The sequence below is a fragment of the Xanthomonas translucens pv. cerealis genome, assembly GCF_006838285.1.
Lineage (GTDB): Bacteria > Pseudomonadota > Gammaproteobacteria > Xanthomonadales > Xanthomonadaceae > Xanthomonas_A > Xanthomonas_A cerealis.
In genome coordinates this window covers 685,211-742,881 of sequence record NZ_CP038228.1, presented here as the reverse complement: position 1 = coordinate 742,881, position 57,671 = coordinate 685,211, and the positions used below count along the sequence as shown (strand labels likewise).

The 57,671-nt window shown below is 68.6% G+C and carries 45 protein-coding genes and 1 riboswitch (2 of these 46 running past the window's edge); of the genes, 23 read left to right on the top strand and 22 right to left on the bottom strand.

The annotated features are described in order from the left end of the window. Positions 1–91 carry the start of an aminoglycoside 6'-N-acetyltransferase gene (gene aac(6') / locus E4A48_RS03185; RefSeq protein ID WP_039005515.1) on the bottom strand. It extends 362 nt beyond the left edge of the window, so 91 of the gene's 453 nt are visible here — the first part of the coding sequence; it begins with the start codon at positions 89–91; its stop codon lies off the left edge, out of view. Then, positions 88–687: a pyridoxamine 5'-phosphate oxidase gene (pdxH, locus tag E4A48_RS03180; protein ID WP_039005516.1), complete on the bottom strand. Its 600-nt coding sequence runs from the start codon at positions 685–687 to the stop codon at positions 88–90. Before pdxH ends, aac(6') begins: the two co-directional genes overlap by 4 nt. Positions 688–855: 168 nt before the next feature. Between pdxH and E4A48_RS03175 the strand changes: the two genes are divergently transcribed. Then, the gene (locus E4A48_RS03175) at positions 856–1,398 is read left to right on the top strand and encodes a shikimate kinase (RefSeq protein WP_039005517.1); all 543 of its coding nucleotides are present in this window, start codon (positions 856–858) and stop codon (positions 1,396–1,398) included. Then, entirely contained in the window at positions 1,395–2,504 is a 1,110-nt protein-coding gene (gene aroB / locus E4A48_RS03170; RefSeq protein WP_039005518.1) for a 3-dehydroquinate synthase, read from the top strand. The genes E4A48_RS03175 and aroB overlap by 4 nt, the downstream gene beginning before the upstream one ends. 1 nt (position 2,505) lies before the next feature. On the opposite strand, the gene E4A48_RS03165 is transcribed toward aroB, so the two are convergent. From E4A48_RS03165 to E4A48_RS03155, 3 genes are read right to left on the bottom strand one after another with little or no spacing between them, the layout of a single operon-like run. Beyond that, entirely contained in the window at positions 2,506–3,954 is a 1,449-nt protein-coding gene (locus E4A48_RS03165) for an efflux transporter outer membrane subunit (protein ID WP_080763506.1), read from the bottom strand. Next, positions 3,954–7,154: an efflux RND transporter permease subunit gene (locus E4A48_RS03160; protein ID WP_142741887.1), complete on the bottom strand. Its 3,201-nt coding sequence runs from the start codon at positions 7,152–7,154 to the stop codon at positions 3,954–3,956. The genes E4A48_RS03165 and E4A48_RS03160 overlap by 1 nt, the downstream gene beginning before the upstream one ends. Then, positions 7,151–8,620, bottom strand: coding sequence for an efflux RND transporter periplasmic adaptor subunit (locus E4A48_RS03155; protein ID WP_260608056.1), 1,470 nt, complete (start codon positions 8,618–8,620; stop codon positions 7,151–7,153). Before E4A48_RS03155 ends, E4A48_RS03160 begins: the two co-directional genes overlap by 4 nt. Before the next feature lie 403 nt (positions 8,621–9,023). Between E4A48_RS03155 and E4A48_RS03150 the strand changes: the two genes are divergently transcribed. The 3 genes from E4A48_RS03150 to mdtD all read left to right on the top strand — a co-directional run bounded on the left by E4A48_RS03150 (position 9,024) and on the right by mdtD (position 12,121). After that, entirely contained in the window at positions 9,024–9,278 is a 255-nt protein-coding gene (locus E4A48_RS03150; protein WP_003471688.1) for a WGR domain-containing protein, read from the top strand. Between the two features lie 9 nt (positions 9,279–9,287). Further along, on the top strand, positions 9,288–10,358 hold the full coding sequence (hemE, locus tag E4A48_RS03145) for a uroporphyrinogen decarboxylase (RefSeq protein ID WP_142741886.1): 1,071 nt from the start codon (positions 9,288–9,290) through the stop codon (positions 10,356–10,358). A gap of 329 nt (positions 10,359–10,687) precedes the next feature. Beyond that, entirely contained in the window at positions 10,688–12,121 is a 1,434-nt protein-coding gene (gene mdtD, locus E4A48_RS03140; RefSeq protein WP_142741885.1) for a multidrug transporter subunit MdtD, read from the top strand. A gap of 77 nt (positions 12,122–12,198) precedes the next feature. Here the strand turns inward: mdtD and E4A48_RS03135 are convergent, their stop codons facing one another. Further along, positions 12,199–15,759, bottom strand: coding sequence for a hybrid sensor histidine kinase/response regulator (locus tag E4A48_RS03135; protein ID WP_260608055.1), 3,561 nt, complete (start codon positions 15,757–15,759; stop codon positions 12,199–12,201). 156 nt (positions 15,760–15,915) lie between these two features. Continuing rightward, a complete protein-coding gene (locus E4A48_RS03130; RefSeq protein ID WP_230812418.1) occupies positions 15,916–19,521 on the bottom strand; it encodes an ATP-binding protein in 3,606 nt (1,201 codons plus the stop codon). A 231-nt stretch (positions 19,522–19,752) separates the two neighbouring features. Here E4A48_RS03130 and E4A48_RS03125 point away from each other — a divergent pair, with 231 nt between their 5' ends. From E4A48_RS03125 to E4A48_RS03115, 3 genes are read left to right on the top strand one after another with little or no spacing between them, the layout of a single operon-like run. Further along, positions 19,753–20,421 (top strand): YceI family protein, encoded by a 669-nt coding sequence (locus E4A48_RS03125; protein WP_142741884.1) that lies wholly within the window; start codon positions 19,753–19,755, stop codon positions 20,419–20,421. After that, complete coding sequence (locus E4A48_RS03120; RefSeq protein ID WP_039005523.1) at positions 20,418–20,984, top strand: cytochrome b; 567 nt, start codon at positions 20,418–20,420, stop codon at positions 20,982–20,984. The genes E4A48_RS03125 and E4A48_RS03120 overlap by 4 nt, the downstream gene beginning before the upstream one ends. Before the next feature lie 11 nt (positions 20,985–20,995). Continuing rightward, positions 20,996–21,571 carry a YceI family protein gene (locus E4A48_RS03115; RefSeq protein WP_142741883.1) on the top strand — a complete coding sequence of 192 codons (576 nt, stop codon included), beginning with the start codon at positions 20,996–20,998 and terminating at the stop codon, positions 21,569–21,571. Between the two features lie 95 nt (positions 21,572–21,666). Here E4A48_RS03115 and E4A48_RS03110 read toward each other — a convergent pair whose 3' ends face one another. Further along, positions 21,667–21,897, bottom strand: coding sequence for a glutaredoxin family protein (locus E4A48_RS03110; RefSeq protein ID WP_039008838.1), 231 nt, complete (start codon positions 21,895–21,897; stop codon positions 21,667–21,669). A gap of 90 nt (positions 21,898–21,987) precedes the next feature. Between E4A48_RS03110 and E4A48_RS03105 the strand changes: the two genes are divergently transcribed. The 3 genes from E4A48_RS03105 (at position 21,988) to E4A48_RS03095 (ending at position 27,816) form a co-directional block, all read left to right on the top strand. Then, positions 21,988–23,370, top strand: a complete 1,383-nt coding sequence (locus tag E4A48_RS03105; protein WP_039005525.1) for an L-serine ammonia-lyase — start codon at positions 21,988–21,990, stop codon at positions 23,368–23,370. A gap of 333 nt (positions 23,371–23,703) precedes the next feature. After that, positions 23,704–26,721 (top strand): ligand-binding sensor domain-containing diguanylate cyclase, encoded by a 3,018-nt coding sequence (locus E4A48_RS03100; protein WP_260608054.1) that lies wholly within the window; start codon positions 23,704–23,706, stop codon positions 26,719–26,721. Between the two features lie 69 nt (positions 26,722–26,790). Continuing rightward, the gene (locus tag E4A48_RS03095) at positions 26,791–27,816 is read left to right on the top strand and encodes an alpha/beta fold hydrolase (RefSeq protein WP_142741881.1); all 1,026 of its coding nucleotides are present in this window, start codon (positions 26,791–26,793) and stop codon (positions 27,814–27,816) included. A gap of 13 nt (positions 27,817–27,829) precedes the next feature. Here the strand turns inward: E4A48_RS03095 and E4A48_RS03090 are convergent, their stop codons facing one another. The 3 genes from E4A48_RS03090 to metX are packed head-to-tail and all read right to left on the bottom strand — an operon-like array spanning position 27,830 to position 31,178. After that, positions 27,830–28,894: a homoserine dehydrogenase family protein gene (locus E4A48_RS03090; RefSeq protein ID WP_142743088.1), complete on the bottom strand. Its 1,065-nt coding sequence runs from the start codon at positions 28,892–28,894 to the stop codon at positions 27,830–27,832. A 20-nt stretch (positions 28,895–28,914) separates the two neighbouring features. Beyond that, positions 28,915–30,132, bottom strand: a complete 1,218-nt coding sequence (locus tag E4A48_RS03085) for an O-succinylhomoserine (thiol)-lyase (protein ID WP_039005528.1) — start codon at positions 30,130–30,132, stop codon at positions 28,915–28,917. After that, complete coding sequence (gene metX, locus E4A48_RS03080) at positions 30,129–31,178, bottom strand: homoserine O-succinyltransferase MetX (protein ID WP_039005529.1); 1,050 nt, start codon at positions 31,176–31,178, stop codon at positions 30,129–30,131. The genes E4A48_RS03085 and metX overlap by 4 nt, the downstream gene beginning before the upstream one ends. 69 nt (positions 31,179–31,247) lie before the next feature. After that, positions 31,248–31,366: riboswitch (SAM riboswitch) on the bottom strand. Between the two features lie 272 nt (positions 31,367–31,638). Between metX and E4A48_RS20875 the strand changes: the two genes are divergently transcribed. From E4A48_RS20875 to E4A48_RS03060, 5 genes are all read left to right on the top strand, one after another. Next, positions 31,639–31,833: a hypothetical protein gene (locus E4A48_RS20875; protein ID WP_058196017.1), complete on the top strand. Its 195-nt coding sequence runs from the start codon at positions 31,639–31,641 to the stop codon at positions 31,831–31,833. A gap of 30 nt (positions 31,834–31,863) precedes the next feature. Beyond that, the gene (locus E4A48_RS20870) at positions 31,864–32,091 is read left to right on the top strand and encodes a hypothetical protein (protein WP_052234973.1); all 228 of its coding nucleotides are present in this window, start codon (positions 31,864–31,866) and stop codon (positions 32,089–32,091) included. Between the two features lie 46 nt (positions 32,092–32,137). Next, positions 32,138–33,742: a peptide chain release factor 3 gene (locus tag E4A48_RS03070; protein ID WP_039005530.1), complete on the top strand. Its 1,605-nt coding sequence runs from the start codon at positions 32,138–32,140 to the stop codon at positions 33,740–33,742. Positions 33,743–33,870: 128 nt separating this feature from the next. Next, positions 33,871–34,515: a PAQR family membrane homeostasis protein TrhA gene (gene trhA / locus E4A48_RS03065; RefSeq protein ID WP_142741880.1), complete on the top strand. Its 645-nt coding sequence runs from the start codon at positions 33,871–33,873 to the stop codon at positions 34,513–34,515. 61 nt (positions 34,516–34,576) lie between these two features. Further along, positions 34,577–36,556, top strand: coding sequence for an AsmA family protein (locus E4A48_RS03060; protein ID WP_039005532.1), 1,980 nt, complete (start codon positions 34,577–34,579; stop codon positions 36,554–36,556). An 82-nt stretch (positions 36,557–36,638) separates the two neighbouring features. Here the strand turns inward: E4A48_RS03060 and E4A48_RS03055 are convergent, their stop codons facing one another. From E4A48_RS03055 to mtgA, 3 genes are all read right to left on the bottom strand, one after another. After that, a complete protein-coding gene (locus E4A48_RS03055) occupies positions 36,639–37,067 on the bottom strand; it encodes a CBS domain-containing protein (protein WP_039005533.1) in 429 nt (142 codons plus the stop codon). Continuing rightward, complete coding sequence (locus E4A48_RS03050; RefSeq protein WP_185910709.1) at positions 37,027–38,049, bottom strand: glycosyltransferase family 2 protein; 1,023 nt, start codon at positions 38,047–38,049, stop codon at positions 37,027–37,029. Before E4A48_RS03050 ends, E4A48_RS03055 begins: the two co-directional genes overlap by 41 nt. Before the next feature lie 318 nt (positions 38,050–38,367). After that, entirely contained in the window at positions 38,368–39,102 is a 735-nt protein-coding gene (gene mtgA / locus E4A48_RS03045) for a monofunctional biosynthetic peptidoglycan transglycosylase (RefSeq protein ID WP_142741878.1), read from the bottom strand. Between the two features lie 63 nt (positions 39,103–39,165). On the opposite strand from mtgA, the gene hslO reads away from it, so the two are divergent. The 5 genes from hslO (at position 39,166) to E4A48_RS03020 (ending at position 45,751) form a co-directional block, all read left to right on the top strand. Beyond that, on the top strand, positions 39,166–40,080 hold the full coding sequence (hslO, locus tag E4A48_RS03040; protein ID WP_058196020.1) for an Hsp33 family molecular chaperone HslO: 915 nt from the start codon (positions 39,166–39,168) through the stop codon (positions 40,078–40,080). A gap of 116 nt (positions 40,081–40,196) precedes the next feature. Continuing rightward, complete coding sequence (locus E4A48_RS03035) at positions 40,197–41,057, top strand: XOO1806 family protein (RefSeq protein ID WP_039005536.1); 861 nt, start codon at positions 40,197–40,199, stop codon at positions 41,055–41,057. Between the two features lie 242 nt (positions 41,058–41,299). Further along, positions 41,300–44,257 carry a TonB-dependent receptor plug domain-containing protein gene (locus E4A48_RS03030; protein ID WP_058196021.1) on the top strand — a complete coding sequence of 986 codons (2,958 nt, stop codon included), beginning with the start codon at positions 41,300–41,302 and terminating at the stop codon, positions 44,255–44,257. A 339-nt stretch (positions 44,258–44,596) separates the two neighbouring features. Continuing rightward, on the top strand, positions 44,597–45,490 hold the full coding sequence (locus tag E4A48_RS03025; RefSeq protein WP_141696256.1) for a hypothetical protein: 894 nt from the start codon (positions 44,597–44,599) through the stop codon (positions 45,488–45,490). Between the two features lie 54 nt (positions 45,491–45,544). Next, a complete protein-coding gene (locus tag E4A48_RS03020; RefSeq protein ID WP_141696255.1) occupies positions 45,545–45,751 on the top strand; it encodes a hypothetical protein in 207 nt (68 codons plus the stop codon). A 254-nt stretch (positions 45,752–46,005) separates the two neighbouring features. Here the strand turns inward: E4A48_RS03020 and E4A48_RS03015 are convergent, their stop codons facing one another. Next, on the bottom strand, positions 46,006–46,617 hold the full coding sequence (locus E4A48_RS03015) for a TetR/AcrR family transcriptional regulator (RefSeq protein ID WP_039005540.1): 612 nt from the start codon (positions 46,615–46,617) through the stop codon (positions 46,006–46,008). Positions 46,618–46,756: 139 nt separating this feature from the next. Between E4A48_RS03015 and E4A48_RS03010 the strand changes: the two genes are divergently transcribed. After that, positions 46,757–47,677 (top strand): alpha/beta fold hydrolase, encoded by a 921-nt coding sequence (locus E4A48_RS03010; protein ID WP_058196022.1) that lies wholly within the window; start codon positions 46,757–46,759, stop codon positions 47,675–47,677. After that, the gene (locus E4A48_RS03005; protein ID WP_039005542.1) at positions 47,674–50,151 is read left to right on the top strand and encodes an acyl-CoA dehydrogenase; all 2,478 of its coding nucleotides are present in this window, start codon (positions 47,674–47,676) and stop codon (positions 50,149–50,151) included. Before E4A48_RS03010 ends, E4A48_RS03005 begins: the two co-directional genes overlap by 4 nt. A 145-nt stretch (positions 50,152–50,296) precedes the next feature. On the opposite strand, the gene fni is transcribed toward E4A48_RS03005, so the two are convergent. The 7 genes from fni to E4A48_RS02970 form a co-directional block, all read right to left on the bottom strand. Beyond that, a complete protein-coding gene (gene fni, locus E4A48_RS03000) occupies positions 50,297–51,466 on the bottom strand; it encodes a type 2 isopentenyl-diphosphate Delta-isomerase (protein WP_221887391.1) in 1,170 nt (389 codons plus the stop codon). Then, a complete protein-coding gene (locus E4A48_RS02995; protein ID WP_142741877.1) occupies positions 51,453–52,355 on the bottom strand; it encodes a terpene synthase family protein in 903 nt (300 codons plus the stop codon). The genes fni and E4A48_RS02995 overlap by 14 nt, the downstream gene beginning before the upstream one ends. Beyond that, positions 52,352–53,899, bottom strand: coding sequence for a hypothetical protein (locus E4A48_RS02990; RefSeq protein ID WP_039008847.1), 1,548 nt, complete (start codon positions 53,897–53,899; stop codon positions 52,352–52,354). The genes E4A48_RS02995 and E4A48_RS02990 overlap by 4 nt, the downstream gene beginning before the upstream one ends. Positions 53,900–54,130: 231 nt before the next feature. Continuing rightward, complete coding sequence (locus tag E4A48_RS02985) at positions 54,131–55,111, bottom strand: polyprenyl synthetase family protein (RefSeq protein WP_200886357.1); 981 nt, start codon at positions 55,109–55,111, stop codon at positions 54,131–54,133. Positions 55,112–55,293: 182 nt separating this feature from the next. Continuing rightward, the gene (locus E4A48_RS02980; protein ID WP_260608053.1) at positions 55,294–56,631 is read right to left on the bottom strand and encodes a cytochrome P450; all 1,338 of its coding nucleotides are present in this window, start codon (positions 56,629–56,631) and stop codon (positions 55,294–55,296) included. 5 nt (positions 56,632–56,636) lie between these two features. Further along, entirely contained in the window at positions 56,637–57,479 is an 843-nt protein-coding gene (locus tag E4A48_RS02975; RefSeq protein WP_142741875.1) for a glucose 1-dehydrogenase, read from the bottom strand. After that, a protein-coding gene (locus tag E4A48_RS02970) for a ferredoxin (RefSeq protein ID WP_142741874.1) crosses the window boundary here: on the bottom strand, positions 57,466–57,671 show its 3' portion. It continues 70 nt past the right edge of the window; the window shows 206 of its 276 coding nt (coding positions 71–276); the start codon falls outside the window, past its right edge; its stop codon occupies positions 57,466–57,468. The genes E4A48_RS02975 and E4A48_RS02970 overlap by 14 nt, the downstream gene beginning before the upstream one ends.

Genomic DNA, 57,671 nt, shown 5'->3' with positions numbered 1-57,671 from the left:
CGCGCTCGTCCGGCCACAGCGCCATCCGCAGCGCCGCCCAGGCGCGCAGGTCGGCAGCGGCGGCGGCGCGGATCGAGAACCCCTCGGTCACGGGAACAGCATCCGCTTGGACCAGTGCCCGGCGGCGTCGGCAACGTACTGCCAGCGCTCGTGCAGGCGGTACTTGCCGCCGTACCAGAACTCGAAGCTGCGCGGCACCACGCGGAACCCGCCCCAGCCGTCCGGACGCGGCACCTCGCGGCCCTCGAAGCTGGCCTCGGCCTTGGCCACGCGCTGCTCGAATTCCTCGCGCGACTGCAGCGGGCGCGACTGCGCCGACGCCCATGCGCCGATCTGGCTCATGCGCGGGCGCGAGGCGAAATACGCATCGGCCTCGGCCGCGGCGACCAGCTGCACCTCGCCGTCGATGCGGACCTGTACCCCGTCCTCGCGCATACGCCGCCACAGGAACAGCAGCGAGGCCTGCGGATTGGCCTGCAGCTCGCGGCCCTTCTGGCTGTCCAGGTGGGTATAGAACACGAAGCCGCGGGCGTCGTAGGACTTCAGCAGCACCACCCGCGAGGACGGGCGCGCTTCCAGCGTGGCCGAGGCGACCACCATGGCGTTGTATTCGGCCTCGTCGCTGGTCCGCGCCTGCGCGAACAGGTCGGTGAACGTGGACAGGGCTTCGGCGTAGAGATCGGGCATGGCGGCAAGGCACTCGGCGGACGATGGCCCATTGTCGCGCCATGCACGGCGCGACGCACGCGCGTCGCGGCGCAGGGCCGGGTCAGGCATGGTCTGAGCGGCGCACGACATGCGCCGCCCGGCCCGCAACCGGGCCTGCATGCAGGGCGCGTCTGCTAGCATCGGCGGATGAATCCCGCCCCCAATCTCGTGCTGGTCGGCCCGATGGGAGCCGGCAAGAGCGTCATCGGCCGCCGCCTGGCCGAGCGCTTCAGCCTCGTCTTCGTCGACAGCGACCAGGCCATCGTCGAACGCACCGGCGCCAGCATCCCCTCGCTGTTCGAGCACGCAGGCGAAGCCGGCTTCCGCGAGCACGAACGCAGCGTGCTGGAAAGCGTGCTCAGCACCCCCGGCCACCTCATTTCCACCGGCGGCGGCGCGGTACTCGACGCCGATAGCCGCCGCGAGATGCGCGAGCATGGCTTCGTGGTGTACCTGCGGGTCAGCGTGGCCTCGCAGTTGCAGCGCCTGCAGCGCGACCGCAGCCGCCCGCTGCTGCAGCGCGGCGACCGCGAGCGGGTGCTGCACGCGCTGCACGCGGTGCGCGAGCCGCTGTACCGCGACGTCGCCGACCTGATCCTGGACACCGACCACCTCAATCCCGCCGAAGCCACCGCGCAGCTGGTCATGCGCCTGGCCGCGTCGTGGAAACTTCCGGACCCCATTGCATGACTGTTTCCCAGCGCACCGTCGCGGTCGAAGGCGACCCGTCCTACACCATCCGCATCGGCCCCGGCCTGCTCGACGACGGCCCGCGCCTGGCCGAGCACGTGCGCGGCCGCCACGTGCTGCTGCTCAGCGATAGCAACGTCGCCCCGCTGTACGCGGCGCAGGTGCGCCAGGCCTTGCTGGCCGCGCGCCCGGAGCTGCAGATCGGCGTGTTCACGCTCCCCGCCGGCGAGGCCTCCAAGACCCTGGACAACTTCGCCGCGGCGATCGCCGCGCTGGCCGGACTCGGCGCAACCCGCGACGCCTGCGTGCTGGCGCTGGGCGGCGGCGTGGTCGGCGACCTGGCCGGCTTCGCCGCCGCGTGCTGGATGCGCGGGGTGGACTGCGTGCAGCTGCCGACCACGCTGCTGGCGATGGTCGATTCCTCGGTCGGCGGCAAGACCGCGGTGGACATCGCCCAGGGCAAGAACCTGGTCGGCGCGTTCCATCCGCCGCGCGCGGTGCTGGCCGACACCGCCACGCTGCGCAGCCTGCCGCCGCGCGAACTGCGCGCCGGCCTGGCCGAGGTGATCAAGTACGGCGCGATCGGCGACCCTGTGTTCTTCGAATGGCTGCACGCCGAACGCCGCGCGCTGCTGGACGCCGAACCGGCGGCGATCGCGCAGGCGATCGCGCGCAGCTGCGAACACAAGGCCGAGATCGTGGCCCGCGACCCGCTGGAGAAGGGCGAGCGCGCCCTGCTCAACCTCGGCCACACCTTCGGCCACGCGATCGAGACCGAACAGGGCTACGGCGCGCCCGGCAACGCCAACCTCAACCACGGCGAAGCGGTGGCGGTGGGCATGGTGCTGGCGGCCAGGCTCTCGGCGCAGTTGGGCATGGCCACGGTGCAGGACACCGAACGGCTGCGCGCGCTGCTGGCCGACTACGGTCTGCCCACCGCGCTGCCGGCCGGCCTGGCACCGCGGGCGCTGCTGACGCGGATGCGGCTGGACAAGAAGAACCTCGCCGGACGCCTGCGGCTGGTGCTGTGGCGCGGCATCGGCCGCGCCGAGGTGGTGCCGGACGTGGACGAGGCGGCGGTGCTGGCGCTGCTGGACGCCGGCTGACTCAGTGCTGGACGGTCTCCAGCGTGGCATCGCCGCCAAGCGTGCGATATAGCGTCACCCGGTTGACCGCCGCAACCAGCTCGACCGCGACCAGGCTACGTTGCGCCGCGTAGTAGCTGCGCTGCGCATCGAGATTGGACAGGGACGTCTCGACCCCGCCGCGATAGCGCTGCTCGCTGAACTGGTAGGTGCTGGCGGAATCTGCGACAAGGCTTTGTTGCGCGCGCAACTGCGCATCGATGGTGCCGCGCCGCGCCAGCGCATCGGCCACTTCGCTGAAGGCGGTCTGCACGGTCTTTTCGTAACTGGCCAAGGCAGCATCGCGCTGCGCTTCGGTGTACCTCACATTGGCGCGCGCCGCACCGGCATCGAAGATGGCAGCGCTGGCGCCGGCGCCCAGCGACCGGTTGAAGGCGACGTGCGCGAACAGCTCGGACAGCGCGGTACTGGTCAGCCCCAGCAGGCCGGTGAGGCTGATGCTCGGGAACAACGCCGCCCGCGCAGCGCCGATCTGGGCGTTGACCGCGCGCAGTTCGTATTCGGCCTGCACCACGTCGGGGCGGCGCAGCAAGATGCGTGAGTCCAGTCCGGCGGGAAGCTCGCCGATGCGCGCCGCCGCGTCCTGGATCGACTCCGGCAACAGCGCGGAATCGACCGGGCCACCCACCAACAGCTGCAGCGCGTTGATGTCCTGGGCCATCGCCGTGGTCTGCTCGGCCAGATCCGATTGCGCAGTGTGCAGCACCTGGTTGGCCTGATCCAGATCGGAGTGCGGGGTGATGCCGCCGTCGACACGCTGCCGGATCAGCGCAACGCTGGCCTCCGCGCTGTGCGCGGTGTCCTGGGCGATCTTCAGCAGGCTCCTGTCGCTGGCGTAGGTCAGCCACGCCGTGGCGATATCGCCGACCAGGGTCAGCCGGGTGGCGCGCGCGGCCGACGCCTGTTCCAGATAACGCTGTTGCGCGGCAGCGCTCAGCGCGCGAATCCGCCCGAACAGATCGAGCTCGAATGCGCTGACGCCGATGCCCACCGTGTAGTTGCTCGCATCGCCCTGCGAGCGCGCGTCCGCGCTTGCGCCCTGGGCGCTGGCGGCGAGCGGCGCCGCCCCCGCCCCCTTGCCCCGATAGGAACGCGTGTAGTTCGCGCTCGCGTCGAGTTCGGGCAGCAAGGCAGCGCGTTGGATCCGGTATTGCGCCCGCGCCTGGGCGATATCGGCCACGGCGATCCGCAGGTCGCGGTTGTTGTCCAGGGCCTGCGCGATGACCGCCTGCAACCGCGGGTCGCCGAACAGCTGCCGATACGTGAGCGACGGCAGCGCGGCTTCGCGCTGCGCGAGGTAGGCATCGCCTGCCGGCCACGACGGCGGGATCGGCGCCGCGGGGCGCACATAGGCCGGCGCCAGGCTGCACGCAGACAGCATGCCGGCGGCGATGAGCGCGACCGCGCGCATCAGGCCGGCTCCGGCAGCGATGGCGCAGGTGGCGGCGTGGTGCCGCCGCGACGCGCGCGGCGGCGCGCGCTCCATTCGGCCATCGCGATATGGAACGCCGGGGTCAGATACAGCGTCAGCGCCTGCGAGAACAGCAGGCCACCCACCACTGCGATGCCGAGCGGGCGCCTGGCTTCGGCGCCGGCACCGAAGCCCAGCGCGATCGGCAACGAGCCCAGCACCGCCGCCAGGGTGGTCATCATGATCGGGCGGAAGCGCACCGTCGCCGCTTCGAGCATGGCCGCACGCGGGCTTTTCCAGCGCGCGTCGCCGGAGCGTTCCAGGTCCAGCGCGTAATCCACCATCATGATGCCGTTCTTCTTGACCAGCCCGACCAGCAAGATGAGTCCGACGAAGCTGAACAAATTGAGCTCCTGGCGGAACAGCACCAGCATCAGGATGGCGCCGAACCCGGCGAGCGGCAGCGAGGTCAGGATGGTGATCGGGTGCAGCGCATTCTCGTACAGGATCGCAAGCACGCCGTAAATCAGCAGCACCGTGATCAGCAACAGCATCGGCAGCGTCTTCAGCGAGTTTTCGAACGCCTGCGCCGAGCCGGCGAACTGGCCGCTGATGGCCCGGGCATCGCCCTTGCCCAGCGTCTGCGCCATCAGCGTGCCGATCCCGCTGGCGGCATCGCCCAGCGAGACGCCGGGCGCCAGATTCATCGACAGCGTCACCGCCGGCAGGCCGGCGTAGTGGTTGATCGCCACCGGCCCCACCCCCATGCGCACGTCGGCCACCGCGCGCAGCGGCACCATCGGGCCACCGGCCGCGGTCAGTACCGCGCTGGTGCCCGAACTGCTGTTGGAGGTCTGCGTGCCGATCGCGGTGATGCCCGGGTTCTGGTTGCCGTTGAACGACAGCGCATCCAGGCCGTTGAGATCGGCCTGTGCCGATGGCGCGACCTGCAGCAGCACTTCGTACTGGTCGGTGTCGCCATAGATGGTGCTGATCTTGCGGCCGCCGTATGCGCTCTGCAGGGTGTCCTGCAAGCCGGCGGCGGTGACGCCCAGCGCCGCGGCCTGCTCGCGGTGCAGGATCACCTCGATCTGCGGATTCTTGAGCTGCAGGTCGCTTTGCGGATCCTGTATGCCGTCAACCCGCCCGATGTCCTGCAAGATCGCGTCCGACTGCGCGTACAGCGCCTTCTGGTCGGTCGACTGCAACACATACTGCAGCGAGCCATTGGAGGCCGTCGGCCCCATGTCGATCGCCGGCGGATTGCGCATGTTGAGGGTGATGCCCTGGATCCCGGCCACCTGCTTGCGCACCGCCTGGATGACCTGTTCCGCGGTGCCGCTGCGCTCGGACAGCGGCTTGAGCCCGATCAGCAGGCGCCCGCTGTTGCTGAGCGTGTTGTCCGAGCCGATCACCGATTCCACATTGGCCACGTTCGGATTGCGCTGGATGATCTTCACCACCGCGTTCTGCTTGGCCAGGAAATCGGCGAAGGCGGTGCCTTCCGGGACGCGGGTATCGCCGTCGATCTTGCCCGAATCGACCTGCGGGATGAAGCCCTTCTCGACGATGGCGTACATGCCTGCGGTGCACACCAGCGTGGCGATGCCGATCGCGGCCATCAGGCCGATGCGCTGCGTGGACCATTCCAGCGAGCGCGCGTAACCGCGCTCGGAAGCCTCGACCAGCCGATCGAAGCGCTCGAACACCCAGCCCGCACTCTTCTTCGGATCCAGCCAGCGGCTGGCGAGCATGGGCGTGAGGGTCAGCGAGACGATCCCGGAGAGGATCACCGCGATCGAAATCACCATGCCGAACTCGGAGAACAGCCGCCCGACCAGCCCGCCCATGAACACGATCGGCAGGAACACCGCCGACAACGACAGCGTCATCGACAGCACGGTGAAACCGATCTCCTGCGTGGCGGCGATGGCCGCGTCCATCCGGCTGGCACCCTGTTCGGCGTGGCGGACGATGTTCTCGATCACCACGATCGCATCGTCGACCACGAAACCGACCGACAGGGTCAGCGCCAGCATCGAGATATTGTCGAGGCTGAAATGCAGCAGGCGCATCACCGCGAAGGTGCCGATCAACGAGGTCGGCAGCGCCAGGGCGACGATCAGCGTCGCCATCCAGCTCCTGAGGAACAGCAGGATCACCACGACCACCAGCAGCAGCGAGCCGAGCAGCGTCCATTCGACATCCTCCACCGACGCGCCGATATAGTCGCCACGGTCGTAGAGCACATCGAGCTGGGCATCGCCGGGCAGCTGCGCGCGGATCGCGGGCAGCGCCGCCTGGATGCCACGGGTCACCGCCAGCGTGTTGGCGCCCGGCTGGCGATGGATGTTGATCTCGATCGCGCGCTGGCCGTTGAGATAGGCTGCGGTCTGCAGGTTCTCGACGCTGTCCTGGGCATGGCCGATGTCGCGAAAGCGCACCTGCGCGCCGTCCGCATAGGACAGCACCATGTTGTCGAAGTCGGCCGCCCGCTTGAGCTGGCCGTCGGCGCGGACGGTGTAGGAACGCGCCCGCCCCATCAGCGTTCCCGCCGGCGCGTTGCTGTTGCCCGCCTGCACCGCGGAAACGATCTGGTCGAAGCCCATGTGGCGGGCGGCGAGCAGGTGCGGATTGACGAACAGGCGCACCGCATACTTCTGCGCGCCGTTGACGTCGATCTGTCCCGCGCCCGGCACCGACGCCAGGCGCAACGCCACGCGATCCTTGGCGAACTGGTTGAGCAGCGGCAGCGCGATCGTCTTCGAGCGCACGATCAGATGCATGATCGGGGCCGCGCTGGGATCCTCCTTCTGGATCTGCGCCGGGTTGATTTCGCGCGGCAGCAGGCCGGCTGCCTGCGACACCGCGTTCTGCACGTCCTGCGCCGCCGCATCGACATTGCGGCTCAACGCGAACTGCAGAACGACGCGCGTGCTGCCGACGCTGCTGGTCGAACTCATCGCATCCAGCCCCGGCAGGCCGCTGAACTGGCGTTCCAGCGGCGTGGCCACCGCCGCGGCCATGGTCTCGGGATTGGCCCCCGGCAGCGACATGTTGACGGTGATGGTCGGGAAGCTGACGTCGGGCAGCTCGCTCACCGGCAGCGCGAAATACGCCATGCCGCCTGCCAGCACCAGGGCGATCATCAACACCGACGTCATCACCACGCGGCGGATGAACACGGCCGATGGATTCACGCGTGCCGCCCGCTGGCCGCCGCGCCTTGCCTGGCAGGCAGGTCGTTCGATCGCACCGCCGCGCCATCGCGCAGTTCGTTGGGAACGGTCAGGATAACGGTATCGCCCTTGTGCAAGCCCTTGCTGATGACCGCCTGCCCATCGACCATCCGCGCCACGGTCAACGCCCGCGCCATCGCCCGCCCGTTCACCACGCAGTACACATACGGACCCTGCTGCCCCTGCTGCAGCGCGCCTTCGGGGACGGACAGGGTCTGCGGATCTTCCGCCAGGATCACCCGGACGCTGACGAACTGTCCGGGCCACAGCGTCGCGCCGGCATTGGCGAACCGCGCGCGCAGCTCCAGCGTGCCGCTACTGCTGTCGAATGCGTTGTCGAGAAACGCCAGCCGGCCGCGGTCGAGCACGCTGGCGCTCACCGCATCCAGCGCGAGCACCGTCAGTCCGAGGCCATCGCGTCCTGCGCTTGCTGCGCGCACCGCATCGACCTGCACATGCGCGAGCGCGAAGCGCACGTCGATCGGAGCGTTCACGTTGATCGTCAGCAGCGCCGTGCTGGAACCGCTCGACACCAGATTGCCCGGCTTGACCCCGATGGCGCCGGCGCGGCCGTCGATGGGCGCGCGAATCTGGGTGTAGGCCAGCGACAGGCGGGTCTGCTCGACCTGGGCCAGATCGACGGCAACGGTCCCGCGCAGGGAGCGCAGCGTATCGGCCGCGGTGATGTAGGTCTTCGGATCCACCGCGCCGGTCTTGGACAGCTTGCTGTAGCGCGCTTCCGTGTCGGCCGCATCCGCGGCGAGCGCCTGGTCGCGCGCCAGGGCGGCGCGGGCCTGCGCCAGCGTGGCGCGCAGCGGCCGCGGGTCGATGGTGAACAGCAGTTGTCCGGCGTGGACCTGCTCGCCGTCGTGGATCAGCACCGACTGCAGCACGCCGTCGGTCTGCGGCCGGATATCGACGCTGTGCGGCGACACGATGGTGCCGGAGGTTTCGATGATGTCCGGCACGGTGTGCGGTACCACCGTCATCGTCTGCACCCGCAACGGCTCGGGCGCCGGCGTCGGCTGACGGCGATGTCCGATCCAGTAACAGATACCGACGATCACCAGGCACGACGCGGCCAGTCCCGAGAGGACCGCCATCCGCCCCGCGCCGCGCTCGGCGCGGGCCATGGCCGGCCCGCCTGCGCCGTGGCCGCTGGCTGGCATCGCCGCGCCGGGATCGCCGCAGCGGGCGCGCGTGGCGGGAAGTCCCACGCCGGCATCAGGGTACCGCCCGGGAAACCACTCATTGTTCTGGCTTTGCATACCGTTGCGTCCGCACTGGTGATGAATGACCATGCCGCGACACCAGGACTGTGTGCGAACGCAACGGCATGACGTCTGCCTATGAAGCCACAGGCGCGGTGACGGTATCGTGATAGGACGCATAGTGCAGCAGGCGATGGCGCGATGGCGCGACGGCACGACGCAAGTCCCAGACGGTAGACAGACGGTCACACTGAGACGCTGCGGCCAACCGCCGCGACACCCCGCTCGGCCGGATGCTGCAGCGGCGGCACCGGTCGCTGTGGATGGGCGCGGATGGGCGGATGCGAAGGCGCCGCTTCATTCGGCATTTCCGCCTGCCGAGGGCTAACCTGATGCACTGGTTGCCGCTCCAGCGCCTGGTGCGCGCCTGCCAGTTGCTGCACAGTGCCGACGCGGCGTTGCAACGGAGCGCCTGCGACGTCGGCGGCGCCGGCACGCGGCGACAGCAGGCCGTACGCCCACGGCCTAGCATCGAGGGTTCAGCGCCGGCCGACCACAATCCGCTGCGTTCCGGCGATCGCGCAACCTCGCGCGCACTGGCAACGGCTACAATCGGCCCATGCGCGTCTTCCTCCAGCAACGTCCCGGCGGCAACGAGCCGCCCCGCTACATCCAGCTGACCCTGCAACCGGACTTGTTCGGTGGCTGGGAGCTGTTGCGCGAGACCGGCCAGATCGGCGGCCGTGCGCAACTCAAGCGCGAACAATACCTGCTGCAGGACGCCGCCCACGCCGCCTTCGAGAAAGCCCGCGATGCGCAACTCAAGCGCGGCTTCCAGGTCATGTTCACTCGCGGCGCCGACGCTCCGCGCTAAGGAATCCCCATGCTCAAGAACGACCGTCTGCTGCGCGCCCTGCGCCGCGAACCCGTGGACCAGACCCCTGTGTGGCTGATGCGCCAGGCCGGGCGCTACCTGCCCGAGTACCGCGCCACCCGCGCCCGCGCCGGCAGCTTCCTGGCCATGGCCAAGAACCCGGAACTGGCCTGCGAAGTGACGCTGCAGCCGTTGGCGCGGTTCCCGCTGGACGCGGCGATCCTGTTCTCCGACATCCTCACCATCCCCGATGCGATGGGCCTGGAGTTGTATTTCGTCGAAGGCGAGGGTCCGAAGTTCAAGCACCCGGTGCACGACGCGGCGGCGATCGCCCGGCTCGGCGTGCCGGATATGGAGACCGAACTGCGCTACGTGATGGATGCGGTGCGGGTGATCCGCCGCGAACTGGACGGCAGCGTGCCGCTGATCGGCTTCTCCGGCAGTCCGTGGACGCTGGCCTGCTACATGGTCGAGGGCGGCGGCAGCGACAACTATGCGCGGATCAAGGCCATGGCCCTGAACGACCCGGCGGCGCTGCACCAGTTGCTGTCGGTCAACACCGATGCGGTGATCGCCTACCTGGCGGCGCAGCGCGCGGCCGGCGCGCAGGCGCTGCAGGTGTTCGACACCTGGGGCGGCGTGCTCAGCCCGGCGATGTACCGCGAATTCTCGCTGCCCTACCTGCGGCGCATCGCCCGCGAACTGCCGCGCGGCGACGGCGCCGAGCGCACCCCGCTGATTCTGTTCGGCAAGGGCAACGCGCCATACCTGGAAGAGCTGGCCGCCTCCGGCGCCGAAGGCCTGGGCGTGGACTGGACCGTCGACCTGGCCGAGGCCGCGCGCCGCACCGGCGGCCGCGTGGCGCTGCAGGGCAACCTGGACCCGGCCACGCTGTACGGCGCGCCGGCGGCGATCGAGCGCGAGGTGCAGCGCGTGCTGCGCAGCTACGCCGACGGCAATGGCTCGGCGGACGGCCACGTGTTCAACCTCGGCCATGGGCTGTCGCCGGACATGCAACCCGAGCACGTCGGCGCGCTGGTCGCCGCGGTGCAGGCGCACAGTCGCCGCACGCAGGCATAGCCCCGCGCAGCAAACCGTCGCAACACGCGCTCCCGCCATCACGCAGTCGGGACTGAAGCCCCTCCCACAGTGCACCCGGCCAGCGCGCCGCAAGTCCCTGTAGGAGCGGCTTCAGCCGCGACGAACGAAGCGGTGGACGCAACCGGTTCGAACAGCGTCGGTACTGAAGCCCTCCACACGAACCACGACAGCATGTCGCGCGCGATGCCTTGATCCGCCATCGCGGGAGGACTGCAGCAGGCGCAGCGCACCACGACCGCCCGCTGCTGCACGGCGCCTCGACGCGCTCTGCGCGATCCTGTCCGCCCTTCGCGTCGCCGTGCGTGCCGATGTCCGCGCCTTCTTCCGATCCGATCGCCGTTCCGACCTACCGTAGTTTCCGGCCGCTGCTGTGGCTGGTGTCGCTGGCCATTTTCATGCAGATGCTGGATGCGACCATCGTCAACACCGCGTTGCCGGCGATGGCGCTTAGCCTGGGCGAGAGCCCGCTGCAGATGCAGTCGGTGGTGTTCAGCTATGCGTTGGCGGTGGCGATGTTCATCCCCGCCTCGGGCTGGATCGCCGACCGCTACGGCACGCGCCGCACCTTCCTGACCGCGATCGTGCTGTTCACCCTCGGCTCGCTGCTGTGCGCGGCCGCGCCACGCCTGCCGTACCTGGTCGCTGCGCGCGTGCTGCAGGGCATCGGCGGCGCAATGCTGCTGCCGGTCGGACGCCTGGCGGTGATGCGCTCGGTGTCGCGCGCGCAGTTCCTCAACGCGATGAGCTTCATCGCGATCCCGGCGCTGATCGGGCCGCTGGTCGGGCCAACGCTCGGCGGCTGGCTGGTGCAGGTGGCCTCGTGGCACTGGGTATTTCTGATCAACCTGCCGATCGGCGCGCTCGGCTTCGTCGCGGCGCTGAAGGTGATGCCGGATTTCCACGGCGAACAGCGCACCCGCTTCGACCTGATCGGCTATGCGATGCTGGCGTTCGGCATGATCGCGCTGTCGCTGGCGCTGGACGGGATCTCCGAGCTTGGCCTGCGCCATGCGTGTGTGATGCTGCTGGCCATCGCCGGCCTGGCCGCGCTGATCGGCTACTGGCTGCACGCGGCCAATTCACCGGCAGCGCTGTTCCCCGTGCATCTGTTCAAGGTCATCAGCTTCCGCATCGGCATCCTCGGCAACCTGTTCGCGCGCGTGGGCAGCGGTAGCATGCCGTTGCTGATCCCGCTGCTGTTGCAAGTCGGCCTGGGCATGCGTCCGATGCGCGCGGGCCTGATGATGATCCCTGTGGCGCTGGCCGGCATGGCCTCCAAGCGCGCGGCGGTGAAGCTGGTGCAGCACTACGGCTACCGGCGGGTGCTGATGACCAACACGGTGCTGGTCGGCCTGGCGATGGCCAGCTTCGTGCTGTTCGACACCGGCCAGCCGCTGGGTTGGCGGCTGCTGCAGCTGGCGCTGTTCGGCGCAGTCAATTCGTTGCAGTTCACGGTCATGAACACGGTGACCCTGCGCGACCTGGACCGCGACCAGGCCAGCGCCGGCAACAGCCTGCTGTCGATGGTGATGATGCTGACCACCGGCTTCGGCGCGGCCGCCGCGGGCAGCCTGCTGGCGGCGTTCAACGACCACCTCGGCGACAGCCACGGCGCCACCGCCGCCCTGCACGCAACCTTCGTCTGCGTCGGCGCGATCACCCTGAGCTCGACCCTGATCTTCTGGCAGTTGCCGGACAGCCGGCCGCATCCGGACAAGCAGGTGGAGGAAGTGGCGGAGTAGCCGGGACCGGGGACCAGGGACCCGGGGGAGCGCCGCGACGGTCGTTTGCGGAGCCAGTGAAGCGATCACGCGAAACATCACGCTTTCCCGGGTCCCTGGTCCCCGGTCCCCGGTCCCGGCTCCACCACCGCCTCGATCGCCTCGGCCAGCATGTCTCCCGTCACCGGTTTGCGCAGGAAGCCGTCGAAGCCGGCTGCGCGGGCCTGCGGTTCGGCGTCGGCGTCGGCGCGGGCGGTGACCGCGATCAGCGGCATCTCGTAGCCGAACACGCGCAGCTGCCGCGCCAACGCCAGGCCATCCAGACCAGGGAGGTCCAGGTCCAGCAAGGCCACGTCGAAGCTGGCGCCGGCCGCTTCGGTCAGCGCCGCCAGGGCATGCGCGGCATGGGTGATGTGGTGTCCGCGCGCGCTGAGCAGGCCACTGACGACCTCGGCGACGGTGGGGTCGTCCTCGACCAGCAGGATGCGCAGCGGCCGCGTCGGCGCCTGCGCATCGCGCTCGCCGCGGGTGCGGGCGTGCAGCGCTTCCGGAATCCACGGCAGCGGCAGGTCAACGATGAAGCGGGTGCCGACGCCGAGCTTGCTGTGCAACTCCACGCGCCCGCCCATCGCCACCGCCAGCTCCTGGCAGATCGCCAGGCCCAGCCCGCTGCCGCCGTAGCGCGCGGCGGTGCGCGGGCCGTCTGCCTGCTCGAAGCGCTGAAACAGCCGCGCCTGCTGCTCGGGGTTGATCCCGGGACCGGTGTCGGCGACCTCGAAACGCACGCCCTGGCGGTCGTGCAGCGGCGCCACGCGCAAGGTCACGCCGCCATGATCGGTGAACTTGATCGCGTTGTTGAGCAGGTTCAACAGAATCTGTCGCACCCGCGTCGCATCGCCGTTGGCGGTTACCGCGGCCGGCATCGTGTTGTCCAGCGCGAACGCCAGGCCGCGGCTATGGGCCATCGGCGCCATCATCGCCTCCAGCTCGGCGATCAGCTGGCCCAGGTCGAACGGCTGCTGGTCCAGTTCCAGACGTCCGGCCTCGATCCGCGCCAGGTCCAGCGCGTCGTTGACCAGGCGCAGCAGGTGCGCGCCGGCGCCGCGGATCGAGTCGGTATAGCCGCGCTGCTTGGGATCCAACGGCGTGGCCAGCAGCAGTTCGCTCATGCCGAGCACGCCGGTCATCGGCGTGCGCACCTCGTGCCCGAGCGTGGCCAGGAAGCGGGTCTTGGCCAGCGAGGCCTGCTCGGCCAGCTCCTGCTTGTGCAGGGCCAGCTGCCAGGCGTTGCGCCGGCGCAGGCGGCGCCGGTACAGGTAGGACGCCAGCCACAGCGCCAGCAGCGCCAGCCCGGCCAGCCCGGCCAGCCCCCAGGGGCTGCGCCACCATGGCGGCAGCACGCGGAAGCGCAGCGTGATGACCTTCGACCACACCTTGTCGGCGGTGCGCGCCTGCATTTCCAGGGTGTAGTGGCCGGACGGCAGGCGCGAGAACAGGCGCTCGCCGCTGGCGCCGACATCCACCCAGTCCGGGTCGTAACCGCTGAGCCGGAACCGGTAGGAATTGGCGTCGGTATCGGAGAACGACAGCAGCCGCGCGACCACATGCAGGTCGCGGTCGCCTTCCTTCAGCACGATGCTGCCGGCATGCAGCAGATCCAGCGCGCGCTCGCCGCGGCGCACGCCGATGCGCTCGATCACCAGCGGCGGCTGCCGCCGCGACGGCACCACCTGCGACGGCTCGAACAGCACCACCCCGTCCGGGGTACCGCCGAGGATCTGCCCGCTGCGCGCCTGGACCAGGGTCTGCCAGTGAAATTCCTGGTTGGGTAGCCCGTCGTGCACGCTGTAGGAGCGGATCGCCTTGCTCGCCGGATCGACCCGGATCAGGCCGCGCACGCTGCTCAACCAGGCCACTCCGCTGGCATCGACCACGAGGCCCTTCGGCGTCAGCGACGGGAACTCCTGCGCGGCGTCGATACGGTCGAGCAGGTTCAGCCGCGTGCCGTCCCACAGATAGCGCTCCAGGCAGCCGAGGCTGGCTATCCACACCACATTGCCGTCGGTGATGGTGAAGGCGCTCAGCGGCCGCTGCGGCGCGCCCGGCACCGGCGCGAAGCGCGCGCTGGCCGGGTCCCAGGCCAGCACGCCATGCTGGCCGAGCAACCAGGGCTGGCCCAGCGGGCCGGGCCGCACGTCGTCCACGGTCAGCTGCGCCGGCAGCCCGGCGGCGCCCGGGGCGATGTTGCGCAACACGTGTCCGTCCAGGTCGCGAACCTGCGCGCCACCGACATCGCCGAACAACCACAGGCGCTCGTCGCTGCTAACCATCGCTTGATCGACGTAGCCGGGCATCGGCGCGTCGGCGCCGTCCTGCTTGCCCCAGCGCCGCACCTCGCCGCTGACCGGGTCGTAGCGCAACAGCCCCGCCAGCGACGCCGCCCAGACCCGGCCCTGGCCGTCCTCGACCAGCGCGCGCGACCAGTCGCGCCCGAACAACGCAGTGATGTGGTGGCGCACCGCACCGGTGCCAGGATCCAGCTTGTCCAGCATGCCGCGCGTACCCGTCAGCCACACCCCGCCATCGCGCGAGGCGGCGGTGGCCATCACGTAGGGGTTACCCATCGAGTCCGGATCGTCGACCCGGTACGACAGCACCGAGAACTGCCGCCAGTTGGCCGGCAGATACCAAAGGCCGGCGTTGAAGCTGGCGAACCACAGATCGCCTTCGCGGCCCTCGAACGCCAGCGACCAATTGGGTTTGACCAACCCGTGCGCGGAGTTGCTGTACAGCGGCACGTTGTGGATCTGCCCAGGGTCGCCCTCGCGGCCCAGGCCGTCCATGGTGTCGAACCAGCGATTGCCGTGGCGGTCGTGGACCAGCATCCCCAACACGTTCTCGCTCGGCATGTTGTGCCAGTACGGCGCCACCACGCTGCCGTCGGCGCGCAGCAGGCGCGCGCCGCCCTGGTTGGCCACCCACAGCGTGCCGTCGCGCTCGGGGGTCAGGCCCTGCACCTCCGGCCGCGGCAGCGCCGAGGCCGGCAGCCGTTCGAAGTCGTGCCCGGTCCAGCGCGCCAGGCCGCCACGGGTGCCCACCCACAGCGTGCCGTCGGGGGTGGTCGCCAGGAAGGTCACGATCGGCGACGGCAGGCTGCGCTCATCGCCAGGCATCGGCATGTAGCGGCTCAGCGTGCCGTCCGCCTGCAGCCGGTCCAGGCCGCCGTTGGGGGTGCCGAACCAGATGCTGCCGTCGGGAGTGGAGGTGATCGCCCAGACCGTGGCGCCGCCGATCTGCGGATAGTTGCTGCGGTCGTAGTAGCGGAACGTGCGCCGGTCCGCCGAAAGCATGCCCATGCCGGCATTCTGGGTGCCGAACCACACCCGGTTCTGCGCATCGACATGCACGGTCCAGATCTTGTTGTCGCGCAGCCCGTCCTCGATCCGCCAGATGCGGTAGCCGCGGCCGTCGAAGCGCGCCAGGCCGTCGCTGCTGGCCAGCCACAGGTAGCCGAGCTGGTCTTCGGCGAAGCCGTTGATGCTGTTGGACGGCAAGCCGTCGGCCACGGTCAGCTGGCGCGGCTGCGGCGTCGGCGGCACCGCCGCGACGGCAGCCGCCGACCACAGCAGCAGCCATCCCAAGATCCTTATGGACCGCATCGTCATCTCCCAGTGCATGGACGCCATGTCCCCGACGCCCACCGCCATCGTCGGCGATAAACGCCGCCGCTGGCAACAGACGGGTGGTGGGTGCGGGACTCGGGACTCGGGACTCGAAAAGCGTCGCAGGCGTTGCCTGCGAATCCGCTGCGGCCCTTACGCTTTCCGGGTCCCGGGTCCCGGGTCCCGAGTCCCGGCCTCCACATCCATCACCCCCCGAATCGCCTCAGCCAGCATGTCGCCGGTGACGGGCTTACGCACGAAGCCGGCGAAACCGGCCGCCTTGGCGGCGGCCTCGGCCTCGCCGTCGGAACGCGCGGTGACCGCGATCAGCGGGAAGTCGTAGCCGAGCGCGCGCAGTTGCCGCGCCAGCGCCAGGCCGTCGAGCGCCGGCAGGTCCAGATCGAGCAGGCCCAGGTCGAAGGTGGCCTGGCTGAGCTCAGTCAGCGCTTCCAGGCCATGCGCGGCGCAGGTTACGTCATGGCCGCGACTGCGCAGCAGTTCGGCCATCACCTGGGCCACGGTGGGTTCGTCCTCGACCAGCAGGATCCGCAGCGGCGCCTGCACCCGCGCCGGCAGCGGCACCACCGTCAGCGCCTCGGCAGGCCGCACCTGCCAGCGCAGCGGCAGCGTCACCCGGAAGCGCGCGCCATGCCCGAGCCGGCTTTCCACCTGGATGCGGCCGCCCATCGCCATCGCCAGTTCCTGGCTGATCGCCAGGCCCAGCCCGCTGCCGCCGTAGCGGGCGGCGGTGCGCGGGCCTTCGCCCTGTTCGAAGCGCTGGAACAGCCGCGCCTGCTGCTCGGCGCTCATGCCCGGGCCGGTGTCGGCGACCTCCACGCACAGCCCGTACCCGCTCTGCAGCGGCGACACGTGCAGCGTGACCGAGCCGCTGGCGGTGAACTTGATCGCGTTGCCGACCAGATTGAGCAGGATCTGCCGCACCCGCACCGCGTCGCCGTTGACGGTCACCGTGCCCGGCAAGGTGTCGTGGCATTCGAAGCGCAGCCCGCGCGCCTGCGCCAGCGGCGCCATCAGGTTCACCACGTCGGCGATCAGCCCCTGCAGCGCGAACGGCTGAAGGTCGAGCTGCAGGCGCCCGGCCTCGATCCGCGCCAGGTCCAGCGCGTCGTTGACCAGGTGTAGCAGGTGCGTGCCGGCGCGGCGGATCGATTCGGTGTAGCCGCGCTGCCTGGGATCCAGCGGTGTGGCCAGCAACAGTTCGCTCATGCCGAGCACGCCGGTCATCGGCGTGCGCACCTCGTGCCCGAGCGTGGCCAGGAAGCGGGTCTTGGCCAGCGAGGCCTGCTCGGCTACTTCTTGCTTGTGCAGCGCCAACTGCCAGGCATGCTGGCGGCGCAGGCGGCGGCGGTAGGCGCGCAGCGACACCAGCAGCAGCAAGGCGCCGGCGGCGAGCAGCCCGGCGATGCCCCAGATGCTGCGCCACCACGGCGGATACACCCGGAACGGCAAGCGCAGCGTCGGCGACCAGGCGCCATTGCGGGTGCGCGCCTGCACCTCGAGCACATGCGCGCCGGCCGGCAGCTGCGGCAGCGTGCGCTCGCCAGCGGCGCCGACCGCGACCCAGTTGCGGTCGTAGCCGGGCAGGCGGAAGCGGTAGCCGATGCCCTCCGGATCGACGAACGAGAGCAGTCGCGCCACCACGCGCAGGTCGCGGTCGTCCGGCTGCAGGGCGAAACCACCGCTCACCGGCAGCGCCAGCAGACGCTCGCCGCGGCGCACCTGCACACTCTCCACACTCAGCGCCAGCGGCACCGACGGCGGGTCCGGCAGGCGCGTGTCCAGCAGAGCCACGCTGCCGTCGGCGGTGGCCGCCAGCAACACCCCGTCGGCGGCCATCAACAGCCCGCGCTTGACCACTTCCTGACTGCTCAGGCCGTCGCGCGCGCCGAACGCGCGCACCGCCGGCTGGTGTCGCGAATCGATCCGGAACACGCCGCGGCGCATGCCCAGCCAGGCGCGCCCCTGCTGATCGACGACCAGACCCTGCGACTCGGTCGCCGGCACGCCTTCGGCCGCCGCATAGCGGTGCAGCTGCCGCCAACGCCCGGCCTGGCGGCGCCACAGTTCGAGTCCGGACAGGCGATGCAGCCACAAGGTCTGCGCATCGGCGAAGGCAAACGACTGCACCCGTTCGCCATCGAACTCCGGCGCGGCGCGGAACTGCCCGGCGGCGGCGTCCCAGTAGTGCAAGTGCTCGGCGGCCAGCCACGGCGTGCCGTCCGGCGCCAGCTCGAACGCTGCGATATCGGCGGCGGCGGCCAGGCCGCGCTGCGGGCCGTGGATATTGTCCAGCACATGGCCGTCGGCGAGCGCGCGCACCTGCACGCCGAAGCCGGGGACGGCCACCCACAGACTGCCGTCGGCCCGCTCGCGCAACCAGGCGTTGCCGCCGATGTCAGGCGTGGGGTCGCGCGCCGACCTGTGGCTCCAGCCCTGCAGCACACTCCCCCCGGCCGGACCGCGCAACAGCATGCCGCTGCTGCCCAGCCACAGCATGCCGGCGGCGTCCTGCAGCACCGACATCAAGCGCATAGTGGGCAGCTCGGAGGTCAATGCCGATTTGCGCAGCGCGCCGCTGGCCGGTTGTAACTGGTACACGTTGCCGCCGGTCCCGGCCAGCCATGCCCCGCCGTCGCGGGCCGGCGCCAGGCCCGCGTACAGATCCGGCGCCAGGCCGTGCGCCGGCCCCAGCACCGCCAGCCGACGCCAGTCAGGACGCAGGTAGCCCAGGCCGCGGGTCGGCAACGACACCCACAGCCCGCCTTCCTTGTCGCGCAGCATGCTCACCACCACGTTGGCGCCGGACACCGCCGCCTCGCCCTCGCTGATGTGGCGCAAGGCACCGTCGGCCGGCTTGTGCCACAGGCCCTGGCCGTTGCCGAGCCAGTAGCCGCCGCTGCCGTCCTCAGCCATGCACAGTACCCCGCGCTGCAGTGCACCGGTCCAATCGGCACGCTGCCAACGCCCGTCGTGACCGAGCCGGTACAAGTCCCGGTTGGCGCCGACCCACACCCCGTCGGACAGCGCGACCAGCGCCGACAACCGCTGCTGCGTGCCATCGCTGCCGGGCAGCCGGTAGGCGCTGGCGCGGGTGCCTTCATAGCGCACCAAGCCCTTGATGGTGCCGACCCACAGCACGCCGGAGCGGTCGAACGCCAGGCCCACCACCGCGCTGTCGAGCATCGCATCGACCTCACTGTCGCCGCCCTGGATGCGCTGCACTCGCCCGTCCGCCGGCAACCTGTACAGCCCGCCGGCATAGGTGCCGAACACGATCTCGTCGCCATGGCTGGTGATCGCGAACACATCGTCGCTGCGCATCGCCGGTTGCGTGGCCATGTTGAAATGGCGGAAGCCGCGGCGCCCGGCGTCGAGCACGCTCAGGCCGCCGCCTTCGCAGGCCACCCACACCCGGTTGCGCGCATCGATGTGCAATTCCTGCACGTAGTTGCAGCGCAGCGACTGCGGATCGTCCGGATCGTGGCGCCAGATGCGGAATTCGCGCCCGTCGTAGCGGGCCAGGCCATCGCCGCTGGCGATCCACAGGTAGCCGTCGCGGTCCAGGCCCAGCCGCGAGATCTCGCTGGACGGCAACCCATGCTCGGCGCCCAGCACGCGGAACCGCGGCAGTTCCGGCACCGTCGCCTGCGCGCTGGCGCAGCAGCCGGCCAGCGCCAGCAGCCAGGCGAGCATCCAGCCGCGGCGCAGGCGTCGAGGACGTGGGGTTTGCATCGACATCGGCTCCAGCGGCAGTGAACGATCGGCGGCGGATGAACACCGGCGCACTGCCGGGGCCGGCCGCAAACAGCGCGGCCGCTCCGTGCCGCCTTGATGCGGCAGCGTTCTTATACCGCGCAGGGCCGCAAAATCCCACCCGCCGCGCGGCGCAACGAACCATTGCACGGCGCGCGGGCGCAAGCGCGGCGGACTGCGCCTAGAATCCGGTCTACACCTTCTTGATGGCCACCCATGCTCCAGCGCTGCCTGCTCGCCCTGCTGCTGACCCTGCCGACCGCCGCGCTGGCGGCCCCGGCGCAGTACGCGCTGGACCCGGTGCACACCCGCGTGCTGTTCGCGATCGAACACGCCGGTTTCTCCAAGGCGCTGGGCACCGTGTCAGGCAGCAGCGGCACGTTGCTGTTCGATCCGCACGACTGGCACAGCGCGCGGCTGGACGCGCGGGTGCCGCTGCAGCAGCTGGACCTGGGCGACGCCAAATGGAACCGCGCCGCGCTGGCGCACAACCTGGTCGATGGCGAGCGTTTCCCGGAGGCACGCTTCGTCTCCACCCGGATCGAACCGATCGACGCCACCCACGCCAAGGTGTTCGGCACACTGACCCTGCACGGGGTCAGCCGCGAGATCGCGCTGGAGGTGACCCTGAATGCGCTGAAGCGGCATCCGCTGCCGCCGTTCCGCCGCACCGTGGGCTTTTCCGCCACCACCACGCTGCAGCGCGCCGACTTCGGCATCGCCGCCTGGCCGTCGGTGATCGGCGCCACGGTCGAATTGCGCATCGAGGCCGAGGCGACCCGCGCCGGCAGTGCCGATGCCGACCCGGCGACGGCGGATGCGCCCGCCGCCGACACCCCCGCTCCACCGCCCAGCCCCAGCGCCAGCCAGGAACCCACGCCATGACCGCCAAGAACACCGCCGAACGCTGGGGCAGCGTCAGCCAGACCCTGCATTGGCTGATCGCCGCCCTGATCCTGTTGCTGGGCGTGGTCGGCCTGACCATGGGCGAGCTGCCGAAGACGCCCAAGTACTTCTGGGTCTACACCGCGCACAAGTCGCTCGGCCTGACCGTGCTGGCGCTGGTGATCGCGCGCCTGGGCTGGCGCCTGTATGCCGGCGCGCCCAAGCCGGTGCCGGGCACGCCGGGCTGGCAGGAACGCATCGCCAGCGCCACCCACGTGCTGCTGTATGTGCTGATCTTCGCCATGCCGCTGTCCGGCTGGCTATACGACTCCAGCAGCGGTCTGCGCCCGTTCCGCTGGTTCGGCCTGGTCGCCGTGCCCAAGCTCAGCGCGCCCGACCAACACCTGCGCGACCTGTCGCATGCGCTGCACGAATGGGGCTTCTGGATCCTGATCGCGGTGGTGCTGGCGCATGCCGGCGCCGCCTTCTACCACCACCTGTTGCAACGCGATGCCACCCTGGCGCGGATGTTGCCGCGCGGCTGGCTGAGCCCCAAATCCTGAGGAGTTCCAGCATGTCGTCCCGTTTCGCCTCCCCCGCCGCCGTCGCCGCCGTCGCCGCCAGCCTGGTGGCGATGCTCGCCGCCGCCCCCGCCTTCGCCGCCGACTACGTGCAAGCCCCGGGCTCGAGCCTGGTGTTCGCCAGCAAGTACGACGGCGAAGTGTTCACCGGCCAGTTCCCCGGCTTCGACAGCAAGTTCAGCTTCGACCCGGCCAACCTGGCCAGCGCCAGGCTCGACGTGGCGATCCCGCTGGCCGGCGCCAAGAGCGGCAATGCCGACCGCGACTCCACCTTGCAGGGGCCGGACTTCTTCGACGTTGCCAAGTTCGCCACCGCCCACTACCGCGCCGACAAGTTTCGTGGGCTCGGCAACAACCAGTACGCCGCCGACGGCACCCTGGAACTGCGCGGCGTGTCCAGGCCGGTGACCCTGACCTTCACCTGGACCCCCGGCGCGCAGCCGGTGCTGGCCGGCAAGGCGCTGGTCAAGCGCCTGGACTTCGGCGTCGGCGGCGGCGACTGGGCCGATACCAAGACCATCCCCAACGAAACGGCGATCAGCACCAAGGTGGTGTTCAAGGCGAAGTGATTCGCCACCGGCCGCAGCGGCACGCGGCCACTGAGCGGCGGATTCCCTCCTCGGGTCCGCCGCTTTTTTTGCCTGGATGGGCACGGCGGTGGCGATCAGTCCTGCAGTGCCAGCCAGTCCGCCACCCGACGCACATCGAACGGCCACCCCAGCTCGCGCTCGCCGGCGTCGCGCAGCACCGGCACGCGCTCGCCGTAGCGCGCCTCCAGCACCGCATCGCCATCGATGAACACGCTCTCCAGATCGCCCACGCGCGCCTGCGCCAGCACCAGCAGCGCCTGGTCGCACAGCTGGCAGTCATCGCGCTGGTACAGGGTCAGGGACATGGCCGCGGTTCCGAGGCTGCGCTGCGGACGTCCGCACTGCGCCAGGGGCATAGAATAGACGGTCTTTGGCCTTCCACCTCTCCGCCACGTATGGCTGTCAGCACCTTCGACCTGTTCAAGATCGGCATCGGCCCGAGCTCCTCGCATACCGTGGGGCCGATGCGTGCGGCCGAGCGCTTCGTGCACCGCTGGCTGCTGGATCCGGGCCGGCTCGGCGAGGTGGTGCGGATCCGCGCCGAGGTGTTCGGCTCGCTGGCGCTGACCGGGCGCGGCCACGGCACCGACAAAGCGCTGCTGCTGGGCATGGAAGGCCAGCGCCCGAACCTGATCGATCCGGACATCATTCCGAGCACGCTGGAGCGCATCCGCGACAGCAAGCGCATCAACCTGATGGGCCAGCACAGCATCGCCTTCGACGAGAAACGCGACCTGGCGCTGAACAAGCGCCAGAAGCTGCCATACCACACCAACGGCATGCGCTTCACCGCCTATGCCGCCGACGATGAGCTGATCGCCACGCGCGACTATTACTCGGTCGGCGGCGGCTTCGTGGTCAACCAGGACGACGCCGCCGACGACCGCATCGTCGCCGACGAAACGCCGCTGCCCTACCCCTTCAAGAGCGGCGACGAACTGCTGGCGCAGGCCGCGCGCAGCGGCCTGAGCATCGCCGCGCTGATGTTCGAGAACGAGAAGTGCTGGCGCAGCGAGGACGAGATCCGCGCCGGCCTGCGCGAACTGTGGAACGCGATGCAGGCCTGCGTGGCACGCGGCATTCGCCAGGAAGGCACCCTGCCCGGCGGCCTCAACGTGTCGCGGCGCGCGCCGGCGCTGTACCGCGAACTGTCGTCCAAGCCGGAAGCGGCGATGCGCGATCCGCTGACCACGCTGGACTGGGTCAACCTGTACGCGCTGGCGGTCAACGAAGAGAACGCCGCCGGCGGGCGCGTGGTCACCGCACCGACCAACGGCGCGGCCGGGATCATTCCCTCGGTGCTGCACTACTTCGACCGTTTCTGCCCGGGCAGCGACGAGCAGCGCATCTTCGATTTCCTGCTGACCGCCGCGGCGATCGGCATCCTGTACAAGGAAAACGCCTCCATCTCCGGCGCAGAAGTCGGCTGCCAGGGCGAAGTCGGGGTGGCCTGCTCGATGGCCGCCGGCGGCCTGGTCGCCGCGCTCGGCGGCAAGCCGGGGCAGATCGAGAACGCCGCCGAGATCGGCATGGAACACAACCTCGGCCTGACCTGCGACCCGATCGGCGGGCTGGTGCAGATCCCGTGCATCGAGCGCAACGCGATGGGCGCGGTAAAGGCGATCAACGCCAGCCGCATGGCCATGCGCGGCGACGGCAAGCACAAGGTGTCGCTGGACAAGGTGATCCGGACCATGCGCGACACCGGCCGCGACATGCAGGACAAGTACAAGGAAACCAGCCGCGGCGGGCTGGCGGTTAACGTGATCGAGTGCTGAGTGGATGCCGCTGACGCGTCCTGCCTGTCCGAACGCAGCGCACCGCTGCGGCGCATGCGCTGGCCACGCCGGCGCGCAGAGCCGCGCCGCGTGCAGCGCCCGCGCGGCGTCGCGGCAGTGGGTCCGCGCCACCGCGCCGCGCAGGTGGGACCTGCCTGGATGACGGGCCTTGCGGCTGTCGCGCTCGCCGACGCCGCGCCGGCCGTTGTTGCGGTGCGGATAAAGATCGGCGCGCCTGCGCCGATAGCGGCTTCGATGACCCGCCGAGCCGGCACTGGAATCCCCTTGCAGTCCCACCCCGCTTCCTGGTGCACCCGTGCGCTAAAGCTGGTCATGCTCTTCGGTGCGTGGATCGCGCTCGTACCGAGCGCGGCCGCGCTGCAGCCGGACAAGCAGTTCAACCAGTACGAACGCCAGCGCTGGGGCCTGGAACAAGGGCTGCCGCAGCTCAGCGTGCAGGCCTTCGCGCAGGACCGGCAGGGCTATCTGTGGATCGGCACGATGGGCGGGCTGGCACGCTTCGATGGCGTGCGCATGACCAGCTTCGGCGAAAAGGCCCCGGCCAACCTGCCCGGCACCTTGATCAATGCCTTGCACGTGGATCCCCGCGGCGACCTGTGGATCGGCACCTACCGCGGGCTGGCGCGCTACCGCGACGGACATTTCAGCAACCTGCTGCCGCAGGATCCGCAAGCGCCGCTGCTGAACATCGAAGCGATCGCGGTCGATGCGCAGGGCACGGTGCTGGTCGCCGCGCAGGATGGCGTCTACGCCGTGGCCGGCGACAGCCTGCGCCTGCGCCATCGCATTGCCGACGGCGCTTACGCACTGTTGCCACGCAACGGCGAACTGTGGGTCGGCACGCGTGGCGCCGTGCTGCGTTTCGCCGATGGCGACAGCGATGGCGAACCGCTGCCGTTGCCGGCGGATGCGCACGCCGCGCCGGTGCGACAGTTGCTGAACGCGCAGGGACGGCTGTGGGCCGGCAGCCGCGACGGCCTGCTGTTCCGCCGCGGCGGCCGCTGGCAGCGCCTGCCCGGCGACCCGGCGTTGACCCGGCGCGCGGTGGAGGCGCTGTACCAGGACAGCGACGGCAATCTGTGGGTGGGCCTGCCCGGCGACCTGCTGCGCGTGCGCCACGGCGGCATCGTCGAGCACTACGTCGAACGCGAGCAGGACGCCGCCAGTACGATCTTCGAGGATCGCGAGCGCAACCTGTGGCTGGGCAGCCGCTGGAATGGCGCGACCCGCCTGTGGAACGGCTGGACGCGCCGCTACAGCAGCGACGAAGGCTTGTCCGACCCACTGGTGTGGACGCTGGCGCGCGATCCCGACGGCTCGCTGTGGGTCGGCACCGGCAACGGCCTGGCGCGGCTGCGCAATGGCCGCTACCAGCAGGTGCTGCGCCGCGCACAACTGCCCGCCGACGTGCCCTACACCCTGCTCGCCGAAACCGGCCAGGTGTGGATCGGCACCCGTCGCGGCGCGCTGCTGTACCGCGACGGGCGCGTCACCGAGCCGCCGCCGCTGGCGCGGCTGCGCGAACTGCAAGTCAGCGGGATCGTCCGCGACCGCGCGCAACGGCTGTGGTTCGCCACCAGCGACGGCCTGTTCCGCAGCGACGGCGCGCGCCTGCAGCGCTACGGCGCGCGCGAGGGCCTGCGCGATCCGCGCATCCGCCTGATCCACGAAACCCGCGCCGGGCGCCTGCTGATCGGCTCCCAGGCCGGCCTGTACGAACTGCGCGGCGAGCGCCTGCTGCCGCTCGCCGCGGCCGGCTCGGCGCTGGCCGGCGCCGACATCACCGCCGTGCACGAACTGCCCGGCGGACAGTGGGTGGTGGGCACGCTGTCGGAACAGCTGTGGGTGTTCGACGGCAAGCGCTGGACCATGTTCGACGAACACGCCGGACTGCCGGCGAACGCGGCGTTCTTCATTACCGACGACGGCCACGGCAGCCTGTGGGTGGCCGGCCTGCGCGGCGTGTATCGGATGCCGCTGGCGAGCCTGCTCAAGCGCATCCAGGTAGCAGGCACGCCGCTGCAGGCCGAACTGCTGCTCAACGAACGCGGCCAGCGCCACGGCGGCGTGCAGGGCCTGTGCTGCAACGGCGCGGGCAACGGCAAGGGCTTCATCGACAGCGGCACGCTGTGGTTGCCCAGCCGCGACGGCGTAGTGACCATCGACACCGCCGGCATCGTCAAGAACCCGGTCGCACCGCAGCCGGTGGTGGAGCGGATCCGCGCTCAGGGCCGCTGGATGGCGCCGCAGGCGCTGGGCAGCACGCCGTTGCCGGCGCAGGCGCGCGACCTGGATTTCGAGTTCACCGCCGCCTCGTTCCAGGCGCCGGAGAACGTGGAACTGCGCTATCGCCTGGTCGGCTACGACACGCAGTGGCGCAGCCTGGACGACATCCGCCAGCGCGTGGCGAGCTACACCAACCTGCCCGGCGGCGACTACGTGTTCGAGGTCACCGGCAGCAACAACGCCGGGGTCTGGGCGCAGGCGCCGGCGCGGCTGCCGTTGCGAATCCGGTTGCGCTTCCAGGAAACGCTGTATTACAAGCTGCTGCTGGCGCTGGGCGCCCTGGTCCTGGCGCTGCTGTGCATCGGCATGGCGCGGGTGGTCAACCAGCGCCTGCGCGCAACCCTGGAGCGGCAGGTGCGCCAGCGCACCGAGGCGCTGCAGGCGGCGAACCAGCGCCTGCAGGAAGCCAGCTTCACCGACGACCTGACCCAGCTGCGCAATCGCCGCTACCTGTCGCTGCACATCCCCAGCGACATCGCGCTGTACCGGCGCATGGCCGCCAACGACCAGGACATGCTGTCCTCGGGCATGCTGTTCGCGCTGATCGACATCGACCATTTCAAGGCGATCAACGACAGCGGCGGCCACCATACCGGCGACGCGGTGCTGCAGCAGATGGCGCAGTTGCTGGTCGGGCTGACCCGCGAAAGCGACTACGTGGTGCGCTGGGGCGGCGAGGAATTCCTGCTGGTGCTGCGCTCGGCGCCGCGCGAGAACCTGAACGTGGCGGCCGAGCGCCTGTGCCGGGCGATCGCCGCGCACAGCTTCGCGCTCGATTACGGCCGCCAGAGCCAGATCACCTGCTCGATCGGCCTGGCCGAATTCCCGTTCGTGCACGATCCCGACAGCCGCCTTGGCTGGGAACAGTTGCTGGTCCTGGCCGACCGCGCGCTGTACCAGGCCAAGGCCAAGGGCCGCAACGGCTGGGCCGCGTACCAGCCGGTGCTCGGCACGCAGGCCGAACAGGTGCTGGCGGCGCTGCACGAACCGGCCGAACGCATGCAACACCACGCCTGCCTGAGCCTAGTGCATTCGCGCTGCTGAGCCGCGTTGACACCGCGCGCGCATGCCCCGGGCTAACGTCTCGGCAACCCTGCACGTGTCCCAGCCTGCATGCGCCGACTCCCGCTTCTCGCCGCGCTCGCCGCCGCGCTCCTGCTGGCGCCGCCCAGCCACGCCGCTACGCCCGCGCCGCGCTACGGCGCGCAGCTGGAAGGCTTCAACTATCCGTATCCGGTCGCGCGCTACGAGTTCGCCTCGCAGCGGCAGCCGTTACAGATGGCCTACCTGGACGTGGCCCCGACCGGCACGCCGAACGGCCGCACGGTCGTGCTGCTGCACGGCAAGAACTTCTGCGCGGCGACCTGGGAATCGGCGATCGCTGCACTCACCGCCGCAGGCTACCGAGTGATCGCGCCGGACCAGATCGGTTTTTGCAAGTCGAGCAAGCCGCAGGCCTACCAGTTCTCCTTCGCGCAACTGGCGGCCAACACCCATGCGCTGCTGCAGCAGGCCGGCGTGAGCCGGGCGGTGTTGGTCGGTCACTCGATGGGCGGCATGCTCGCCGCGCACTACGCCCTGCAATATCCGCAGGACGTGAGCCAGCTGCTGCTGGTGAACCCGATCGGGCTGGAGGACTGGAAGGCCGCCGGGGTACCGTGGCGCAGCATCGATGCCTGGTACGCGAAGGAACTCAAGACCGATGCCGCCTCGATCAAGCAGTATCAACAGAGCGTCTACTACGGCGGGCAATGGAAACCCGCATACGAGCGCTGGGTGACGATGCAGGCCGGGCTGTACGCCGGCCCCGGTCGCGAACGCGTGGCCTGGAACCAGGCGCTGACCTCGGACATGGTGTTCAACCAGCCGGTGGTGCAGCAGTTCGCGCAGCTGCGCGTGCCGACCACACTGTTCATCGGCCAGCGCGACCGCACCGCGATCGGCAAGGACCTGGCGCCGCCGGCGCTGGCCAAGAGCCTGGGCGACTATCCGGCGCTGGGCAAGCGCGCGGCGGCGGCGATTCCCGGCGCGACGCTGATCGAATTCGCCGACCTCGGCCACGCGCCGCAGGTCGAAGCGCCGCCACGTTTCAACGCCGCGCTGTTGCAGGCCTTGGCCGCACCCGGCACCGTGCCGTAGCGCGGCCGCAGCGTCAGCGCACTGCGATCCGCAGCACGTCGTCGAGCAAGGCCGCCGCGGTCACCTCGGCGCCGGCACCCGGCCCCTGGATCAGCAGCGGTTGTTGCAGATAGCGGTCGCTGTGGATGGCGACGCGGTTATCAGTGCCGGCGCCGCTGGCCAGCGGATGCGCCAGCGGCAGTTCGCGCAGTCCCACCGAGGCGCCGTGCGCATCGAAGCGGCCGACGAAACGCAGGCAGGCGCCGTTCTCACACGCCTGCGCCAGGCGCACCGCCAGTGGCGCATCCAGTGCAGAGAGTGCGGCATCCACCTCCTGCGGCGCCGCCGCGGCCAGCGCCGGCGGCAGCAGCGAATCGACCTGCACCTGCTCGGCACGCAGCGACAACCCGGCCGCGCGCGCCAGGATCAGCAGCTTGCGGCGCACGTCCTCGCCGGACAGGTCCTCGCGCGGATCCGGCTCGGTGTAGCCGGCCGCCGCCGCCTCGCGTACGCACTCGGAAAACGCGCGGCTGCCGTCGTAGCGGTGCAGCAACCAGGCCATCGAGCCGGACAGCACGCCTTCCACCGCGTGGATGTGGTCGCCGCCTGCGGCCAGCGCGCGCAGGCTGCTCAGCAACGGCAGGCCTGCACCGACCGTGGCGCTGTCGCCGTAGTGCGCGCCGGTGGCATGCCGCGCAGCATGGATCTGTTCGGCGCGCGCCAACGCCGCGCCCTGGCCGAGCTTGTTCGCGGTCACCACGTGCACCCCGCGCGCCAGCCACTGGGCATGCCGCTGCGCCACCGCCTCGCTGGCGGTGGCATCGACCACGATGTCGCCGCCGCGCAGGTCGGCGGGCTGCGGCGCGCAGCCGCCATGACCGCGCGCGGCGGCATTGGCCACGGCCAGCGCCTGCGCCGGCGCCTGCCGGCACTCCTGCAATATCCGCGAATTGGTCAGCCAGGCGAACGCCGGCAAGTCCGGGCGCCGCTGCTGCAGCACCTGGTAGCGCGCGACGAAGGCGCGGCCGACCGTGCCGGTGCCGAGCAGGCCGAGTCGCGGCAGCGCGGCATCGGCCGCCCGCACCTGCGCCGGCGCTATCGCATCGGCGACGCTGCTGCTCACGCGTCCACCCGTTTGCGCGCCACCGCCTCGCCCGCCTGCTGCGCACGCAGCAGGCCGGCCTGCAGGTCCGCGATCAAATCCTCGCTGGACTCGATGCCCACCGACAGCCGCAGCAGGCCATCGCTGATGCCGGCGTTGGCGCGCGCTTCGGCGGTCATCGCCGCATGCGTCATCGACGCCGGATGCGCGATCAGGCTCTCGACCCCGCCCAGCGACTCGGCCAGGGTGAAATAGCGCAGGCCATCGACGAAGGCGCGCACCTGCGCTTCGCCGCCGGCCAGCTCGAAGCTGATCATCGCGCCGAAACCGGTCTGCTGCCGCGCCGCCACCGCATGCCCCGGATGCGTGGCCAAACCCGGGTAATAGACCTGGTTGACCGCGGCATGCCCGTCGAGCAGCGCCACCACCGCCTGCGCATTTTCCTGGTGCACGCGCAGGCGCGCATCCAGCGTGCGCAAGCCGCGCAGGGTCAGGAACGCATCGAACGGCGAACCGGTCAGGCCCAGCGCGTTGGCCCACCACACCAGCTGCTGGTGCAGCTCGGCGGTCGCCGCGATCACCGCACCGCCGACCACATCGCTGTGGCCGTTGACGTACTTGGTGGTGGAATGGATCACCAGGTCGGCGCCGAACGCAATGGGCTTTTGCAGCGCCGGCGACAGGAAGGTGTTGTCGACCACCGCCAGCGCGCCGGCCTTGTGCGCGGCATCGATGACGAAGCGCAGGTCGGTGATGCGCAGCAGCGGATTGGACGGGGTTTCGATCAGCACCAGCTGCGGCGACTGCGCCAGCGCCTCGGCCAGCGAGCGCGGATCGGTCAGGTCGGCGGTGATCAGTTCGAAATGGCCCTTCTTGGCCAGCGCGTTGAACAGGCGCCAGCTGCCACCGTACGCATCGTGCGGCACCACCAGCTTGTCGCCCGGCTGCAGCAGCGCGTTCAGCACCAGGTTGATCGCGCCCATGCCGGTGGCGGTGATCACGCCGCCGGCGCCGCCTTCCAGCTCCGCCAACGCTTCGCCGAGCAGGTCGCGGGTCGGGTTGCCGCTGCGGGTGTAGTCGTACTGGCGCTTGTTGCCGAAACCGTCGAAGCTGAAGTTCGACGACAGTACGATCGGCGGGGTCACCGCACCGTACGCGGTGTCGCGGTCGATGCCGGCGCGCACCGCGGCGGTGGCGTCGCTACAGGGCAAATCATTGTCGTGGGCAGTGCTCATGCGGTAGCTCCGGTGGGGCGAAAGGCGGTAGCGAGGATCGCGTCGATGCGGTCGGTTTCTTTCAGGAAGGCGTCGTGGCCGTATGGCGAGCGCAGCACGCGCAGGCTGCCGCGCGTGCCCAACCCTTCGACCAGAGTGACCAGGTCGGCCAGCGGCACCAGGCGGTCGCCTTCCACCGCGACCACCACGGTGGGCACGGCGACGGCAGCCGGATCGATGCGGTGCAGGTCGATGGATTCGGACAGGCGCAGGTAGGCGTTGACCTGGGTGCGCGCCACGTACTGCGCGCCGGCGGCATCCAGGTAGTCCTCGGCGGCGACGCGGACGCGGCCGTTGATCACTTCCGGCGGCGCGTCGAAGCGCTCGCCGAATTCTTCCGGGGTGCGGTAGCTGAGCATCGCGAACTGCCGCGCCAGCGACAGCCCGTGGCTCTCGGCGCACTGCAGCTGGCCCAGCGCCACCGCGCGGCGCTGCAACGCGCGCCACGCCGCGGCATACGGATGCGCGCGGTGCGCGCCGCTGACCGCGACCAGCTTCAGCAAGCGCTGCGGATGCCGCACCGCCAGCTGCAGGCCGACCAGCGCGCCGTAGGAATAGCCGACGAAGCCGTGCAGTTGGGCGATGCCCAGCGCATCCAGCAGCGCGGCGATCGCATCGGCCTGGTCGGCGCTGTCGATCGGCGCGTCCAGGCTGCCGTCGGCGCCGACGAAATCGAACCCGAGCAGGCGCCGCTGGCCCGCATCCAGTGTCCGCCCCGGCCCGACCAGGCCTTCGGCCCAGCCTTTCTCGGGGAAGCTCGGGTTGGCGGCCAGATGGCGGTGCGCGGAAATGCCGCCGGCGACGAACACCACCGGCGCATCGGCCGGGCCGCTCAGTTCGTAGCGCAGGCGCAGCAGCTGCACGCCGGCGTGGCGCAGCGGCAGCGCCACCGCGACTTCGCCGCGCATCGCGATCACGCCATCGTCAGCCGGCGCGACGTCGGCGGCGTAGCGGTCCAGCGCTGGATGCGAATCAAGGGGGCGATGTGGCGTATTCACGAAGCTCATGGCGGTATCCGGGGAGGAACGGCCATCGAGCTTCGCGGAGCTCGCGTTCGACGTGCGAAGGCACGAATCGAACCATCTTTCGGCGGACGCGGTGGTCCCCGCAGGATTTGGCACCTACACGGTCGCTTGCGCGTCCGCTGGCTGCCCCGGCATCAAAGGGCCTGTCCCTCCGCCGGTCTCGATGGTGGCGCCACGATGCCAGCGTTTTTCGGCGCTGTCAAATCTCTTTATTCGGATGGAGCGATATAAGAAGCCACATCGCTGGCTACCGCATACTGCGCACCGCCACTGTGCTCCCCACACCGGCGCCAGGAGCCCCCATGCCTGGCCAGTGACCGGCCAGTGACCGGCCCCCACCAGTGTCCGCGACGCCGACGGTGTCGCCCACTACGGCGACCATGCCACGGATCCGCAACGCGCGGCGACGCCCGCCCCACGGCCGCAACAAGCGGCTGCTGATGTGGCGCTGGCACAGCTGCGCGTGGACGGCCAGGTCCCGCGCCAGCAGGCCTGGGCCGACAACCGCGTGGACGGTCAGGTGCAGGGGCAACTGCGCTCCCGCCGCGCCGACAACCTCGCCGCAGTTCCTGCACTGCCGCTGCGCGCGTTGCTGCCCGACCGCGGCAGCGCACTGCTGTCGCGGCTGTATCCCTGAGACCCGCGCTACCCCAGCCCATTCGAGCCGATGCTGGAGGCCGTGCCCGGCGACCCGGCCGCCAAGCCGCAGGACGTGCTGTACAGCCTGCCGTTCGAAGACGCTCCGGTGCGCGCGGACCAGGGCGTGGGCGGCCGTTTCAGCCACCAAGACGCGCACCCGTTGCGCATGGCCGGCGCGCTGGGCGAACTCAGGCTGCCGCGCAGCGAGGACGCCACGGACGCCACGCAACCCGTGCCAGGCGGCGCGGCGCTATAATCGCGCGCTTCCCTGTAGCCGTGATCGCCCAGTGGGCGCCGTTGCCATGTCCGATGTTGCCCAGGAAGCTGCGCGCCGCCGCACCTTCGCCATCATTTCCCACCCCGACGCCGGCAAGACCACGCTGACCGAGAAGCTGCTGCTGTTCGGGGGCGCGATCCAGATGGCCGGCTCGGTCAAGGGCCGCAAGGCCGCGCGCCACGCCACCTCCGACTGGATGGCGCTGGAAAAGGAGCGCGGCATCTCGGTGACTTCGTCGGTGATGCAGTTCCCGTACGAAGGCAAGATCATCAACCTGCTCGACACCCCCGGCCACGCCGACTTCGGCGAGGACACCTACCGCGTGCTCACCGCGGTGGACTCGGCGCTGATGGTGATCGACGTGGCCAAGGGCGTGGAAGAACGCACCATCAAACTGATGGAAGTGTGCCGGCTGCGCGACACGCCGATCATGACCTTCATCAACAAGCTCGACCGCGAAGGCAAGGACCCGATCGACCTGCTGGACGAAGTGGAGACCGTGCTCGGCATCCAGTGTGCGCCGGTGACCTGGCCGATCGGCATGGGCCAGCGCCTGAAGGGCGTGGTGCACCTGATCAGCGGCGAAGTGCACCTGTACGAACCCGGCCGCAACTTCACCCGCCAGGACTCGACCATCTTCCCGTCGCTGGACGCGCCCGGCCTGGCCGAACGCATCGGCGCACAGATGCTGGCCGAATTGCGCGAGGAACTGGAGCTGGTGCAGGGCGCCAGCCATCCGTTCGACCTGGACGCCTACCGGGCCGGCAAGCAGACCCCGGTGTTCTTCGGCTCCGGCGTCAACAACTTCGGCGTGCAGCCGCTGCTGGACTTCTTCGCCGAACACGCGCCGCCGCCGCAGCCGCACGCCACCACCGGCCGCGAGGTACAGGCGACCGAAGAGAAGCTGACCGGCTTCGTGTTCAAGATCCAGGCCAACATGGACCCGCAGCACCGCGACCGGGTCGCGTTCATGCGCATCTGCTCGGGCCGCTTCAGCGCCGGCATGAAGACCCTGCACGTGCGCACCGGCAAGGACACCAAACTGGCCAACGCGCTGACCTTCATGGCCAGCGACCGCGAGATCGCCGCCGAGGCCTACCCTGGCGACGTCATCGGCATCCACAACCACGGCACCATCTCCATCGGCGACACCTTCACCGAAGGCGAGGCGCTGGCGTTCACCGGCATCCCCAACTTCGCACCGGAACTGTTCCGCCGCGCGCGGCTGCGCGACCCGCTCAAGCTCAAGCAGCTGCAGAAGGGCCTGGCACAGTTATCCGAGGAAGGCGCCACCCAGTTCTTCCGCCCGCTGATGAGCAACGATCTGATCCTCGGCGCGGTCGGTGTGCTGCAGTTCGAAGTGGTCGCCTACCGGCTCAAGGACGAATACGGCGTGGACGCCAGCTTCGAGCCGGTCGGCGTGGTCACCGCGCGCTGGGTGCATTGCGACAATCCGAAAAAGCTGGAGGAATTCCGCGAGAAGAACGCGATGAACCTCGGCATCGACGGCGCCGGCGAACTGGTCTATCTGGCGCCGACCCGGGTCAACCTGCAGCTGGCGCAGGAACGCGCGCCGGACGTGCGCTTCGCCGCGACCCGCGAGCACGCGCACAGCGCCGCGCTGGACTGAGGCGCCGGTCTGCAGCGGCAAGCGCGCGGGCGTGAACCGCGCGCCACTCGCTGCGCCACAACGGATGCGAATCGCTCGCAATTGAGGTACCTTTTCGCGCCATGGAAGCAGACCCACGGCCCTCGCTCATGAATGCCGACGCGCCGCCTTCTACGGACTGGCGCGACGAACTGGCCAGCGCGCTGACCCACGGCCTGGGCGCAGTCGCCGCACTGGCCGGCAGTTCGGTCCTCATCACCCTGGCCGCGATCTACGGCGATGGCTGGCAGCTGGCCGGGGCCATCGTGTTCGGGGTCGCCTTGCTGCTGCTGTACACCGCCTCCACGCTGTATCACGCCATCCCGCATCCGGGAGTCAAGGCGCGACTGCAGGTGCTGGACCACTGCGCGATCTACGTGCTGATCGCCGGCACCTACACCCCGTTCACCCTGATCGGCCTGCGCGGCCCCTGGGGCTGGGGCCTGTTCGCGGCGATCTGGAGCATCGCCCTGGCCGGGGTGGTGTTCAAGCTGTTCTTCACCGGCCGCTTCCGCTTGCTGTCGACCATCCTCTACCTGGCCATGGGCTGGCTGATTGTGGTCGCGATCGAGCCGCTGCTGCACTCGGTCGATGTCCCCACCCTGTGCTGGCTGCTGGCCGGCGGCCTGTTCTACACGCTGGGCACCTACTTCTATCAGCGCGATACCGTGCGCTACTTCCATGCGATCTGGCACCTGTTCGTGCTCGCCGGCAGCGTCTGCCATTTCGTTGCGGTGACCGCGCAAGTGCTCTAGCGCGCCTGGCGCGACGCGCCCCTTTCGCACCCCGTGCACGCGCACCGCCTACTATGGCCGGATGGATCGCGAACCCACTTCTACACCACGTGGCCGACGCCGCTCCTGGCCCTGGCGCCGCAACGATGGCCGCCTGCGGCGCTGGCCGTTCGTGCTCGGCGCGCTGGTACTGGTTCTGTTGATCGTCATCCTGGTGTTCGACTGGAACTGGTTCAAGGGTCCCGTCGAACGTGCCGTGCAGGCCAAGACCGGCCGCGCATTCCACATCGACGGCAACCTCGACGTGGACCTCGGCCGCACCATCACCCTCTGCGGCGAGCGCCTGCGCTTCGCCAACGCGGACTGGTCGAAACAGCCGCAGATGGCCAGCGCGCAACGTGCCGAGATCGATCTCGCGTTGTGGCCGCTGCTGCGCGGCAAACTGCGCATTCCCGAGATCCGCCTGACCCAGCCGAATCTGCTGCTCGAAACCGGGCCGAACGGGCAACCCGGCAACTGGAACTTCGGCAGCAGCGATGGCGGCACCCAGGTGGTCCTGGGCCGCATGCTGGTGCAACAGGGACGGCTGCGCTTTCAGGACGTGCCTGGCCGTACCGATATCGACGTCAGCGTCGACAGCCTGACCTCGCAGCGACGCAGCGGCGACGCAGCGCCGCCGATCGCGGTCGCCGGCGATGGCCGCTGGCGCGGCAACCCGTTCACGCTCAAGGGCAACACCGCTTCGCCGCTGGAACTGAGCGAAAGCGACCATCCGTTCAAGATCGACCTGCGCGGCAGCGCCGGCAGCACCCGCGCGCACATGCGCGGCACCCTGACCAATCCGTTCCAGCTGCGCGTGTTCGACCTGCAGCTGAGCCTGGCCGGCACCGACATGCAGCACCTGTATCCGCTGCTCGGCATCGCCATGCCCTCCACCCCGCCCTATCAACTGGACGGCCGGCTCAAGCGCAAGGGCGAAATCTGGCGCTACGAGGACTTCAACGGCCGCGCCGGCGACAGCGACCTGGCCGGCACCGTGCAGATCGACAGCGCCGGACAGCGCCCGTTCCTGCACGCCGACCTGCGTTCGCGGCGCCTGGACTTCGACGACCTGGGCGGCTTCGTCGGCGCGCCGCCGCGCACCGGCGCCGGCGAGACCGCCAACGACGAACAGAAGGCGCAGGCGGCCAAACTCGCGGCCAGCGCCAAGCTGCTGCCGTCCACGCCGTACGACCTCGGCAAGCTGCGCGCGATGGACGCAGACGTCCGCTGGAAGGCGCAGCGGATCAACGCGCAAACACTGCCGCTGGACGCCATGGACGCGCACCTGAAGCTCAACGACGGCGTGCTGCTGCTGCAGCCGCTCGACTTCGGCGTGGCCGGCGGCAACATCCGCTCGGACATCCGCATGGATGCACGCAAATCCACCATCGCTACCCGCGCGCAGATCTCGGTGCGCGGCATGCAGCTGGGCAAGCTGTTCCCGGACGGGCAACTGGCCAAGGAAGCCTCCGGCGCGATCGGCGGCGAGATCGCACTGGCCGGCACCGGCAACTCGATCGCGCAGATGCTCGGCAGCGCCGACGGCAGCGTCGCCATCGGCATGGGCAAGGGCCACGTCAGCAACCTGGTCATGGAACTGGCCGGGCTGGACATCGCCGAATCGCTAAAGTTCCTGGTCACCAAGGACCGGCAGATTCCGGTGCGCTGCGCATTCGGCGATTTCGCGGTCAGGAACGGGGTGATGGACGCGCGCGCGCTGGCCTTCGACACCACTGACACGCTGCTCGTCGGCAGCGGCAACATCGACCTGGGCGACGAAAAACTGGACCTGCTGCTGAAGGCGCGCCCGAAGGACCACAGCATTTTGTCGTTGCGCTCGCCGTTGCGCGTCGCCGGCACCTTCAAGGACCCGACCTTCCGCCCCGACTTCAAGGCCCTGGGCATGCGCGGCGCAGTCGCCCTGGCGCTAGGCGCCATCGCCCCGCCGGCGGCCCTGCTGGCGACCTTCGAGACGGGGCCAGGCAAGGACGTCGATTGCGTCGGTCACCACGCGAAGTAGCCGGGACTCGGGACCGGGGACCGGGGACACGGAAAAGCAAGAGCGCGACATGGGCTTTTGATTTTCCGGGTCCCCGGTCCCATCAACTAGTGATATAGCGCTGCAACTGATCCAGTTCCCGCTGCTGCTCCTCGATCACCGCCTTGACCAGGTCACCGATCGAGATCACTCCGACCACCGCGCCGGCCTGCACCACCGGCAGATGGCGGATGCGTTGGCCGGTCATCAGTTCCATGCATTGCTGCACGCTCTGCGACGGGTCCACCGTGTATACCTTCGCGCTCATGATGTCGCGCACCGGCGTGGTCGCCGAAGAGCGGTCCTGCAGCACCACCTTGCGCGCGTAATCGCGCTCGGACAGGATCCCGGCCAGACGCCCGTCCTGCATCACCAGGACCGCGCCGATGCCCTTGTCGGCCATCAGCCGCAGCGCATCGACCACCGCCGCATCCGGCGCCACCGCATGGACCTCACCGCCCTTGTCGCACAACAACTGTCGTACCGTACGCATCGCTGCCTCCCGGTTCGCTGGATCGCACGGCCGAGGATACTCCTGCTGCCGGTGCACGCCAGGTGTCGACCAGATACAGCGGCCGCTGCTTGGATTCCTCGTACAACCGGCCCAGGTATTCGCCGATCAGGCCAAGTGCGATCAGCTGCGTGCCACCAAGGAACAGGATCACCGCCATCATCGTCGGCCAGCCGGCGACCGGATCGCCCCATAGCGCCGCCTTGACCACAATCCAGGTGCCGAACAGAAAGGCACCGAGCGCGGTCGCCAGTCCCAGATAGGTCGCCACCCGCAGCGGCGCGGTGGAAAAACCGGTGATGCCTTCCAGCGCGAAGTTCCACAACCGCCACAGGCCGTACTTGCTGCGCCCGGCCAGGCGCGGCGCACGCCGGTACGGCAACGCCAGCTGGCGGAAACCGACCCAGCCGAACAGCCCCTTCATGAAGCGATGGCGTTCGCGCAACTGCGCCAGCGCCGCCAGCGCGCGCGGCGACAACAGGCGGAAATCGCCGGTATCGGCCGGAATCGGGGTCTTCGACAGGCGCCCGATCACGCGGTAGAACAGCGACGCGGTGCCGCGCTTGAGCCAACTCTCACCGTCGCGCGCGATGCGCGTGCCGTAGATGTCGTCGTAGCCGGCGCGCCACTGCGCGACGAACTGCGCGATCAGCTCCGGCGGATCCTGGCCGTCGGCGTCCAGCAGCATCGCCGCGCCGTGCTCGACGAAATCCAGGCCCGCGGTCAGCGCCAGCTCCTTGCCGAAATTGCGCGACAGGCGCAGCGCGCCGACCCGCGGATCGGTCGCGGCCAACGCCAGGATCACTTCCCAGGTCGCGTCGCGGCTGCCGTCGTCCACATACAGCACCCGTCCCTCCAGGCCATCCACGCCATCGAGCGCGGCGAGGATGCGCGGCTGCAGCAGCGGCAGGGTCTGCGCCTCGTTGAAGGCAGTGACGACGACGGTCAGGCGCTCGGGTTCCATGTGCCGATGGTACGGAGCGGCCTGCGCGTTCACCAGCGGCAGCGCGCCACCTGACGAGAATCCGGAGTCGCTCCCTTCTCCCACCGGCAACAGCTGTTCCTTCTTCCCCTCGGGAGCATGGCCCCCTTTTTTGGGGGAAGGTGGCGCGCAGCGCCGGATGAGGGTACGGGCGAAGCCTCGCATACCCAAATCCGCGAGACGCTTCGCGCCGTACCCTCACCAAAACCCTCTTCCGATGGGAGAGGGGCTAAACGCAGCGCCTCCGCTACAAAAACGCCGCATCGCGGACAACGTCGCACGCGCAGTAGCTCAAATGTCCTACAGCGCCTGCAGATATGCCGGCCCGCCCAGCTGCCGCGTCTGCCGCTGAATCCAGTTGGCGCGGCGCTGCACGTACGGCCCCGGGCGCGTGGCGGCGTAGCGCTGCGGCGCCGGCAGCACCGCCGCCAGCAGCGCGCTCTGCGCCGGACTCAGCTGCGCCGCATCCTTGTCCCAGAAACTGCGCGCCGCCGCCTGCGCGCCGTAGACCCCGTCGCCGAACTCGGCGACGTTGGCATACACCTCCAGGATCCGCTGCTTCGACCACAGCGCCTCGATCAACACCGTGTACCAGGCCTCCAATCCCTTGCGCAGCCAGCTGCGGCCCTGCCACAGGAACAGGTTCTTGGCCACCTGCTGGCTGATTGTGCTGGCACCGCGCAGGCGTCCGCCGCGCGCATTGTGGTCGCGCGCCTTCTCGATCGCCTCCAGATCGAAACCGTGATGACTGAGAAAGCGCTGGTCCTCGGCGGCCACCAGCGAAATCGGCAGGCTCGGCGCGATCTGTGCGCTGTCGCGCCAGTCGTAGGCGACACGGAACGACCAGTCGCCCTCGCCCCAGGCGCCGAGCTGGCGCTCCAGCATCATCGCCGAGAACGGCGGATCGACGAAGCGCAGCACGATCACCTGCGAGATGCTCGCCAGCGCGAACAGCAGCGGCGCCGCCAGCAGCCAGCGCCTGCGCCGCGGCCGCGGCACGGCCGCACCACTTGCAACGCCGCGCGTCGCCCCCATTGCTATGCGTTCTTCGACTTTGTCCACCGTGATGACCCACTATCCTGCGGTCGCCATCTTCCCATGCGCAGCGAGACCGCGATGAGTTCTTTCGAACACGATCACCTGACCCGCTTCCTGCTGCCCGGCGCCGGCGTGCGCGGCGTGCACGTGCGCCTGCAATCGGCCTGGCGCGAGATTCTCGCGCCAGGCAACTATCCCGCCGCGGCCACCGAGTTGCTCGGCGAGGCCTGCGTGGCCGCAGCCCTGTTCACCGGCCACACCAAGGTCGACGGGCGCCTGTCGGTGCAGCTGCGCAGCCAGGGCGCGCTGCGCACCCTGTTCGCCGAATGCACCGCGGCCGGTACCCTGCGCGGCATCGTCCAGCTGACCGAAGGCAGCGACGCGCCGCGCGACCTGCGCGCGCTCGGCACCGACGCGCTGCTGGCGATCACCATTGAGAACCCCGGCCTGGACCCGCGCGAACCGCAGCGCTACCAGAGCCTGGTGGCGCTGTCGGCGGCCGAACTGGGCGAGGCCTTCGAAGACTATTTCCGCCAATCCGAACAGCTGCCCACGCGCCTGATCCTGGCCGCCGACGGCCACCAGGCGGCCGGCCTGTTGTTGCAGAAGCTGCCCGGCGACAGCGGCGACGAGGACGGCTGGAACCGCGCCGGTGCCTTGTTCGAAACCGTGAGCGAAGCCGAATTACTGGCCCTGCCGGCGGCGACCCTGCTGCACCGGCTATTTCACGAGGAAGCCCCGGAACTGCTGGGAACCAGGCCGCTGCGCTTCGGCTGCTCCTGCTCGCGCGAGCGGGTGGCGGCCATGCTGCGTTCGCTGGGCGAGGAAGAAGCCCGCGCCGCCGCCGAGACAACCGGCCAAGTTGAGATACGGTGCGAGTTCTGCGGCCGTCGCTATGACTTCCCCTTGACGGAATTCGGCGTATTGTTCGCTGCAACACCGGCTGAACCGACGCCTCCCGAGCGCTTGCAATAGTCGGAAATGGGGATTAGGACAGGGAGTCCGACTTGTTAAAGAAACATAAATCCTCTAGCATCATTGCCCCTGCCCGGCGGGAACTTTAGTTCCTGCCCGAGAGTCACACACCTTCGATGCGAGCCTTACTGCGCCTACCTCTTGCCCTGCTGATCGCCCTTGCGGCGAGCACGGGCGCGCACGCGCAGAGCAAGCCCGCCGGCAACCACGACCGTACCGTGCTGCCGGTGTGGAACAAGGGCAGCGGCAAGGTCGAGGCCTTGCTGTACCTGGAACCGACCGGCGAACAGGCGGTCGGCGCACGCTGGCACTTCGGCCGCAATTCGCTCGACGCCGCCTTCGGCCTGTCCTCCGGCGACTCGCTCGGCCTGCTGTGCAACAGCGCCAGCGGCAGCAGCATCAGCGGCCTGGCCAGCCATTGCATGCTTGCCAGCCTGGGCGACGACGACGGCGATGTCGGCCACCATGTCGCCGCGACCACCACCTTCAACCGTCCCGGCGGGCGCCTGTCGCTGTCGGCCGGGACCGGCCGCGAGAACATGCCGCCATGGCTGGCGGGAGCCAACAAGACCCCATCGCTGCGCATGGAGCAGAACGACCTGACCGTGTTCGCGCAGCAGAACATCGGCCGCGAAGGCTTCGTCTCGATCGGCGGCACCTATGCGCGCGCGCGTTTGGTCCCGATCGCCGACGCCTCGCAGGCGCTGGTCGACCAGTGGGACAGCAAGAGCCTGAGCATCGGCGGCGGCTACGGCTCGTTCAGCGCCAACGTGATCGGCCGCGTGGTCGACGCGCCGGGCCAGCCCGGCAAGTGGTCCGGTCTCGGCGTGGGCCTGACCTGGCGCACCCCGTGGAGCGGCCAGCTGACCGTCGGCGCCGAGAACGTGGTCACCCGAGGCAAGAATCCGTTCGCCCCGAACAACATCAGCACCGAGGAAGGCACCATTCCCTACGTGCGCTACGAACAGGATTTGTAAGTCCCTCCAGCGTCGCAATGTTCTGCCAAAAGCGCCCCTGGGCGCTTTTTTTGTGATGAATGGTCGGTGTCCCCACCTCCGATATTCACCCAATTCCATCAACTTGTTAACGCTACTTTAATTCTTCGGCAAGGCGAGATACCATCGGGTCACCCTGAAGGAATTGGCGTCGCTCTTTCGACTCCACCGGCAGGCACAACACACCATGGGTCAAACCCAGATCTCATTCGGAGAGAGAGCTAATGAATTGCAAGACCAACAAACTGCGCGACGCCGTTGTGCTCGCGCTGGTCGCGGGCGCGGGCGTCGGCATCAACACTGCCTCGGCACAGGACGCCGGCACCGGTGCGACCAATCTGGATCGCATCGAAATCACTGGCTCGCGTATCCGCTCGGTCGACGTCGAAACCGCTCAGCCGGTCTTCACGGTGTCCTCCGAGGAAATCAAGAAATCAGGCCTGGTCAGCGTCGGCGACGTGCTGCAGAACCTGACCGTTTCCGGCACCCAGACCTTCAGCAAGGCTGCCGTGCTGAGTTCCAACGCGGAACAGGGCGGCCAGTACGTCAACCTGTACAACCTGGGCGAGCAGCGCACCCTGGTCCTGGTCAACGGCAAGCGCTGGACCTCGAGCCTGGCCGGCTACACCGACATGTCGACCATCCCTGCCGCCTTGATCGACCGCATCGAAGTACTGAAGGACGGCGCCTCGGCGATCTACGGCTCCGACGCCATCGCCGGCGTAGTGAACATCATCCTGCGCAAGAACTTCGATGGCGCCGAAGTCTCGGCCCTGATCGGCCAAAACAGCCGCGGCGACGGTCAGAAGGAAGCGTATTCCTTCACCCTCGGCGCCAGCGGCGAACGCTCCTCGATCATCTTCGGCGCCAACTACACCAAGGAGGATCCGGTGTGGGCGAAGGATCGTGTCCTGACCCGCACCCAATTCGGCCCGAACCACCCGCTGGACGCGCTCAGCGCGACCGGTCCGTGGGGCCGCTTCAATGATCCGCGCGCTGCCGGGACCGCCGGCGCCGGCAACTACTTGGACGATGACGGCAATGTCGTCGGCGCGGACGCTGGCACCTGGACCCCCAACGCCTGGGTGCTGAACCACTCTGGTACCTGGAACGGTGTCGGTACCGGGTCGGACTCGCGTGATTTTAACAATTATCACGTCGGCGTCCGCACCGACGACCGCTTCAACGCAACCCAGCAGGTCATGCTGGCGCAGGAAACCGAAACCAAGTCGGTCTTCACCGCCGGCAGCTTCGAGATCAACAATTACGTCACCTTCAAGTCGACGGTCATGTACTCGGAGCGCAACTCCGAGCGCCAGGTCGCCGGCTATCCGCTGAACGGCGCGTCGCAGCCGACGTATCCCGTGGCCATCAGCGGCCAGAGTTACTACAACCCGGTCGGCGAAGACATTACCTCCTGGTTCCGCCGCACCACCGAGATCCCGCGCGTTTCGCAGAACAACGTGAAGAGCTACCACTTCGACGCCGCGTTGGAAGGCGCGTTCGAAGTCGGTACGCATGGCTGGAACTGGGACGCAGGCATCAACTACAACAAGTTCGACGTGACTCAAATCAGCACCGGCAATATCAACTTGCTGGCGTTGGAGAAGGCGCTCGGACCGTCGTTCCTGAACAGCCAGGGCGTCGTCCAGTGCGGCACTGCCGCCAATCCGATCCCGCTGGGCACCAGCCTGTCGGCTGGTCAGTGCACGCCGTTCAACATCCTGGGCGGTCCGTCGGCCTCCACCGCCGACGCGCTGAAGTATGTCAACACCCTCAGCCAGGCCACCCAACAGAGCGTGAGCAAGCAGTACTTCGCCAACATCACCGGCGGCCTGTTCGACATGCCGGGCGACGCGGGCGAATTCGCCTTTGCGGCCGGTGTCGAGCACCGTGAAGTCTCCGGCTACGACTACCCGGACCAACTGTCCAGCGCCGGTTACACCACCGACCTGGCCGCTGGCGCGACGACGGGCAAGTACAAGACCGACGAACTGTATCTGGAGCTGATGATCCCATTGCTGAAGGATCTGCCGTTCGCCAAGCAACTGTCGTTCGATGTCGCCAGCCGCTATTCCGACTACGATCGGTTCGGCGACACCACCAACAGTAAATTCAGCCTGACCTGGAAGCCGGTTGAGGACCTGTTGGTCCGTGCCACCTACGGTAAGGGGTTCCGCGCCCCGACCCTGGACGACACCTTCGGCGGCGGCTCGCAGTCCTTCGACCCCATGACCGATCCGTGCGATGCGCGCTTCGGCCTGCTGTCCACTCCCGCCGTCGCGGCCCGTTGCGTCAGCGAAGGCCTCGCACCGACCTTCCGTCAGACCGACAACGCCGGCGTGCCGGTGACCGCGCGCGAAGTCCAGAGCAACTCACCGTTCCAGGCGGGCGTCGGCAACGCCAATCTGGAACCGGAATACAGCAAGACCCGCACTGTCGGCCTGGTGTTCAGCCCGCGCTGGATTCAGGGCCTGGACTTCTCGCTCGACTGGTACAAGATCAGCATCTCCAATGTCATCACCGCGGTCAGTGCGACCTATGTGTTGAACCAGTGCTACAACGGCGTGACCTCGTTCTGCAACTACACCCGTGACGCGAGCAGCGGTCAGGTCGTGACTCTGAGCCGCGGCAACACCAACCTGGGGGCGCTGGAAACCGAAGGCTACAACTTCGTCATGAACTACCGCCTGCCGGAATTCGCGGTTGGTCAGTTCTCGCTTCGCCTGGACAGCAACTATCTGGTTGCGTTCCGCAGTCAGAGCGACGACACCTCCCCGTGGGACGACGCCGCAGGTTACTGGAACTACCCACGCGTGCGCGCCACAGTGGGCGTCAACTGGGCCAAGGGCGACTTGTCGGCCAACTGGAACCTTCGCTATTACGGCGGCTATCGCGACTTCTGCTATAACGCGGACGAGTGCAACGAACCGAACTACCAGACCACCAATGCCGGCTGGGGCGGCGGCGTAGGTGCCAACAAGAAGGGCTCGATCAGCTACCAGGACGTCTCGGTCAGCTGGGCAGCGCCTTGGAACGGGTCGGTTACCCTGGGTGCTCGCAACGTTTGGAACAAGCAGCCGCCGATCACCAACTCGCTGACCAACAACAGCTCGTCGTCGATCGATCCGATGCTGGACTACGACCGCTACCTGTTCATGCAGTACACCCAGAAGTTCTGATCGCTGTTGATCGCGATCTGATCGTCTAAAGCAACGGCCCCGCAAGGGGCCGTTGCTTTTTTATGGTCCAAGGCCTGTAGTGGGTCAGGGTGTAACTAGTCGATTTCCTTTCTCGCCGCCACCCGCTGGGGCTGCGGGACTGAATGCCGACAGGTCAGCCACTGGCCACCCTGACATTGGTCAAAGAAATCTGATGCGGCACAGGGGCTTTCACCCATTGGCCGACCCTACACCTGCCGTGGTCATAATCGACAATTGTGGCAACGCGCAATCCCAACAATGTGATGCGCTTGACGCAGACCACCTGGATAAACGGCCAAAAATATGAAGGCAAGAACGTTGTTGATCTCAGTTGTTGGCGGCGTTGTTGTCGCCGTCGGGGTGTACTTAGCGAATCAGCACTTTGCGAGCCCGTCACTCACAGTGCCTAAGCAGTCCTCTGAACCTCTCCCCAGCGCAGGACGGGGTAACGGCGCCCGATCGGAACGCGCTGTTGTCAATCAAGATCAAATCCTGGCTCCGGCCTTCGACTCCAACAAGGCGTTGGAGAAATTCATTTCGCTCAAGGATCGCGCCGCAAAAGGCGATGCAGCCTCGCAGCGAGAGCTGGCGGAGCTGTACGGCCTCTGCATTCCGGTCAACACGAATGCCGAGCGTTATTTGGCGAGTTACGAAGCAATTGCCAAGCAAGCGAAGACGCCAGCCAATGCCGAAGGATTACGCCGCGCAGCAAAGGCTGCTGTAAACGAATGCTCGGTCGTTGATAATGGGGCAATCATCCCGATTGAGGCGCGCGAGTTATGGCTCGCGCAAGCCGCCAAGAATGGTGACTTGGCCGCACAAGCGCAGATTTATCTGACTTCAAACCAAAGGCCGCAGGGTGAGCAATTGAAAGGCTTCATGGATCACGTTGTTAATAGCAGGGATCCGAACGCCGTCTTCGAGATGGGGCAACTGGTGGCTGGTAACGTGGATTCCGGTGATGTCGGGGCCTACACCAATGTGGCAAACGACAAGCTTTCTGGCTATGCCTGGAGCATCGCAGCCTGCAGGATGGGGTTGGCGTGCGGGACAGGCTCGGAGATCATGAACTCCGCATGCTTGAACACGTCTGGTTGCTCTAGCACAGATTTTGAATCGTTCGTACGGGATAATCTCGTCAGTGCAGGCGATGCAGCCTTGCTAAATAGCAAGGTCCAGGAGGTAAGCGCGTTCCTACCAACCAAAAAGTGAGGCTCTATGGAAAGGAAGTCTTTGACGAATAAGCGGTTCAGCCTATTCGCCGCAATGGCGCTGTCTTTCGCGGCGATTGCTGGGACGATCAGCATCAACGCCGGCACAGCGCCGTATAACACGGTCGCCGCAGCACAGGGTATTTCGGCCGATGACATGGGAGAGCTTCGAATCGCTGCCTTGACAGCACTAGTCGGAATGTATCGCACGGTGAACGGCACGGGTTCCGTGGGTATCGGCGATCAGGTCAGCGTAACCTAATCGGATGGATCGAAAGAAAAGGGTTCCGTAGTCTGCAACGTCGGCACCGTGTGTGTCACGCCTATCCCCGGCACGCAGCAGGGTGCAGTCACTCGGTGAGACTAGGAAGCTGGCGAGCCTGGATGAGGCCCGCTCAATCCGTCTGCTGCCTTGCCAAGGCTAAAGAAAGTCCGGTGTAAGCCGTTTTGAAAAATTCGATGTGAGTTCGTCAATGCATAAGTAAATGCTATGGACATTCCGAGCTACGCGGTGAATCAACCCGGGATCAACGTCACGATGACATGCTCGACATAGGCCTCGAATTCCTCACGCGCCTGCTTGGGCTGGTGCAACTGCAGCGACAGCTGCAGGAAGCCGACGTAGGCCGCGTAAGCCAGCCGGGCGCGGTGCTGGGCATCGGTGCGGCTGAGTCCGGCCTGGCGGAACGAGGCGATCAGGTACTCCATGCGCCGCTGCGACACCCGGTCGATGACCGGGCGCACCGCCTGATGGTCCAGCGCCTTCAGCAACTCGCTGTAGATGATGTGCGGCTTGACCTCGTGCGCGACCAGCTGGAACAGCGCGCGCAAGCGGGTGCGCGGATCCGGCACTTCCTCCAGGCTGCCGAACACCTGTTGCTGTTCGACCAGTTCCCAGCGCTCCAGCGCCGCCTGCAGCAGCGCATCGCGCGACGGGAAGTGCCAGTAGAAGCTGCCCTTGGTCACGCCCAGGCGCCGCGCCAACGGTTCCACCGCCACCGAGTTGACCCCCTGTTCGGCGATCAGGTCCAGCGCGGCCTGCGCCCAATCCTCTGCGCTGAGTCGGTTGTTGCGGCCACCGCTGGGAGCGGCGACATCGTCGATGGAAGACAAGGAGACATTGTTCATCCGTCGATTTAACCATACGGCGAAGCCGATTGCAGTATGTGTTCTTCATGAATCGCACGCAAATGCCCGGCAGCATTGGCTTTTCGCTTCCATACTGCATCGTATTGACATCACTGACGGCTGCTCCATACTAGCTCGTATGGTTTCCTCTCCTTCCAGTATGCCGATTGCGGCCTCCGCCCTGCTTGCCGGCGCGGACGACATGCAGCTGGCCGCGACCGTCACCGAGCCCGGCGCTGCGGGCAGCGTGCTGTTCGCGCATGGCTTCGGGCAGACCCGGCATGCCTGGATGGCCAGCGCCGCAGCGTTGCAGGCGCACGGCTACCGCAGCGTCGCCTACGACGCGCGTGGGCATGGCGATTCCACCCGCAATCCCGCCGCCCTGCCTTACCGCGGCGAACAGTTCACCGACGACCTGATCGTGGTCGCCGGCGAGATGGCGCCGGCACCGGTATTGGTGGCCGCCTCGATGGGCGGGCTGTTCGGGCTGATGGCCGAGGCGCGCTGGCCCGGCCTGTTCCGCGCGATGGTGCTGGTCGACATCACCCCGCGCTGGCAGCCGGCCGGGGTCGAGCGCATCCTTGCGTTCATGACCGCGCATCCGCACGGCTTCGCCAGCCTGGACGACGCCGGCGATACCATCGCCGCCTATCTGCCGGAACGCGCGCGCAAGTCGCCCGAAGCGCTGCGCAGCGTCCTGCGCCGGCACGCCGACGGCCGCTGGTACTGGCACTGGGATCCGCGCCTGGTGGAAGAACTGGCGCGCGACGGCGAGCAGCACCAGGACGCGATCGCGCAGGCGGCCAGCAAGGTGCACTGCCCGGTGTTGCTGGTCAGCGGCGGGCGCAGCGATCTGGTCACCCCGCAGACCATCGCAGAATTCCTGTCGTTGGTGCCGCATGCGCAGCATGCACACCTGCCCGAGGCCACGCATATGCTGGCCGGCGACGACAACACCGCGTTTACCGCCACTGTGTTGCATTATCTGGACGTACTGCCACCGGCGAACGCCGGCGCACCGTCCGCCGTTACCGAGCATGTCCCCGGAGCAAGCCCATGAGCATCGTCGCACCCTTCCTCGTGTTGTTGCTGGCAGGCGCCTTCGCCGCCTATCACCGCATGCGGCTCGCCGTCTGGACCGCACTGAGCGCCACGCTGCTGGTCGCGTGCTGGCTGCTCGGCGCCAGCCATAGCGCCACCATCGTGGCCGCGGTGCTGCTGGCCCTGGTCGCAGTGCCGCTGCTGCTGCCGTTCGTGCGCAAGCCGCTGCTCACCGCGCCAATGCTGAAGGTGTTCCGCAAGGTGCTGCCGCCGCTGTCGCAGACCGAGCGGATCGCGCTGGAAACCGGTTCGGTCGGCTTCGAGGGCGAACTGTTCACCGGCGACCCGGACTGGCAGAAGCTGCTCGACTACCCGAAGCCGCAGCTGACCACCGAGGAGCAGGCCTTCCTCGACGGCCCGGTGGAAGAGCTGTGCCGGATGACCAACGACTGGGAAATCACCCACGTCCACGCCGACCTGCCGCCGGAGCTGTGGAGCTTCGTCAAGAAGCACAAGTTCTTCGGCATGATCATTCCGAAGGAGTACGGCGGCCTGGGCTTCTCCGCGCTGGCCCACCACAAGGTGATCCAGAAGATCGCCTCGGTATCGAGCGTGGTCAGCTCCACCGTCGGCGTGCCGAACTCGTTGGGTCCGGGCGAACTGCTGCTGCATTACGGCTCCAAGGAACAGAAGGACTATTACCTGCCGCGCCTGGCGGTGGGCCAGGAAGTACCGTGCTTCGGCCTGACCGGCCCGTTCGCTGGCTCCGATGCGACCTCGATCCCCGACTACGGCATCGTCTGCAAGGGCGAGTGGAACGGCGCCAACGTGCTCGGCGTCAAGCTGACCTTCGACAAGCGCTACATCACCCTGGCGCCGGTGGCCACGCTGGTCGGCCTGGCGTTCCGCATGTACGACCCGGACGGCCTGATCGGCGACACCAAGGACATCGGCATCACCCTGGCGCTGCTGCCGCGCGAAACGCCCGGCGTTGAAATCGGCCGCCGCCACTTCCCGCTGAACTCGCCGTTCCAGAACGGCCCGATCCACGGCCGCGAGGTGTTCATCCCGCTCAGCCAGCTGATCGGCGGCGTGGACATGGTCGGCAAGGGCTGGAACATGCTCAACGAGTGCCTGGCCGTGGGCCGCTCGATCACCCTGCCCTCCACTGCCAGCGGCGGTGCCAAGTACGGCGCGATCGTCACCGGCGCCTACGCGCGCATCCGCAAGCAGTTCGGCTTGTCGGTGGGCCGCTTCGAGGGCGTGGAAGAGGCGCTGGCGCGGATCGGCGGCAAGGCCTATGCGATCAGCGCACTGGCCCAGGCCACCGCCGCGGCGGTGGACCGTGGCGACGTGCCGTCGGTGCCGTCGGCGATCGCCAAGTACCACTGCACCACGATGAGCCGCGAAGTCATCAGCGACGTGATGGACGTGGTCGGCGGCAAGGGCATCATCCTCGGCCCGCGCAATTTCGCCGGCCGCAGCTGGCAGGCGGCGCCGATCGCGATCACCGTGGAAGGCGCCAACATCATGACCCGCAGTCTGCTGATCTTCGGCCAGGGCGCGATCCTGTGCCATCCGTGGGTGATGAAGGAAATGAAGGCCGCCGCCAATCCGGACCACAAGGCCGGCGTCGACGCGTTCGACCGCAACCTGTTCGGCCATATCGGCTTCGCCATCTCCAACGCGGTGCGCTCGCTGTGGTTCGGCCTGACCGCCGCACGCATCGGCGCCGCCCCCGGCGACGCCTATACCCGCCGCTTCTTCCGCAAGCTGGACCGCTACTCGGCGAACCTGGCGCTGATGGCCGACGTGTCGATGCTGATGCTCGGCGGCAAGCTGAAGTTCAAGGAATCGCTGTCCGGCCGCCTGGGCGACGTGCTGAGCCATATCTACATGACCAGCGCGATGCTCAAGCGCTACCACGACGAGGGCGCGCCGGCGACCGACCAGCCGCTGCTGGCCTGGGCGTTCCACGACAGCGTGCACAAGATCGAGCTGGCGCTGTCGGCGGCACTGCGCAACTTCCCGATCCGCCCGGTAGGCTGGCTGATGTGGGCGCTGATCTTTCCGTGGGGCCGCCGCGCCGAAGCCCCGGGCGACCGCCTGGGCCACCGCGTCGCTGCGCTGCTGATGACCCCGAACGAAGCCCGCGACCGCCTCGGCCATGACGTGTTCCTGACACCGTGCGAGAACAATCCGGGCGGCCGCATCGCCAGCTACCTGACCAAGGCAGTGCTGGCCGAGCCGGTCGAGCGCAAGTTCCTGAAAGCGCTCAAGAGCAAGGGCATCGAGGCGCTGGACTTTGCGGCGCAGCTGGACGAGGCGGTGCGCGAAGGCGTGCTCTCGGCCGACGAGCGCCGCCAGCTGGAAGAATTGCGCGAGATCACCATGGACACGATCAGCGTGGACGATTTCGATGCCGACGAACTGCGTTCGGCCAGCTATTACCACCGTGCAGCAGGCGACGACCAATCGCGCGCAGCGGCCTGATCGCAGCGGCGAGACGCCCTGCGCCGGCAGACACGCGTCTGCCTGCCGGCGCAGAGGACGACAGCTGCGCACTGCCACGTTGCTTGCACCGCTCTGCGGCGCCTCGCGAGTCCGGCCGCCGCCACCAGCGCAGCCGACGCGGGCATCAGCCGGCGGGCGGATACGACGCAGGCAACAGACGCGCCTGACGCAACGCGGCCAGATCTGCCGAGCCCGTACAGAAACACGCAACCGCCAACTGGCGTATCACGATCTCGAAATGCGCGACGACCGCCTCGGTGGATAGCGCCGCGGCACTCAGCACGCCGGCCGCCTGCCCGGCGATGTCCGCCCCCAGGCGGATGGCCTTGGCCACATCGACACCGTCGCGGATCCCGCCCGAGGCGATCAACGTCACCGCCGGCAACGCTTTACGTACTGCCTGCACGCTAAGCGGGGTCGGGATGCCCCAATCTGCGAACGCCATCGCCACCGCACGGTCGGCGGGATCGCTGGCGCGCGCGCCTTCCACTGCGGCCCAACTGGTGCCGCCGGCTCCGGCGACATCGATCGCCGCCACGCCCACATTGACCAGCGCGCAAGCCACCGATGCCGACAGTCCAGAGCCTACTTCCTTGACCACGATCGGCACTCCGACGGTGCGCACGGCGCGTGCAATCTGAGCCAGGATCCCGCTCCAATCGCGGTCGCCCTCCGGCTGCACCGCTTCCTGCAATGGATTGAGATGGACGATCAGCGCATCGGCCTCCAGCGCCTCCACTGCGCGACGCGCCAGGTCCAGACCGTCGGCTTCCCGCAGTTGCGCGGCGCCGAGATTGGCCAACAAGGGAACGTCCGGCGCGAGGCGCCGCAGCGCGCGCGTCAGCCCTTGCGAGTTCCCGGATCGCAAGCTCACCCGCTGCGAACCGACGCACATGGCGATCCCCAGCGCCTGCGCCGCCTCGCTCAGATGCCGATTGATGGCTTCCGCACGCAACGCGCCGCCGGTCATGGAACTGATCAGCAACGGCGCCCGCACCCCCTTTCCTAACAGCGAGGCGCGCAGATCGATCTGCGCCAGATCCAACTCGGGCAATGCGCAGTGTTCGAAACGGATACGGTCCCAGCCGGCCGCGGCCGCGGCGGTGACCGATGTCGCGCGTCGATCCAGCACGATATCCAGATGATCGTCCTTGCGCCGGCTCAGACCGCAATCGCTCATGCTCGCGTCCTTCGCGTCCTTCGCGTCCTTCGCGTCCTTCGCGCCGTCGCACGATCGCGTGGCATCGCCTTGGATCGCATGCGCCGCCGCATCCGCACGTTCACGCCGGCGCATGGCGATCTCCCTCGACATCCTCGCTGCGATAGCGGCCGGTCGAGGTGTGATAATACTGGGCGCGGATAACCACCATGGTTTCGAACAATCGTCCCCATGGCTCGGGAAGGCACGCTTCGGCCATCACCCGCTGCAGCATGCGCACGTGACCGGCCAACTCCTCGTCGAGGAACGCCGCCACGGGCATGGCCGGATAGCGGCGCTGCAGCAACAGCGCAACATTATCGGACTCGCCCACCGACCTGTCCTTGTCGCGCCCATGCAGATCGTTCTGCAGGCGCCCTATCGCCGAGATGAGCCACAGCGCATGGCGAAACGCCGGCTGCTCGCGGCACCTGGCCATGTCCAGCCCCCACAGCAGCGACAGGCAACAGAAGACGTTCGCGTAGGCGATGGAATCGACCCCATTGTGCAAATACTCCGCATACGACCAGGATTCCGCCGCTGGCGCCCGCGCGCTTCCGGCGCGCAGCGCCGCGCAATAGCGTCGGGTATCGGCAAGCAGCTGCGCATAGTCGCTGCGATCGTAGGCGAGCGCGGCCAGCGAGGTGCGCAGCGCAGCGCAAGCGTCGAACCCGGGGACCGCGCACGGCACGCCGTGCCCCAGCGCATGTTCCACCGCGGCGAGCTGCGCGGAAGTGATCAGCCCCAGATCGTTGCAGTCGTCCAGCCAGAACAGCAGCGCCATTTCGCGATAGAACGCCACGGCCAGCGTTTCGTCCTGCGGATTGCGGCCGGTGCGGGCGGCATTCTCGTGCAACCCGTGCTGGATGCGTTGCAGGATGTACTGTCCGCCCCTGACCGCCTCCTCGGCATGCTCGGTGGCAAACCCGGTCAGCGACTGTCCCCAGGCCATCACCCGCTCCACTGCGCGCTCGGCCTGGATCATGGCGTCGCCTCCGCTGCGTGCGCCGGACTGCGGCTGCCCCAACGATGCGCCAGCCATAGACCGGCGAGCTCGGCAACGCGCACCACCCGCAGCGGGCAATACAGTTCCTTGCCGATCCAGAGCGGGATCTGGGTCGGCGCACCCGGCGCGTAGCGGGCGAGCATGTAGTCCAGCGCACGCGCCACGGCCTGCGCGATGCGCCGGCGCCCCTGCGGCTCCTCGCGCTCGTCCATGGCGTGCAAGGCGAACACCGCGTAGGCGGTTTCCTCGAGCGTGGACCCACGGCCGGCGCCCCAACCGCCGTCGCCACGCTGCGCCTGGAGCAGTCCGGCCAGCGCACGCTCGTCCCGCCATTGCGGCTGCGCCTGCGATAGCGCTGCGAGCGCATGCGCGGTCGGATACAGCCACGACACGTGCCATTTCTCGTTGTCCCAGAGACCGTGCCGGTTACGCTGGGCCTGGACGTAGGCGCTGGCGCCGTCGGCGGGCAGTCCCAGCAATCGCAGCGCATGCAGCACATGGATGTTGGTGGACACGGAGGGATTACGTTCGCCGGGAAAGGTGACGAACAGATCGCCGCTTTCAAACTGGCGCAAGGCGTCGGCGGTCGGATTGCGGCCTGCCAGGTGCAGAACGCACACCGCCACGGCGGTGTCGTCCGCATCGGCTGCGAAGTGCAAGGCCGGCCCCAGACCGCGCACGCCCATACGCGCATCGATCTGCGCGACGAGTGGGTGCACCGCATCGAGCAGCGCGGGATGCGCGAACAACTCGGCCAGATGCAGCGTGTACAGCGACCAGCACGGCTCGAATACATCGATCGGCCAGACGTTGGGAACGACGCCGTCGATGGCGCTGCGGGTCGCCCGCGCAGCCGCCTGCAGATACGCGCCGGCGCTGCCGACCTGCGGCGTGACGCCCTGCGACAGCGCCTGCGCATGCCAGGCGGCGGTGGCCGCCGGACTGATGCCGATACTACCGTCGGCGTCCGGTCGCGCCGTCGCTGGCGACGTACCCCACGCTTCCCAGGAATGCAACAACGGATGCCCGCCCGGCAAGGTCGCCGCTCCCAGCTTGGCGAGGCGCGCCTGCCGCAGCGGCAACAGCGCCGCGTGACGTGGATGCGCCAGGCCGTCCAGCAGCGGAGCGGCCTCGCTACACAACTGTGGCAGGATCAGCTCCGCCGCGATGGGTGCGTCCTGCGGCACCGCATGCGCATAGGGATCGGGCGCGGTCGCAAGGAATCGCTTCGCAGCCCTTATCGCACCGGCAGCGCCCGGAAGCTGCTCGACGCGCTGCAGCGCCAACAGTGACGCCCATGTGGGTGCATGCCGGAACAAGGGGAAGTCCATGCTTCCCCACCCGCCATCCGCCTGTTGCTGTGCGACCAGCCACCTGTAAGCGTCTTGCCGATCGGTGCAATCGCCGTGGAACTGGAGGGAGCGTGCCGTGTCGTAGCAGGAGGGCCCGACGCTGCCGCCATCGCGCATCTCGCGCAGGAATTGTCGTAATTCACGGAGAATCTGCTCGGACAGCGAGTTCACGCGGGATTCCTTCTGCGAATGGGAAACGAGAAACTGCATATGGTCAATGCCGCGCACGTGGCAATACGCCCGTCGCGGCTTGCCGTGCGCCTGCGCGCTCAGCCGCGGCGGCGCGCAACGCGGTGCCGGCAGCGTTTCCGCGCCAGGCTAGCGAGGCGCCCGCGCCATCGAGCCTGGCCAGAGCCGCCCCGCTGCCACGGCGGCAGGACGCATCGAGGCAGGCAGCGCGTTTCATGCGCATGGCGCGTGCGTGGCCAGATGCAGGTTGGCTCGCCGCAGCATCTGCGCCAGCCGTTCCGCGCGCGGCCCGAGCGGCTCGATCGCCGCTCCGGCATCGCGCAACAGCTCCAGTGCGAACTCGCGCGCGGCCTGCAGCCCCATGATCGACGCGCAGGTCGGCTTCTGCGCCGCCGCATCCTTGCCCGCGGTCTTGCCCAGCGTCGCGGTATCGGCGGTCGCGTCGAGGATGTCGTCGACCACCTGCAATGCCAAGCCGAAGCAGGAGCTGTAGCGATCGAGCGCGCGGTACAGCGCGGCGTGCGCGCCGTCTTCCGCGATCGCGCACAAGGCGCCCATGCGGATTGAAGCGCGCACCAGCGCGCCGCTCTTCATGCTGTGCATCGCGACGATCTTGTCCAGCTCGACGCACTGCCCCACCAACGCCAGATCCAGTGCCTGCCCGCCTGCGGCGCCGGCGGCGGACACCGCCTGCGCCAGCTCACGCACGAGCGCGATGCGGGTGTCGCCGGGCGCATCCAGTTGCGCGAGGGTAAGAAACGCGTGTGCCTGCAATGCATCGCCGACCAGGATCGCGGTAGCTTCACCGAACTTGACGTGCACGGTCGGAATACCACGGCGGAGCACGTCGTCGTCCATCGCCGGCAGGTCGTCGTGGACCAGGGTGCAGGCGTGCATCAATTCGATGGCGGCGCCGACATCGTCGAGTACGTGCGCCGGCGCGTCCGCCAGTGCGCCGGCAGCCAGACAAAGCAAGGCACGGGTACGCTTTCCGCCCTGCAAGGTGGCGTAACGCATCGCCGCCATCAGTTCGGTCCCTGCATCGTCTTCGACACAGAGCAAACGCGCCAACGCCTGCTCGACCCGCCTTGCACCAGCCTGTGCCCACACGTCCGGGAGCGGCGTGGCCGAGGCGTCGCGGGTCTGCGTACCCGCACTCCCGGCAGCGGGAGCGCCCGATCGTGGGCCGTACATCGTGGAACCGGTGTGCATGTCGTGCATGTCGTTCATGTCCTCGTACCTGCCAGGAAACGGCCGCGGCGGAAGGCGAACCGCCGCAGCGCTGCCGGCGCCGCATCGGTCATGGCCGCGGACGCCGGAATGTCTTGCGTCGTCAGCGTCGATGTCCCGCCATCTCGAACGCGTACTGCGTGATCTCACGAAAATCCGATGCGGATGCCCATCGATGGATGCGCGGTCGGGTAATAGCGACGGCCCTTTTCGGCATCGCCCAGCAACCGCGGCCGTACCCCGGCCTTGTCCAGGGTCAGTGCCAGGGCGATGCAGAACTGCACCAATTCAAGCCACACCAGGTGATAGCCGATGCACACATGCGGGCCGGTACCGAACTGCAACATATCCACCGGCCGGATCGGCTCGGTGCGTTGCAGCCACCGCTCCAATCGAAACCGATCCGCCTGCTCGTGCAGCAGCGCCGATGTCGAGAAGTACAGCAGCGGGATGCACAGACAGGTGCCTGCAGGAACCCGCCGCTGGCCCAGTTGCAGTTCCTGCAGTGTGCGGCGCGGCAGCAGCGTGGTCGCCGGATGCACGCGAAGCGTTTCGCGGAACAGCGCCTCGGCAACCCGGCACTGCGCCAGGTCCGCATGCTGGGTCGGCACCGCCCCCACGCGCCGCGCCTCATCGACCAGCGCGTCCCACAGTGCGGGCTGCCGCGCCAACTCGATCACCATCCAGGCCATCGTCGAGGCGGTGGTGTCGTGGCCGGCGAGCAGCAGCAATCGGATGTTCGCGACCAGAACGTCGTCGGAAAGGGCGTCGTCGCCATGGTCGAAGGCATTCACCATGTCGTTGAGCAGGCCGTCGCGCGCGGCGTGCGCGCGCGCATCGCGGATGAATTGGCGCAGCTGCGCGTCGATCCATTCGCGTGCGGCACGGCCGCGCCGCAATGGCAGGCCAGGCAGATCGACAGGCGGAGCGACGATCAACTGCAGCAACTGGTGGTACTTGCGCTGCCATCCCGGAAGGTCCTGCGCCGGAATGCCCATGAGGCTGAAGATGAGCTTGAGCATCAAGTCGCCGGTCTCGCGCAGGATGGCTACCTCGCCCCGGTCGCGCCACGCCCGCAAGCGGGTCTGGATGACCGGCGCGAACAGTTCGCCGATTCCTGCCTGGGTCAGCCCTTTGGGCAGGAACGCCGCCTTGATCGCATCGCGCGCCCGCCGATGCGCAGCGCCGTCCTGTGCCACCAGCGTTGCGCCAAGCAGTTCGGGTGCGATTTCTTCGATCAGCGCCGACGACACGTCCTTGTGTCGGAGCAGCGCGAACGCCTCCGGATCGAGGCAGGTCATGAGCTGGCCGGCAGGGCCGAAATCGAGCCAGAAGTGGCTGCCCAGCGTCTGTTCGGCGCGCTGCAGCAAGTTCGGCAGATCACACACGATGGCAGGAAGATGCCCGACCAGAGGAAATGCGCCGCGCATGACCGGGATGTCGTGGCGCAGCCGCGGACGACGGTCCAACGGATTGAGCAGCATGGCCATCAGCGGTGCGGCGCCGCGGCCGCGTCGGGGGCGGCAACATGCGCAGCAGCGCGGCTGTTGCCGCCGTCCGCATACGTCGGCACATGCGCCAGCATGCCGCCATCGATGCAGACGACCTGACCGGTGATGAAGGCGGCATCGTCGGACAGCAGAAACGCCACCAGCGCCGCCACGTCCTCCGCGCGACCGACGCGTGGAAGCAGTTGGTGCCGGCGCAAGTGCCGTTGCGTGGCATCGTCCAGCTTGGCGACAAGACGCTCGGTCATGATGAGGCCCGGCGCGACCGCGTTGCAGCGGATCTGCGCGTGACCGTACTGGGTGGCGAGCGAGGTCGACAGCATGTTCAGCGCCGCCTTCGACGCCGCATACGAAGTCTGCGCGGTATCGCCGCTGAGCCCCTGGCACGAGGACATGACGACGATCGCGCCGCCGCCGCGAGCGATCATGCGCGGGACGGCCTGCCGACAGCACAGCAGCGTGCCGCGCAGATTGGTCGCCATGGTCCCGTCCCAGACCTCCATGTCCAGCTCCAGGAGCGCGCGGTCGCGCGGCGTCAGCTGCATCGCGCTCGCGTTGTTCACCAGCAGATCGACCCCGCCGAAGTACCGTTGTGCCGCCTCGAACAGTGCGGCCACCGCCTGCGCATCGGCGATGTCCGTGGTGACGGCCAGCGCCTGGCCCGCGGCGGATGCGATCTGCGCGGCGCACGCCGTGGCCGCCGGACCATCGATATCGGCCACCACCACCCTGGCGCCTTCGCGCGCGATGGCGAGCGCGCATGCCTTGCCGATACCGGCGCCTGCACCGGTCACCACCGCCACCTTGCCTTCAAACCGGTTCATCGCGTCCTCCCGGGGTGGGTTGCTCCGACGCAGTGGCATCGCCGCGATCGGCGTCATCGACAGCGTCGCGCTCGATGAGGCGAATCGCGGCGACAGGACACTGGCTGGCCGCGAGCCGCACGGCGGCATGCAGGGACTCCGGCACGATCGCCACGCAGACTTCGGCGATTCCGTCCGGCTCGCGCTGGCGGA

Bases quoted from the DNA above. Each gene is read 5' to 3' on its own strand.
- E4A48_RS03055 (WP_039005533.1), bottom strand. From the start codon at position 37,067: ATGCGTACGGTACGACAGTTGTTGTGCGACAAGGGCGGTGAGGTCCAT.
- E4A48_RS03115 (WP_142741883.1), top strand. From the start codon at position 20,996: ATGTCGTCCCGTTTCGCCTCCCCCGCCGCCGTCGCCGCCGTCGCCGCC.
- E4A48_RS03095 (WP_142741881.1), top strand. From the start codon at position 26,791: ATGCGCCGACTCCCGCTTCTCGCCGCGCTCGCCGCCGCGCTCCTGCTG.
- E4A48_RS03100 (WP_260608054.1), top strand. From the start codon at position 23,704: ATGCTCTTCGGTGCGTGGATCGCGCTCGTACCGAGCGCGGCCGCGCTG.
- mtgA (WP_142741878.1), bottom strand. From the start codon at position 39,102: ATGGGGGCGACGCGCGGCGTTGCAAGTGGTGCGGCCGTGCCGCGGCCG.
- E4A48_RS03015 (WP_039005540.1), bottom strand. From the start codon at position 46,617: ATGAACAATGTCTCCTTGTCTTCCATCGACGATGTCGCCGCTCCCAGC.
- mdtD (WP_142741885.1), top strand. From the start codon at position 10,688: ATGTCCGCGCCTTCTTCCGATCCGATCGCCGTTCCGACCTACCGTAGT.
- hemE (WP_142741886.1), top strand. From the start codon at position 9,288: ATGCTCAAGAACGACCGTCTGCTGCGCGCCCTGCGCCGCGAACCCGTG.
- E4A48_RS03050 (WP_185910709.1), bottom strand. From the start codon at position 38,049: ATGGAACCCGAGCGCCTGACCGTCGTCGTCACTGCCTTCAACGAGGCG.
- aroB (WP_039005518.1), top strand. From the start codon at position 1,395: ATGACTGTTTCCCAGCGCACCGTCGCGGTCGAAGGCGACCCGTCCTAC.
- E4A48_RS03035 (WP_039005536.1), top strand. From the start codon at position 40,197: ATGCGAGCCTTACTGCGCCTACCTCTTGCCCTGCTGATCGCCCTTGCG.
- pdxH (WP_039005516.1), bottom strand. From the start codon at position 687: ATGCCCGATCTCTACGCCGAAGCCCTGTCCACGTTCACCGACCTGTTC.
- E4A48_RS03070 (WP_039005530.1), top strand. From the start codon at position 32,138: ATGTCCGATGTTGCCCAGGAAGCTGCGCGCCGCCGCACCTTCGCCATC.
- E4A48_RS03105 (WP_039005525.1), top strand. From the start codon at position 21,988: ATGGCTGTCAGCACCTTCGACCTGTTCAAGATCGGCATCGGCCCGAGC.
- E4A48_RS03005 (WP_039005542.1), top strand. From the start codon at position 47,674: ATGAGCATCGTCGCACCCTTCCTCGTGTTGTTGCTGGCAGGCGCCTTC.
- hslO (WP_058196020.1), top strand. From the start codon at position 39,166: ATGCGCAGCGAGACCGCGATGAGTTCTTTCGAACACGATCACCTGACC.
- E4A48_RS03165 (WP_080763506.1), bottom strand. From the start codon at position 3,954: ATGCGCGCGGTCGCGCTCATCGCCGCCGGCATGCTGTCTGCGTGCAGC.
- E4A48_RS03130 (WP_230812418.1), bottom strand. From the start codon at position 19,521: ATGTCGATGCAAACCCCACGTCCTCGACGCCTGCGCCGCGGCTGGATG.
- E4A48_RS03135 (WP_260608055.1), bottom strand. From the start codon at position 15,759: ATGCGGTCCATAAGGATCTTGGGATGGCTGCTGCTGTGGTCGGCGGCT.
- E4A48_RS02980 (WP_260608053.1), bottom strand. From the start codon at position 56,631: ATGCTGCTCAATCCGTTGGACCGTCGTCCGCGGCTGCGCCACGACATC.
- E4A48_RS03010 (WP_058196022.1), top strand. From the start codon at position 46,757: ATGGTTTCCTCTCCTTCCAGTATGCCGATTGCGGCCTCCGCCCTGCTT.
- E4A48_RS03030 (WP_058196021.1), top strand. From the start codon at position 41,300: ATGAATTGCAAGACCAACAAACTGCGCGACGCCGTTGTGCTCGCGCTG.
- E4A48_RS02985 (WP_200886357.1), bottom strand. From the start codon at position 55,111: ATGTACGGCCCACGATCGGGCGCTCCCGCTGCCGGGAGTGCGGGTACG.
- E4A48_RS03060 (WP_039005532.1), top strand. From the start codon at position 34,577: ATGGATCGCGAACCCACTTCTACACCACGTGGCCGACGCCGCTCCTGG.
- E4A48_RS03020 (WP_141696255.1), top strand. From the start codon at position 45,545: ATGGCGCTGTCTTTCGCGGCGATTGCTGGGACGATCAGCATCAACGCC.
- E4A48_RS02995 (WP_142741877.1), bottom strand. From the start codon at position 52,355: ATGATCCAGGCCGAGCGCGCAGTGGAGCGGGTGATGGCCTGGGGACAG.
- fni (WP_221887391.1), bottom strand. From the start codon at position 51,466: ATGCGCCGGCGTGAACGTGCGGATGCGGCGGCGCATGCGATCCAAGGC.
- E4A48_RS03125 (WP_142741884.1), top strand. From the start codon at position 19,753: ATGCTCCAGCGCTGCCTGCTCGCCCTGCTGCTGACCCTGCCGACCGCC.
- E4A48_RS03120 (WP_039005523.1), top strand. From the start codon at position 20,418: ATGACCGCCAAGAACACCGCCGAACGCTGGGGCAGCGTCAGCCAGACC.
- E4A48_RS02975 (WP_142741875.1), bottom strand. From the start codon at position 57,479: ATGAACCGGTTTGAAGGCAAGGTGGCGGTGGTGACCGGTGCAGGCGCC.
- E4A48_RS03150 (WP_003471688.1), top strand. From the start codon at position 9,024: ATGCGCGTCTTCCTCCAGCAACGTCCCGGCGGCAACGAGCCGCCCCGC.
- E4A48_RS03175 (WP_039005517.1), top strand. From the start codon at position 856: ATGAATCCCGCCCCCAATCTCGTGCTGGTCGGCCCGATGGGAGCCGGC.
- E4A48_RS03085 (WP_039005528.1), bottom strand. From the start codon at position 30,132: ATGAGCACTGCCCACGACAATGATTTGCCCTGTAGCGACGCCACCGCC.
- metX (WP_039005529.1), bottom strand. From the start codon at position 31,178: ATGAGCTTCGTGAATACGCCACATCGCCCCCTTGATTCGCATCCAGCG.
- E4A48_RS03110 (WP_039008838.1), bottom strand. From the start codon at position 21,897: ATGTCCCTGACCCTGTACCAGCGCGATGACTGCCAGCTGTGCGACCAG.
- E4A48_RS20870 (WP_052234973.1), top strand. From the start codon at position 31,864: ATGCTGGAGGCCGTGCCCGGCGACCCGGCCGCCAAGCCGCAGGACGTG.
- trhA (WP_142741880.1), top strand. From the start codon at position 33,871: ATGAATGCCGACGCGCCGCCTTCTACGGACTGGCGCGACGAACTGGCC.